Annotated in this window: 53 protein-coding genes and 1 pseudogene (2 of these 54 only partly in view); 28 read left to right on the top strand and 26 right to left on the bottom strand. The window is 64.8% G+C overall.

All coding sequences use genetic code 11. The annotated features are described in order from the left end of the window. The 5 genes from AC5P8R_RS12340 to AC5P8R_RS12320 all read right to left on the bottom strand — a co-directional run. A protein-coding gene (locus AC5P8R_RS12340; protein WP_014645712.1) for an APC family permease crosses the window boundary here: on the bottom strand, window positions 1–486 show its beginning. It extends 816 nt beyond the left edge of the window; only the first 486 of its 1302 coding nucleotides appear in the window; it begins with the start codon at window positions 484–486; its stop codon lies off the left edge, out of view. After that, complete coding sequence (locus AC5P8R_RS12335) at window positions 483–1244, bottom strand: L,D-transpeptidase family protein (RefSeq protein ID WP_049441421.1); 762 nt, start codon at window positions 1242–1244, stop codon at window positions 483–485. The genes AC5P8R_RS12340 and AC5P8R_RS12335 overlap by 4 nt, the downstream gene beginning before the upstream one ends. Before the next feature lie 15 nt (window positions 1245–1259). Beyond that, window positions 1260–2108: a MurR/RpiR family transcriptional regulator gene (locus AC5P8R_RS12330; protein ID WP_032957791.1), complete on the bottom strand. Its 849-nt coding sequence runs from the start codon at window positions 2106–2108 to the stop codon at window positions 1260–1262. Between the two features lie 514 nt (window positions 2109–2622). Next, window positions 2623–3717 carry a dipeptide epimerase gene (locus AC5P8R_RS12325; RefSeq protein ID WP_495223477.1) on the bottom strand — a complete coding sequence of 365 codons (1095 nt, stop codon included), beginning with the start codon at window positions 3715–3717 and terminating at the stop codon, window positions 2623–2625. Then, window positions 3714–5153 (bottom strand): SH3 domain-containing protein, encoded by a 1440-nt coding sequence (locus AC5P8R_RS12320; protein ID WP_046428241.1) that lies wholly within the window; start codon window positions 5151–5153, stop codon window positions 3714–3716. The genes AC5P8R_RS12325 and AC5P8R_RS12320 overlap by 4 nt, the downstream gene beginning before the upstream one ends. Before the next feature lie 132 nt (window positions 5154–5285). Between AC5P8R_RS12320 and AC5P8R_RS12315 the strand changes: the two genes are divergently transcribed. The 9 genes from AC5P8R_RS12315 to hglS all read left to right on the top strand — a co-directional run bounded on the left by AC5P8R_RS12315 (window position 5286) and on the right by hglS (window position 16146). Then, entirely contained in the window at window positions 5286–6758 is a 1473-nt protein-coding gene (locus tag AC5P8R_RS12315; RefSeq protein WP_046428243.1) for a transglutaminase-like domain-containing protein, read from the top strand. A 51-nt stretch (window positions 6759–6809) separates the two neighbouring features. After that, window positions 6810–9809: a TonB-dependent receptor gene (locus AC5P8R_RS12310; RefSeq protein WP_495223476.1), complete on the top strand. Its 3000-nt coding sequence runs from the start codon at window positions 6810–6812 to the stop codon at window positions 9807–9809. 23 nt (window positions 9810–9832) lie between these two features. Continuing rightward, window positions 9833–11383 (top strand): serine hydrolase, encoded by a 1551-nt coding sequence (locus tag AC5P8R_RS12305; RefSeq protein WP_495223487.1) that lies wholly within the window; start codon window positions 9833–9835, stop codon window positions 11381–11383. Continuing rightward, window positions 11316–12029 carry a M15 family metallopeptidase gene (locus AC5P8R_RS12300; protein ID WP_481440765.1) on the top strand — a complete coding sequence of 238 codons (714 nt, stop codon included), beginning with the start codon at window positions 11316–11318 and terminating at the stop codon, window positions 12027–12029. The genes AC5P8R_RS12305 and AC5P8R_RS12300 overlap by 68 nt, the downstream gene beginning before the upstream one ends. Window positions 12030–12238: 209 nt before the next feature. Further along, complete coding sequence (locus AC5P8R_RS12295; protein ID WP_046428249.1) at window positions 12239–12610, top strand: hypothetical protein; 372 nt, start codon at window positions 12239–12241, stop codon at window positions 12608–12610. A gap of 232 nt (window positions 12611–12842) precedes the next feature. Next, window positions 12843–13253 (top strand): EF-hand domain-containing protein, encoded by a 411-nt coding sequence (locus AC5P8R_RS12290; protein ID WP_014035758.1) that lies wholly within the window; start codon window positions 12843–12845, stop codon window positions 13251–13253. A gap of 95 nt (window positions 13254–13348) precedes the next feature. Continuing rightward, the gene (locus tag AC5P8R_RS12285; RefSeq protein WP_014645722.1) at window positions 13349–14101 is read left to right on the top strand and encodes an HAD family hydrolase; all 753 of its coding nucleotides are present in this window, start codon (window positions 13349–13351) and stop codon (window positions 14099–14101) included. Window positions 14102–14132: 31 nt separating this feature from the next. Further along, window positions 14133–14621, top strand: coding sequence for a hypothetical protein (locus AC5P8R_RS12280; protein WP_053495789.1), 489 nt, complete (start codon window positions 14133–14135; stop codon window positions 14619–14621). A gap of 160 nt (window positions 14622–14781) precedes the next feature. Beyond that, window positions 14782–16146, top strand: a complete 1365-nt coding sequence (gene hglS / locus AC5P8R_RS12275) for a 2-oxoadipate dioxygenase/decarboxylase HglS (RefSeq protein WP_014645724.1) — start codon at window positions 14782–14784, stop codon at window positions 16144–16146. Window positions 16147–16221: 75 nt separating this feature from the next. On the opposite strand, the gene scpC is transcribed toward hglS, so the two are convergent. After that, on the bottom strand, window positions 16222–17736 hold the full coding sequence (scpC, locus tag AC5P8R_RS12270) for a succinyl-CoA:acetate CoA-transferase ScpC (protein ID WP_032960979.1): 1515 nt from the start codon (window positions 17734–17736) through the stop codon (window positions 16222–16224). A 386-nt stretch (window positions 17737–18122) separates the two neighbouring features. Between scpC and glnE the strand changes: the two genes are divergently transcribed. Next, complete coding sequence (glnE, locus tag AC5P8R_RS12265; protein ID WP_445392106.1) at window positions 18123–20918, top strand: bifunctional [glutamate--ammonia ligase]-adenylyl-L-tyrosine phosphorylase/[glutamate--ammonia-ligase] adenylyltransferase; 2796 nt, start codon at window positions 18123–18125, stop codon at window positions 20916–20918. 373 nt (window positions 20919–21291) lie between these two features. Here the strand turns inward: glnE and AC5P8R_RS12260 are convergent, their stop codons facing one another. From AC5P8R_RS12260 to AC5P8R_RS12235, 6 genes and pseudogenes are all read right to left on the bottom strand, one after another. Then, window positions 21292–21852 (bottom strand): queuosine precursor transporter, encoded by a 561-nt coding sequence (locus AC5P8R_RS12260; protein ID WP_014645727.1) that lies wholly within the window; start codon window positions 21850–21852, stop codon window positions 21292–21294. A 75-nt stretch (window positions 21853–21927) separates the two neighbouring features. Further along, window positions 21928–22444: pseudogene (locus AC5P8R_RS12255) on the bottom strand (hypothetical protein). A gap of 31 nt (window positions 22445–22475) precedes the next feature. Then, entirely contained in the window at window positions 22476–22979 is a 504-nt protein-coding gene (locus tag AC5P8R_RS12250; protein WP_014645729.1) for a hypothetical protein, read from the bottom strand. 19 nt (window positions 22980–22998) lie between these two features. Beyond that, window positions 22999–23850, bottom strand: a complete 852-nt coding sequence (locus tag AC5P8R_RS12245) for a DUF2145 domain-containing protein (protein WP_495223475.1) — start codon at window positions 23848–23850, stop codon at window positions 22999–23001. Window positions 23851–23898: 48 nt separating this feature from the next. Further along, window positions 23899–24126 (bottom strand): hypothetical protein, encoded by a 228-nt coding sequence (locus tag AC5P8R_RS12240; RefSeq protein WP_014645731.1) that lies wholly within the window; start codon window positions 24124–24126, stop codon window positions 23899–23901. Window positions 24127–24254: 128 nt separating this feature from the next. Further along, window positions 24255–25214: a mitochondrial fission ELM1 family protein gene (locus AC5P8R_RS12235; RefSeq protein WP_495223474.1), complete on the bottom strand. Its 960-nt coding sequence runs from the start codon at window positions 25212–25214 to the stop codon at window positions 24255–24257. A 126-nt stretch (window positions 25215–25340) separates the two neighbouring features. On the opposite strand from AC5P8R_RS12235, the gene AC5P8R_RS12230 reads away from it, so the two are divergent. Continuing rightward, window positions 25341–25931, top strand: coding sequence for a malonic semialdehyde reductase (locus tag AC5P8R_RS12230; RefSeq protein ID WP_010484192.1), 591 nt, complete (start codon window positions 25341–25343; stop codon window positions 25929–25931). An 86-nt stretch (window positions 25932–26017) separates the two neighbouring features. Beyond that, window positions 26018–26725, top strand: a complete 708-nt coding sequence (locus AC5P8R_RS12225) for a YceI family protein (RefSeq protein ID WP_005415047.1) — start codon at window positions 26018–26020, stop codon at window positions 26723–26725. Between the two features lie 230 nt (window positions 26726–26955). On the opposite strand, the gene AC5P8R_RS12220 is transcribed toward AC5P8R_RS12225, so the two are convergent. Continuing rightward, window positions 26956–27357 (bottom strand): hypothetical protein, encoded by a 402-nt coding sequence (locus tag AC5P8R_RS12220; protein WP_046428265.1) that lies wholly within the window; start codon window positions 27355–27357, stop codon window positions 26956–26958. Between the two features lie 208 nt (window positions 27358–27565). On the opposite strand from AC5P8R_RS12220, the gene AC5P8R_RS12215 reads away from it, so the two are divergent. Continuing rightward, the gene (locus tag AC5P8R_RS12215; RefSeq protein WP_481442955.1) at window positions 27566–28399 is read left to right on the top strand and encodes a hypothetical protein; all 834 of its coding nucleotides are present in this window, start codon (window positions 27566–27568) and stop codon (window positions 28397–28399) included. Between the two features lie 161 nt (window positions 28400–28560). On the opposite strand, the gene AC5P8R_RS12210 is transcribed toward AC5P8R_RS12215, so the two are convergent. Beyond that, a complete protein-coding gene (locus AC5P8R_RS12210; protein ID WP_126411648.1) occupies window positions 28561–29358 on the bottom strand; it encodes a siderophore-interacting protein in 798 nt (265 codons plus the stop codon). A gap of 60 nt (window positions 29359–29418) precedes the next feature. Continuing rightward, window positions 29419–29979, bottom strand: a complete 561-nt coding sequence (locus tag AC5P8R_RS12205) for a PadR family transcriptional regulator (RefSeq protein ID WP_495223473.1) — start codon at window positions 29977–29979, stop codon at window positions 29419–29421. 545 nt (window positions 29980–30524) lie between these two features. On the opposite strand from AC5P8R_RS12205, the gene aceE reads away from it, so the two are divergent. From aceE to AC5P8R_RS12185, 4 genes are all read left to right on the top strand, one after another. Continuing rightward, complete coding sequence (aceE, locus tag AC5P8R_RS12200; protein WP_012478970.1) at window positions 30525–33212, top strand: pyruvate dehydrogenase (acetyl-transferring), homodimeric type; 2688 nt, start codon at window positions 30525–30527, stop codon at window positions 33210–33212. Between the two features lie 101 nt (window positions 33213–33313). Further along, the gene (locus AC5P8R_RS12195; RefSeq protein WP_495223472.1) at window positions 33314–34720 is read left to right on the top strand and encodes a 3'-5' exonuclease; all 1407 of its coding nucleotides are present in this window, start codon (window positions 33314–33316) and stop codon (window positions 34718–34720) included. Beyond that, entirely contained in the window at window positions 34717–35367 is a 651-nt protein-coding gene (locus AC5P8R_RS12190; RefSeq protein ID WP_495223471.1) for a DarT ssDNA thymidine ADP-ribosyltransferase family protein, read from the top strand. Before AC5P8R_RS12195 ends, AC5P8R_RS12190 begins: the two co-directional genes overlap by 4 nt. Further along, window positions 35357–36964, top strand: a complete 1608-nt coding sequence (locus AC5P8R_RS12185; RefSeq protein WP_495223470.1) for an ADP-ribosylglycohydrolase family protein — start codon at window positions 35357–35359, stop codon at window positions 36962–36964. Before AC5P8R_RS12190 ends, AC5P8R_RS12185 begins: the two co-directional genes overlap by 11 nt. A 72-nt stretch (window positions 36965–37036) precedes the next feature. On the opposite strand, the gene AC5P8R_RS12180 is transcribed toward AC5P8R_RS12185, so the two are convergent. From AC5P8R_RS12180 to AC5P8R_RS12170, 3 genes are all read right to left on the bottom strand, one after another. Then, window positions 37037–37648, bottom strand: coding sequence for an HNH endonuclease (locus AC5P8R_RS12180; RefSeq protein ID WP_495223469.1), 612 nt, complete (start codon window positions 37646–37648; stop codon window positions 37037–37039). Window positions 37649–38413: 765 nt separating this feature from the next. Next, window positions 38414–38782, bottom strand: a complete 369-nt coding sequence (locus tag AC5P8R_RS12175) for a hypothetical protein (RefSeq protein ID WP_495223468.1) — start codon at window positions 38780–38782, stop codon at window positions 38414–38416. Between the two features lie 484 nt (window positions 38783–39266). Further along, complete coding sequence (locus tag AC5P8R_RS12170) at window positions 39267–39482, bottom strand: hypothetical protein (protein ID WP_495223466.1); 216 nt, start codon at window positions 39480–39482, stop codon at window positions 39267–39269. 127 nt (window positions 39483–39609) lie between these two features. On the opposite strand from AC5P8R_RS12170, the gene AC5P8R_RS12165 reads away from it, so the two are divergent. Continuing rightward, window positions 39610–40272, top strand: a complete 663-nt coding sequence (locus tag AC5P8R_RS12165; RefSeq protein ID WP_495223465.1) for a DUF6988 family protein — start codon at window positions 39610–39612, stop codon at window positions 40270–40272. A gap of 14 nt (window positions 40273–40286) precedes the next feature. Here the strand turns inward: AC5P8R_RS12165 and AC5P8R_RS12160 are convergent, their stop codons facing one another. The 3 genes from AC5P8R_RS12160 to AC5P8R_RS12150 all read right to left on the bottom strand — a co-directional run bounded on the left by AC5P8R_RS12160 (window position 40287) and on the right by AC5P8R_RS12150 (window position 43370). Next, entirely contained in the window at window positions 40287–41717 is a 1431-nt protein-coding gene (locus AC5P8R_RS12160; protein WP_495223464.1) for an XVIPCD domain-containing protein, read from the bottom strand. After that, window positions 41714–42433 carry a hypothetical protein gene (locus AC5P8R_RS12155; protein ID WP_495223463.1) on the bottom strand — a complete coding sequence of 240 codons (720 nt, stop codon included), beginning with the start codon at window positions 42431–42433 and terminating at the stop codon, window positions 41714–41716. The genes AC5P8R_RS12160 and AC5P8R_RS12155 overlap by 4 nt, the downstream gene beginning before the upstream one ends. A gap of 64 nt (window positions 42434–42497) precedes the next feature. Then, window positions 42498–43370, bottom strand: a complete 873-nt coding sequence (locus AC5P8R_RS12150; protein ID WP_495223462.1) for a hypothetical protein — start codon at window positions 43368–43370, stop codon at window positions 42498–42500. A 214-nt stretch (window positions 43371–43584) separates the two neighbouring features. On the opposite strand from AC5P8R_RS12150, the gene AC5P8R_RS12145 reads away from it, so the two are divergent. The 5 genes from AC5P8R_RS12145 to AC5P8R_RS12125 all read left to right on the top strand — a co-directional run bounded on the left by AC5P8R_RS12145 (window position 43585) and on the right by AC5P8R_RS12125 (window position 48702). Beyond that, window positions 43585–44511 carry an XVIPCD domain-containing protein gene (locus tag AC5P8R_RS12145; protein ID WP_495223461.1) on the top strand — a complete coding sequence of 309 codons (927 nt, stop codon included), beginning with the start codon at window positions 43585–43587 and terminating at the stop codon, window positions 44509–44511. 101 nt (window positions 44512–44612) lie between these two features. Beyond that, complete coding sequence (locus tag AC5P8R_RS12140; protein ID WP_495223460.1) at window positions 44613–45569, top strand: hypothetical protein; 957 nt, start codon at window positions 44613–44615, stop codon at window positions 45567–45569. 159 nt (window positions 45570–45728) lie between these two features. Further along, a complete protein-coding gene (locus AC5P8R_RS12135) occupies window positions 45729–46874 on the top strand; it encodes a YncE family protein (protein ID WP_495223459.1) in 1146 nt (381 codons plus the stop codon). Window positions 46875–47018: 144 nt separating this feature from the next. After that, window positions 47019–47594 (top strand): hypothetical protein, encoded by a 576-nt coding sequence (locus AC5P8R_RS12130; RefSeq protein ID WP_495223458.1) that lies wholly within the window; start codon window positions 47019–47021, stop codon window positions 47592–47594. A gap of 37 nt (window positions 47595–47631) precedes the next feature. After that, complete coding sequence (locus tag AC5P8R_RS12125) at window positions 47632–48702, top strand: XVIPCD domain-containing protein (RefSeq protein ID WP_495223486.1); 1071 nt, start codon at window positions 47632–47634, stop codon at window positions 48700–48702. Between the two features lie 63 nt (window positions 48703–48765). Here AC5P8R_RS12125 and AC5P8R_RS12120 read toward each other — a convergent pair whose 3' ends face one another. Then, a complete protein-coding gene (locus tag AC5P8R_RS12120; protein ID WP_069118105.1) occupies window positions 48766–49182 on the bottom strand; it encodes an XVIPCD domain-containing protein in 417 nt (138 codons plus the stop codon). Between the two features lie 75 nt (window positions 49183–49257). Next, window positions 49258–49737, bottom strand: coding sequence for a nuclear transport factor 2 family protein (locus AC5P8R_RS12115; RefSeq protein ID WP_495223457.1), 480 nt, complete (start codon window positions 49735–49737; stop codon window positions 49258–49260). Window positions 49738–49958: 221 nt separating this feature from the next. Between AC5P8R_RS12115 and AC5P8R_RS12110 the strand changes: the two genes are divergently transcribed. Continuing rightward, a complete protein-coding gene (locus AC5P8R_RS12110) occupies window positions 49959–50771 on the top strand; it encodes an alpha/beta fold hydrolase (protein WP_495223456.1) in 813 nt (270 codons plus the stop codon). Window positions 50772–50780: 9 nt separating this feature from the next. Then, the gene (locus AC5P8R_RS12105; protein ID WP_005415066.1) at window positions 50781–50954 is read left to right on the top strand and encodes a hypothetical protein; all 174 of its coding nucleotides are present in this window, start codon (window positions 50781–50783) and stop codon (window positions 50952–50954) included. A gap of 110 nt (window positions 50955–51064) precedes the next feature. Here AC5P8R_RS12105 and AC5P8R_RS12100 read toward each other — a convergent pair whose 3' ends face one another. Then, complete coding sequence (locus tag AC5P8R_RS12100; protein ID WP_495223455.1) at window positions 51065–51745, bottom strand: hypothetical protein; 681 nt, start codon at window positions 51743–51745, stop codon at window positions 51065–51067. A gap of 138 nt (window positions 51746–51883) precedes the next feature. Between AC5P8R_RS12100 and AC5P8R_RS12095 the strand changes: the two genes are divergently transcribed. Together AC5P8R_RS12095 and AC5P8R_RS12090 are read left to right on the top strand one after the other, a co-directional pair. Further along, window positions 51884–52528 carry a hypothetical protein gene (locus AC5P8R_RS12095; RefSeq protein WP_080342709.1) on the top strand — a complete coding sequence of 215 codons (645 nt, stop codon included), beginning with the start codon at window positions 51884–51886 and terminating at the stop codon, window positions 52526–52528. A gap of 64 nt (window positions 52529–52592) precedes the next feature. After that, on the top strand, window positions 52593–53561 hold the full coding sequence (locus AC5P8R_RS12090; protein WP_014645754.1) for a polysaccharide deacetylase family protein: 969 nt from the start codon (window positions 52593–52595) through the stop codon (window positions 53559–53561). A gap of 3 nt (window positions 53562–53564) precedes the next feature. On the opposite strand, the gene AC5P8R_RS12085 is transcribed toward AC5P8R_RS12090, so the two are convergent. Continuing rightward, complete coding sequence (locus AC5P8R_RS12085; RefSeq protein ID WP_495223454.1) at window positions 53565–54485, bottom strand: class I SAM-dependent methyltransferase; 921 nt, start codon at window positions 54483–54485, stop codon at window positions 53565–53567. A gap of 65 nt (window positions 54486–54550) precedes the next feature. Beyond that, a complete protein-coding gene (locus AC5P8R_RS12080; RefSeq protein ID WP_495223453.1) occupies window positions 54551–54967 on the bottom strand; it encodes a hypothetical protein in 417 nt (138 codons plus the stop codon). Window positions 54968–55057: 90 nt separating this feature from the next. Between AC5P8R_RS12080 and AC5P8R_RS12075 the strand changes: the two genes are divergently transcribed. Continuing rightward, on the top strand, window positions 55058–55230 hold the 5' portion of the coding sequence (locus AC5P8R_RS12075; protein WP_032961769.1) for a hypothetical protein. 112 nt of this gene lie beyond the right edge of the window; only the first 173 of its 285 coding nucleotides appear in the window; it begins with the start codon at window positions 55058–55060; the stop codon falls past the right edge of the window.

Here is a 55230-nt window from a genome sequence, read left to right as displayed (position 1 = left end):
CTTGCCGATCACCAGCACCACGCCGGTACGCGCGGCCGAGCGCACGCCGATGATGTTGATGCCGGTGAGGAAGCCCAGCGATACCACGATCACCGCGATGCGGCCCAGGCCGGCATCGGCCCACGGCCAGAAACGCGCAACCGCGTCGGCCAGCGCGTTGCTGAGCGCAGCGGCCGAGCTGATGCGGGTCAGCCAGATCATCCAGCCGATCTCGAAACCGGCGAAGCGCCCGAACGCCTCGCGTGCATACAGGTAGCTGCCGCCGGGTTCATCGAAGTAGCTGGCGGCCTGCGCGTAGCACAGCACCAGCAGCGCGACGACGATGCCAGCGGCGACCACGCCCCACAGGCTGAAGGGGCCGAGCAGGGCGACGGTGGCGGCCGGCAGCAGGTAGATGCCGCTGCCGATCACATCGTTGATCGACAGGCCGACGATCTGCCAGCGGCTGACCGCGCGTTGCAGCTGCGGTTCGTCCTGCGTGCTCAACGGACGTCTCCGGCCAGCGCGGGCAATTGCCACTGCGCCTGCAGGCGCTTGTACTCCGCGCGCGGCAGGAGCACGAAACGCGGCGCGTCCTGCGGCCGCAGCCAGTCCAGCAGTGCCTGCATGCGTTCCTGCGGCATGGCCGTGCAGCCGGCGGTGGCCTCGCCGGGCTGGCGCCACAGATGGGCGAAGATGCAGCTGCCCTTGCCGGGCTGGTTGTCCGGGTTGTGGGCGATGACGAAGCCTTCCCGGTAGCGCACGTCGCCCTTGTTGTGCAGGTCCAGCCGCATCGGCTCGGTGGAGCCCTTGACCGCTGCATTGCCGACCTTCTTTTCATCGACGATGCGGTTGTAGAACGGCGAACCGGGTACGTCCATGCAGTAGCTGCTGTCCAGCATCGGCTGGTAGGGCATGGCAGTGCCGCGGCGGGTGACGGCATAGCCGAACGCACTGCCGAGCGCGAATATGCCGGCCGGGCTGCGGCCATCGCCTTCCTGCTTCTGCGGGCCATCGGCCTGTGCCGGATGCAGGCCCAGGCCCCAGGCGCTGCCGGTGCGGCCAAGCGCCACCGGGAACGCCTGGCCATGCGGGTGCCAGCCCTGGCCGTCGCGCACATAGGCCTGCAGTTGCCCCTGGGTGCTGTCCCAGCCTTCGCTGGTGACCACGATCAGCTGGCGCGCGCCATCCAGCGGCGCCGCGTGAACGGACACCGCCGTAGCAAGCAGCAGTGCAGCGGTAGCGAGGCGGACCAGCGATTTCATCAACAGGTGCTCCGATCAGGAATCCAGCAGGTGGTCGATCCGCTCCAGGTTCACCGCAAGCTGCTGCTGGCGATCCGGATTGGTGTGGCAGAGCAGCACGAACAGGAAATCGAGCAGGGCGTGCATGGCGCTACGGTACAGCAGCTGCGCGACCTGTGGCGTGCGGTCGTGCGCGCAGACCGCCAGTGCCGCATCCGCATGCGCGCGCAGCGGGTTGGCGGTGTGGCGGGTGATGGAAATCACCTTGCCACCCATGTCCTGGAACTGCCGCGACAACTGTGAAAGCTGGGGCAGGTTGCCGAACTCGGAGAACATCAGCAGCGCATCGCCGGGGCGTGCGGCCGAGAGGTTGGCCAGCATCAGGATCGGATCGGTATGCGGCACCACCAGCAGTCCGAGCAGCGACAGCCGCATGGCGAACTCGCGGGCGAACAGGCCGTCGTCACCCAGGCCGTAGACGAACAGTTTGGGCGCACCGTCGAGCAGCTGCACGATGCGCTCGATCTCCCCGCGTGGATTGGCCTGGCGTGTTTCCTCCTCGGCCTGCGCCTTGCTGCGGCGCAGGGCCTCGCCCAGGCGCAGGTAGTCATCGCCGCTGTCGGGTTCGTCGGGCGCCTGCTGCGGATCGGCACCGGCGCGGGCCACGTCCTGGCCGATGGAGTACTTCAGATCCGGGTAGCCCTTGAAGCCAAGCTTCTGGCTGAACTTCACCACGCTGGACTGGCTGATGCCGAGCGCGCTGGCCAGCTGCTGGGAGGAGTAGTCGCGCAGCAGGTGGGCGTTGTCGAGGATGAAGTCGGCGATGCGGCGCTCGATGGCCGACATCTGCCCACGCTCGGTGCGGATCTTCAGCAGGGGCGGCATGCGGGGTGTCCGGGGGTCTGCAAAGGCGTTGCGGTTGGCCGCATAAAGCGAATTATGGGGTGGGTCGGGCGGGTGGGGATTGCGGGGGACGCCGCAAGTACGTCCGTGTAGGCTTGGCCGCCGCATCCATGCGGCGGACACCCCCGCAAGCCCCACCCGCCCGACCCTGGACACATCGCGCGCGTGCCAGCCGCGAAGGGATTACGGGGTAGGGCAAAAACAAGCGCTTCCACGCGTGACGTGGATCTACTGGGTGCAGCTGTTGCATTGGACGTTGAGTCCGCCTTGTAGCGAGCCGAGCACCGCAGGTCCGGCGAGGGCGAAGAGGCGCGGGTGTCTGAGCGCAGCGAGTTCCCGCGCCGTCCCTCGACGGGCCGAGGAGCGCAGGGAACCGGTGCGTAGCACCGGCTCGCGGCCGGCGGAGCGATTCTTTTGGTTACTTTTCTTTTCGCGAAAAGAAAAGTAACGCGCGACCCAACGTCAGTGGCAAGCAACGTCAGCCGCAAGGCAGAAATCAACCCAGCATCTCCAGCCCGCGCACTTCGGTGATGCCCAGCCCCGGCACGTCGCCGATGCTGATCTCCGATTCGTTGAAATGCACGCCGCCGCTGACCGGGTCGAACTGGCCCAGCGAGGGGCCGTCCAGATCGACCTTGGTGATCACATCGCTCTTGGCCACGGCCAGGTGCACGGCGGCGGCCACGCTGATGCTCGATTCGATCATGCAGCCGATCATGCACGGCACGCCGTAGATGCCGGCAATGTCGGCGATGCGGATCGCGTTGGACAGGCCGCCGGTCTTCATCAGCTTGATGTTGATGATGTCGGCTGCACGCTGCTGGATCAGGTCCATCACCTGGCTCGGGCTGAACACGCTTTCGTCGGCCATCACCGGCGTGTTGACGCGGTCGGTGACGTACTTCAGGCCGCTGATGTCGGCCGCTTTCACCGGCTGCTCCAGCAGTTCAAGCACCACGCCGGCGTCTTCCAAGGTACGCATCGCATGCACCGCCTGCTTGGCGGTCCAGCCCTGGTTGGCGTCCAGGCGCAGCAGGGCGCGGCCTTCCACGGCGGCATGGATCGCCTTGACCCGTTCGATGTCCAGGCCGATGTCCTTGCCGACCTTGATCTTCAGCGACTCGAAGCCGCGTTCGATTGCCGACAGCGAGTCGGCCACCATCTTGTCGATGTAGTCCACGCTGATGGTGATGTCGGTGGTGATCACCGGGTCGCCACCACCGAGCATCTGGTACAGCGGGGCGCCGTGCAGCTGCGCCCACAGGTCGTACAGCGCGATCTCCACCGCCGCCTTGGCGCTGGTGTTGCGCTCCATCGCGGTCTGCACCAGCGTGCACAGGTGGTTGAGGTTGACCACGTCCTGGCCGATCAGGCGCGGGGCGATGAAGTGGCGGATCGCTTCGATGATCGAGCCGTGCGTATCGCCGGTGATCACGGCGGTGGCCGGGGCTTCACCATAGCCGGTGTTGCCGGTGTCGGTGCGGATCAGCACGACCACGTCTTCCACGGTTTCCACCGTGCGCAGGGCGGTCTTGAACGGTGTCTTCAACGGCACGCGCAGCATGCCCAGTTCGATGGCGGTGATCTTCATTCAGGAGTCTTGGCCCGCAGGCGCTGGATGTTGGTGATGCGGTCGATGTAGCGGACGGTATCGCTGGCCATCATCGGCTCCAGCGGCGTGACCGAAACACCATTGAGATGGGCCTGCACGCGCGTGCCGTCGGCACCGAACCAGCTGCCGCCCGCCGTATCGTGGATCACCCACGTACGGCCGTCGACGTGGCCGATGGCCATCATCACGTGGCCGGGGATGTAGACCAGATCGCCGACCTTCAGGTCGGTGACGGCACGGTCGCGCAGTGCCTTGCCGTCCTTGCCGGTGAACGGCAGGCGATCCAGCGCCGGGCTGACCGCCTGTGCACTGGTATTGCGTGGCAGCAGCACGCCGAAGCTGCGGTAGATCTCGGAGACGAAACCGCTGCAGTCGCGGGTGTCGTAGTCGTGGCCCCAACCGTAGCGCTCGCCGAGGAACTTGAAGGCCTGCTGCAGCAACAGGCGCGGGGTCAGGGCCAGGTAGTCGGCGGCGGTGTCCTGCGAGCGCGGCAGCAGGGCCGGTACCAGTTTCAGGCGACCATCTGTCTCGCGTACCGGCAGCTGCACCACCCACGATGCGTGCGCCTGCTGGCCGTTCACCGGTTCTGACGCGGGCCAGTCGGCCAGCACCGGCAGGCGCACGCCCATGTCCAGCTGCAGGCGCGAGACACGCGGTTCTTCCGGGGTGTAGGCGGTCTGCGCGGTGGCACCGGTGATGATCCGGTAGGGCCCCTTCGCGCCGTAGCCGAGCACCGTGGCCTTGTCGCCGCTGGCGATGGCGTCGGCTTCGATCCACGCGCTGTAGCGCTCGCTGTGCACGAACAGCCAGCGTCCGTCGGCACTGCGGTGGACCGCGGCGACCTTGTCGCCGGGGAACAGTGCCGATTCCTGGAAGCGGTCGATGTCGGTGTCACCGACGGTGCTGAAGACGCGCTCGCGGGTGGGGAAGGTGCGCAGTGCGGCACGCTTCACCACCAGCCCGTAGGCCGGTGCCACCTGGGCGGGAATCGCATCAAGGCCGAGGTTGGCTTCGATCGCGCTGCGCAGGGCCGGCGCGATGGGCGTGCCCTTGTCGCTGTAGAGGGTGCGCGTGGGCCAGCTCGACAGCGCGGTGATGCTGGCACGCACCGTCGCCGCATCAAGCTGGGCTGGCAGCGCCGCGATGTCGCGGATATGGCTGTCCTGCGCCCGCATCCGTGCGTTCTGCGCCTCGATCTGCGCGCGATCCAGGATCGGCGCATCGGCGTTGTCCAGACGCGCCGCCCAGTACTGCGGCGTCAGGTAGGCCTCGTGCAGGCCGATCACATAGGGCAGCGGTGCGCCGGGATCGGGCGCCGGGGCGGCCTGTGCAAAGGCCGGTGCGGCCAGCAGGCACAGGGCCAGGGTCAAGCGGCGCGGCCAATGCCGGTGCCGTTCGCGGGAAGCCAGGCTCATGCGGTGCACACCCTCCTCGAATGCCTTGTGGAATATTTATTCCTTTCGGCATCGAAAGCAAGAATAAATTATTGACCGGCATCCCGGCCCGTGTTACACAGCCGTTACCACCCGCGCTGGGGAAGTGTCGCTGTGGATCCTGCCATTCGCAAACCGCGTCTGCCTGCTGCTGCCGGCCTGTGTGCCGCGCTGCTGCTGTGGGTGTCGGTCACGCAGGCGGCAGACGGGCGCAGCAGCCAGCAGCGTGCGCGCCAGGCGCAGGTGATCGACCTGATCGACGGCGGCCGCTTCAGCGACGCCGATGCGTTGCTGGCGACAGGGAGCGATGCTGCCGAAGGCGCGTTCCAGCGTGAGCGCATGCGCCGCATCCGCCTGGATCTTTCCCTCGACGAAACCGCCGCCAAGTCTGCCGTGCGCCGCTGGATTCCCGACCTGACCGACGAGGAATTCGCGCGCTGGGACCAGCTTGGCCTGATCGAGCATCTCGATATCGATGGCGAGCGTTGGTACTTCAAGCGCGCACCGTCGAACCTGTTCCTGCTCAGCGACGAAGCACGCGCACGCCGCCGTGCGGATGCACCGATGCCGCCTCCAGGGCCCAACGAAGTGCTCAACGCGCACCACACGCGCGTGGTCGCCGCGGCCGAACAGAGTGGCCGGGCGTCGGTGCTGCCGCAGCGTATCGAATTCACCCAATCGCTCACGGTGAAGGCCGATGCCGTGCCGGCCGGCGAAACCGTGCGTGCCTGGATTCCGTACCCACGCGAGATCCCCGGCCAGCAGGAGCAGGTGCAGTGGCTGGGCAGCAGCCCAGGCAAGGCGCGGGTGGCACCGGCCAGCACCTTGCAACGCACGGCCTATCTGGAGGCCAAAGCGGTGGCCGGGCAGCCGACCCGCTTCGAGATCCGCTACGCGGTCACGATCTTCGCCCGGCACACCGCGATCGACCCGGCCGTGGTGCAACCGACCCCGGCCGATACGGCGTTGAAGCCGTATCTGGCCGAGCAGCTGCCGCATGTGCGCTTCACCCCTGCGTTGAAGCTGTTCTCCGACCAGGTGCTGCAGGGCGAGACGCGCCCATATGAAGTGGTGCGCAAGCTGTTTGCTGCGGTCGACCGTATTCCCTGGGCCGGTGCGCGCGAATATTCCACGCTCAGCAACATCAGCGATTACGCGCTGCGTTCCGGCCATTCCGATTGCGGGCAGCAGACCCTGCTGCTGATCGCGCTGCTGCGCCTGAATGGCATTCCCGCGCGCTGGCAGTCGGGCATGGTGTTCTCCGACGATGGCAGTGGCTACAACAACCTGCATGACTGGGGACAGGTCTACCTGGCGCCGTATGGCTGGCTGCCGATGGACGTGACCACCGGCGCACTGGCCAGCGATGTGCCGGCCCTGCGCAACTTCTACCTGGGTGGCCTCGATGGCTACCGCATCGCCTTCAACGATGATTTCGGCCAGCCCCTCGTGCCGGCCAAGCAGCACTTCCGCTCGGAAACGGTCGACTCGCAGCGCGGCGAGGCCGAGTGGGCAGGCGGCAACCTGTACTTCGACCAATGGAGCTACGACTTCCAGTGGCGGGTACTGCCAGCCAGGCAACGCTAGCGCGACACATCGCATTCCACACCATTCAATTCTTGCAGGAGAGAGCAGGGGATGAAGGCTTACAGCATCAAGCGGGCGGCGTTGTGCGTCGCTCTCGGGGCGTGTCTGGGCGTGATCGCGCCCAGCGCATTCGCACAGGATGGTTCAGTGGTCGGCCGGCTGGTCAGCGATGCCGGCCAGGTACCGGCCGGTGCCACGGTGACCGTACGCAACCCGGCAACGGGCTTCGTGCGCTCCGTGCAGGCCGAAGCCAACGGCAGCTACCGCATTCCGCTGCTGCCCGTCGGCACCTATGACATGGAGGTGAGCCTGCCGGGTGGAGGCGCCAGCCGTGTCGGCCAGGTGACGGTCAGTCTCGGCAGCGCGACCACGGTGAACGTGCCGCTGGGTGCGGTCAGTACCCTGGGCACGGTCGAAGTGCGGGCGCCGCAGGTGGTGTCGATGGTGGATGTGAAGTCCACCGAGTCGGCCACCAACATCACCCGCGAGGAGCTGTCGCGCCTGCCAGTGGACCGTGACATCACCGCGGTGGCGCTGCTCGCGCCGGGCGCGGTGAAGGGCAAGGGGTCGCTGGGCGGGCAGGGCATTTCCTTCGGCGGTTCGTCGGTGGCCGAGAACACCGTCTACATCAATGGCCTGAACGTCACCGACTTCTACAACCGGGTCGGCTTCTCGTCGGTGCCGTTCTCGTTCTACCAGGAATTCCAGGTCAAGACGGGCGGCTACTCGGTGGAGTTCGGGCGCAGCACCGGCGGCGTCATCAATGCGGTGACCCGCTCGGGCAGCAACGATTTCAAGGCCGGTGCCGAACTGGTGTTCGAGCCGCGCGCGTGGCAGTCGCAGGCACGCGACCGCTACGACGGCAGCGGCAGCCGCTACATCACCGCCAGCCGCGACGACTACAGCCGCAGCGCGCTGAATGTGTTCGCTTCCGGTGCGCTGGTGGAGGACCGCCTGTTCTTCTTCGGCATGTACGAGGCGCGCGACTACCGTCCCACCTCGACCAATGATGCCGGCACGCGCCTGAGCCAGGGCAAGGCCGATGATCCGTTCTGGGGCGGCAAGATCGATTGGCAGATCACCGACAACCAGATGCTGTCGCTGTTCGGCTTCTCGGACAAGAGCAAGACCCTCACCGACGTCTACGCTTACGACTACGCCACGGGGCAGACCGTGGGCGAGCGCAGCAACCAGATCTACAACACGGTGGGTGGCAAGAACTGGTCGGGTACCTACAGCTGGCAGGTCAACAACGACCTGACCATGAAGCTGATGTACGGCGAGAACAAGCGCAACCGTGTGCAGAGCTCGTTGATGGACCAGAACTGCAACCGCGTGTTCGACAACCGCACGGCCGGCCAGGGCGTGCCGCCGTCGCTGCAGGGCGACCGCAGCTGCACCAGCAGCTCGCAGCTGGAGTCGGCGCTGGACACGCGCAAGGCCGCGCGCGCGGACTTCGAATGGACGTTGGGCAACCACCTGCTGCGGTTCGGCCTGGATCGGGAAGAGAACACCTCCGATTACAGCCGCGCCTATCCGGGCCCGGGCGGCTTCCGCTACGACATCTACTACCGCACTCCCGGCAGCTCGCTGAACGGTGGCGTGGTGCCGGCCAGCGGCGTGGTCGTGCGCACCCGTCGCTATGAAGTGGACGGGGCCTTCGAGACGATCAACTCGGCCTACTACCTGGAAGACAACTGGCAGGTGACGCCGAATCTGCTGCTGAACATGGGCCTGCGCCTGGAAGCCTTCGACAACAAGGGCGGCGACGGCAGCAGCTACATCAAGATCGACGACATGCTGGCCCCGCGCCTGGGCTTCTCCTGGGACGTGCGCGGCGATGGCACGACCAAGGTGTTCGGCAACCTGGGCCGATACTTCCTGCCGGTGGCCAACGTCATCAACATCAAGCAGGCCGGTGGTTTCCTCGACGAGCGCACCTGGTACGAGTTCCTCGGCTACACCGGCGCAGCCAACAACATCCCCAACCTGGGCGCGCAGATCGGCCCGGTGGACAACTCGCAGGGCGACGGCAGCGTGCCGGACCTGCGCGCGGAAGTGAACCGGGACATGGACCCGGTCTACCAGGATGAAGCGATCCTGGGCTTCCAGCAGATGATCAACGAGGCCTGGTCGGTGGGCGCCAGCGTGACCTACCGGCGCCTGCACAATGCCATCGATGACATGAACATCACCGCGACCGGGCAGTGTGGTGCCATCGACGGCGTGTGGATCATGGGCAACCCGGGGCGCACCAACACCGTGTGGGGTGACACCGACTGCGACGGCCGCAACGATGGCTGGATCAGCATCGACACCTCGAAGGAAGGTTGGGCGCTGTATGACGACAACGGCAATTATGTCGGCCAGCGCGGTTGGGTGAAGCCCAAGCGTGACTACAAGGCGCTGGAACTGCAGGTCGACCGCGCGTGGGACGGCAAGTGGGGCTTCAATGCGTCCTACACGCTGGCCTATGGCCGCGGCAATGCCGAGGGTCCGGTCAACTCCGATACCGACTTCGCCGATGCCGGTCGCACCGAGAACTTCGACAATCCGTGGGTGAACTACGGGGGCTATGGCTACCTGGCCAATGATCGCCGCCACCAGTTCAAGTTCCGTGGCAGCTACGCGCTGACCGAGAACCTGAGCGTGGCCGCCACCCTGGGCGTGCAGTCGGGCAGCCCGATTACCCGCTTCGGCGCCGGCAATCCGTTCGACGACACCGACTTCCACAGCTACTACGTGTGCGTGTCCAACTGCCAGGCGACGGTTCCATCCCAGCGCGTGTTCGTGCATTCGCCACGCGGTGGCGATGGCCGCACGCCCTGGACCTATGACCTGGACGTGAGCGTCTCGTACAAGGTGCCGATTCCCACCGATCTGCGCCTGAAGCTGGCGGTGTACAACGTGCTCAACCAGCAGCGCGTGGTGACCGTGGACCAGGACTACGAGCCGCAGGACAGCATCGGTACGCCGAACCCGCTGTACCGCTACGGCACCGGCTTCCAGTCACCGCGCTATGCGCAGTTGACCGTGACGTGGGCCTACTGAGGCGCGGTGCCGGGACCATGCGCATGCAGGCACTGTGGATGCTGGCCGCGCTGGTGGCTTTTCCGGCGGCGGCGGTCGATACCGCCTCCCTCGATGCCGATGTCGCTGCCGTCGTCCAGCTCGAGCACCTGCCCGGGCTGGCGATGGCGGTGGTCGACAACGGGCAGGTGGTCTATCGCCACGCCGAGGGCGCGCGTGGCGATGGCGGCCGCATCGACGAGGACACGTTGTTCAAGATCGCCTCCAACAGCAAGGCGATGACTGCTGCACTGCTGGCGCGGCTGGTGCAGCAGGGCAGGCTGCGCTGGGATGATCCGGTGCAGCGGCATCTGCCGGGCTTCCGCATGCACGATGCGTGGGTGGGCCAGCAGATGCAGGTGCGCGACCTGCTGATCCACAACAGCGGCCTGGGCTTGGGCGCCGGGGACCTGATGCTGTGGCCGGAGCCGAACGCGTTCACCCGAGCCGACATCATCGCCGGATTGGCGCACCTGAAGCCGGTCAGCAGCTTCCGCAGCCACTATGCCTACGACAATCTGATGTACGTGGTGGCCGGTGAAGTGGCCGCTGCGGCGGGCGGCAAGCCGTATGACCAGCTGATGCGCGAGCAGGTGTTCGAACCACTGGGCATGACGCGCTGCCAGGTGGGGGCGTGGTCGGTGAAACGCGTGGGCAACGTAGCGCAGCCGCATGCCTGGCGTGGCGAACGCAATGAAGTGGTGAACGCCGATGGTGGAACCAGCCCGGACCTGCCGTCGATGGCGGCCGGCGGCATCCGTTGTTCGTTGCGCGACATGACGCGCTGGATGCAGGTGCTGCTCGATCCCACCCTGGCGCCCGGCTGGCTGGACACGGAGCAGCGCCGCACGCTGTGGACCCTGCACATGCCGATGCCGCTGGGCGAGCGCCAGCGGCGCTGGGACAATGCGCATTTCTACGGCTACGGCTATGGCTGGCGCGTGTCTGACATGGACGGCCAGTGGAAGGTGGCGCACACCGGCACGTTGTCGGGCATGTACTCGTCGCTGGCGCTGCTGCCTGATCGCCGGGTGGGCGTGGTGATGCTGATCAACGGCGAAGGCGAGGACGCACGCATGGCCCTGATGCAGGCCGCGCTGAAGCGCTTCACCGCAGCGGACGATGCGCGCCCGGCGATGGACTACCTGGCCGAACTGAAGGCTGACCAGGCAACGCGGGCCGCGACCGGCCATTCGCGGCCATCCACCGCGGCGGCGCAGGAGACGAGCCGTACGGACCTGTCCCGCTGGCAGGGCCGCTACCGCGATCCGTGGCTGGGCGCGGCCTCGCTCTGCCCGGGCAAGGACGGCCTGCGTTTCAGCGTGGACAAGTCGCCCCGGCTGCAGGCCACGGTGCTGCAGCTGCAAGGGCGCTGGCTGCTGCGCTGGGATACGCTGGGCGACGAGGCGCAGGCGTGGCTGCAGCCAGGCGAAGGCCCGGCACCGACGCTGGACCTGCGCGCCATCGACCCGGACATCGACTTCAGCTATGACTTCCAGGACCTGCATTTCACTCGTACTGGCGACTGCGCTGGCGGCGACCACCAGCGCCGCTGAGCCACCGCGCGTTTCACCGGCAGCCGACGCGGCCAGCGCCGGACTGGTGGAGATCCGCACGTTGTCGCCACGCATCGACCTGGATATCCGCTATGCCGGTGCCAACAACTTCACCGGTGCGCGCGTGCCCGGCTACGAGGCGCCATCGTGTTATCTGCTGGCGCCGGTGGCGAAGGCGCTGGCACAGGTGGAACAGGACTTGCGCGGCGATGGCTTCGGCCTGCGGCTCTACGACTGCTACCGGCCGGTGCGTTCGGTGCAGGCGTTCATGGCCTGGGTGAACGATCCGCGCGAGCGCTCGCGCAAGGCACAGCAGTACCCGGACCTGGACAAACCACGGTTGCTGGCCGACGGCTACATCGCCGAGCGCTCCGGCCATAGCCGCGGTGCCACGGTTGATCTGGGCCTGCTGGATTGCCGCAGCGGTGCATGCACGCCGCTGGACATGGCCACCGACTTCGATTTCTTCGGTCCACGCGCGCATACGCAGGCAAGCGGATTGAGCGATGCGCAACAGGCCAATCGCCAGCAGCTGGTGCGCGCGATGGCGCGGCGGGGCTTCGTCAACTATCCGCAGGAGTGGTGGCACTACACCCTGCAGCCCGAACCGGATCCCGGCACCGCGTACGACGTCCCGGTACGGTAGGGGCATCGGCAGGGCTGCGCCCCGCCTCTGACAGTTTCCCGCGTGGTCCGTTGTAGAGCCGAGCCCATGCTCGGCTGCTCCTTGTTCAATCGTCGAGATATTCGATTTGGATGGAGATTCATCCACGCATGGCGTGGATCTACTGTGGCTGCCGATTGGGTCCGGCGCAGATCCCTTACACTGGCCGCCCTCTCATCCCAGCCCACCCGATGAACCTTCCCCTGCACTTCGGCCTGCTCGGCACCCTGGAAGCCGGCGCCATCGCCCTGCTGGTCGGGCTGCTGGTGTACTTCGTGTGGTCGCGGCTGTGCCGGCTGCTGCACTGGTCGGTGGGACATGCGATCGGCTGGTCCTGCGTCATCTCGGTGGTGGCCTCCGCTGGCATCGATGCGTGGAAGCTGTTCTACATGGGTATCGTGCGACTGGAGTCGCCGCTGTACGCGCGCCTGTTCCTGGCCACCATCCACGATCCGAACGAGCTCGGCAGCCGTGTCGTGCTGGAAATCGCCGGCGCGCTCGCCGGTGTCGCCTTGGGATGGGTGTTGTTCAGTTCGCGGTCATTGGAAAAAACCGTCGACTGACGCAGGTTTTTCGTTGCCTGCCGGTTAAATGCAGAGGCGCTGAATGCGCATCTTATGAGCTGCTCACTCCTCGCTAACCAGCGCGCTAAAGCATGCGTGGATGCGAGTGGTTAATCGTGCGTGTGGAGGCCGGTCGCGGCCCAAAATCGATTCAGAAACGCGGTGGCAGGGTAGGTGCCGTGCGGAAACAACAGGCCGCGCAACACCACCCAATATGCAGGAGACACCCCTGATGACTATTCGCAACCGCAAGCCCCTGATCGCCCTGATCGTCGCCGCCGGCAGCGTGCTGGCCATTCCGGCGATGGCCCAGTCGGCCAAGCAGCAGGCCGCACATGCGCAGAATGAAGCGGCGCAGGCCCAGCAGGCGGCAGCACAGGCCGGGCAGGCGGCTGACCAGGCGACCGATGCGGCCGCAGCGGCCTCGGCGCAGGCCAACGGTGGTGGCCAGACCTGGGCCAGCATCGATACCGATGGCAACGGCACCATCAGCAAGACCGAGGCGCAGGTGAACGCCGGCCTGGCCCAGGTGTTCGACCAGGCCGATACCAACAAGGACGGCGAGCTGAGCGCCGACGAGTACAAGGCCTACGTGGCCGCGCAGCAGGCCGGTGCGGGTGCCGGCGCGGCGCAGGGCCGCTGATCCAGACCTGATTCGGGAAGACCGGTGCATGGGGGCCCGGGCGGCTGCGGCCGCCCGGGTTTTTCTCGTCATCGCCACCCCTGTATCCTTGGCCGATGAACACGTCCACGCCTGCGCCGTCGCGCGCCATCGGCCTGGTCGGTTTTGACGGTGACGACACGCTATGGAAGAGCGAGGACTACTACCGCAAGGCCGAGCAGGATTACCTTGACCTGCTGTCGCGCTATGTCGACGTGCACGACACCCAGACCGCGCGCCACCTGCTGGAAGTTCAGCAGCGCCACCTGGGCACCTTCGGCTACGGCGTGAAGAGCATGACCCTGTCGATGATCGAAGCGGCCATCGACATCACCGGTCAGCGCATCGAGGCCAAGGACATCCAGCGCATCCTGGATATCGGCCACGATACCCTGCGCCACCCGGTGGAACTGATCGACGGTGTGCGCGAAGCCGTGGCGGCCATCGCCGAGCACTACCCGGTGGTGCTGATCACCAAGGGCGACCTGTTCCACCAGGAAGCGAAGATCAAGGTCGCCAACCTGGCCGAGCTGTTCCCGCGCATCGAGATCGTTTCCGAGAAGGACCCGGAAACCTACGCCCGTGTGCTGGCCGAATTCGAACTGCCGATGCAGCGCTTCGTGATGGTCGGCAACTCGCTGCGCTCGGACATCGAGCCGGTGGTGACCCTGGGTGGCTGGGGCGTGCATACCCCGTACGCGGTGACCTGGGCCCATGAGACCCAGCACGGCGTGGCCGACGACGAACCGCGGATGGTCACCGCCGATACCGCCCACGACTGGCCGGCCGCACTGGCGGCGATCGAGGCCAAGGCCGCTGCGGCGGCCTGACAGGGCCCGGCAGCTGCGGCAGAATCGTGGCATGAACGTTCGACTGCGCGCGCTGTTGTTGTCCCTGCTGCTGGCGCCGGCCACCGTGCCGGCCCAGCAGACCGCCGAGCGTTCGGCGGCGTATACCGTGGAAACCGGTGACCGCTGGATCGATGCCCAGTTGCAGGACATCAACCATTACGCCGAACGCTACCCCGATGCCTTCCTCGATGAAGTGTCGCGCTACGCCGATGTCCCCCGCGGCTACATCAATGCGCTGTTCACCACCCATGGCTGGCAGGCCGGGGATATCTATTTCGCCTGCTTCTGGGCCAAGGCCAGCGGCCAGACCTGCCGCGACAGCGTGCGCGCCTTCAGCCAGGACCCGGAGGGCGGCTGGGAAGCGGTGGTGAAGCGCATGCCGGCCAAGCCGGACAACCTGCATTACCGCGCTGTGCGGCATGCCATCGTGGCCAGCTACCAGCACTGGGACCGGCCGATCACCCTGGATGCCACCCTGAAGCGCCAGTTGAAGCGGTAGTGCCGGCCGTTGGCCGGCAACTGCACCCTTCCAGGCATCAGGAGGTTGCCGGCCAGCGGCCGGCACTACCCGGCCATGTTGCTCTGCGTATCGCCGCCGCCGCGCGCTCCGGCGACAATACGGGTCCGAGCTGTTCCCCGTTCCCGTAATCGAGTGACTGATGAGCGCCTCTTTCGTTTCGCCTGATGTGATCCGCCGCCTGTTCGCGCAGGCCATGTCCCGCATGTACCGCACCGAAGTGCCGCTGTACGGCACGCTGGTGGAGCTGGTGGAGCGGATCAACGCGCAGGTGCTTGCCCAGGACCCGGCACTGGCCGCGCAGCTGCAGCGCAACGACGAGCGTGCGCGCCTGGACGAAGAGCGCCATGGCGCGATCCGCGTCGGCACCGCGCAGGAGCTGGCGACGCTGCGCCGCCTGTTCGCGGTGATGGGCATGTACCCGGTCGGCTACTACGACCTGTCGGTAGCCGGCGTGCCCGTGCACTCCACCGCGTTCCGCCCGCTGACCGGCGCCGCGCTGGCGCAGAATCCGTTCCGCGTGTTCACCTCGCTGCTGCGCCTGGAGCTGATCGAAGACGAAACCCTGCGTGCCGAGTCGGCGAAGATCCTGGCACGCCGCCGCATCTTCACCGACGGCGCACTGGCGCTGATCGACCAGGCCGAGCGTGACGGTGGCCTGTCGCAGGCCGACGCCGAGCGCTTCGTCGACGAAGCATTGGAAACCTTCCGCTGGCACGGCGATGCCACGGTCGATCTGCCGACCTACCACGCGCTGCACAATGCGCACCGCCTGGTGGCCGACGTGGTCAGTTTCCGTGGCCCGCACATCAACCACCTGACCCCGCGCACGCTGGACATCGACGCAGCGCAGGCGGCAATGATCGAGCACGGCATGGCGGCCAAGGCGGTGATCGAAGGGCCACCGCGCCGCGCCTGCCCGATCCTGCTGCGCCAGACCAGCTTCAAGGCGCTGGAAGAGGCCGTGCATTTCCCGGATGCGGACGGTGGCGATGCCGGCACCCATACCGCGCGCTTCGGCGAGATCGAACAACGCGGCCTTGCGCTCACCCCGAAGGGCCGCGCGCTGTACGACCAGCTGCTGTCGCAGGCACGCGATGCCGGTGGCGAAGGCAGTACCGGTGGCGACTACGGGCAGCGCCTACAGGCGGTGTTCGCCAGCTTCCCGGATGACCATGACACGCTGCGCCAGGAAGGATTGGGCTACTACCGCTACCAGCTGACCGACGCCGGCCGCGCCGCGCCGGAACGCGTGGCCGATCTGCCTGCCGAAGTGCTGGTGGCCGCCGGCCTGGCCACGGCCGATCCGATCGTCTACGAGGATTTCCTGCCGGTCAGTGCCGCGGGCATCTTCCAGTCGAACCTGGGCGGCGAAGAACAGCGCGCGTATGCCGCGCACGCCAACCGCGAGGCTTTCGAGCAGGCGCTGGGCGTGGCGGTGAATGACGAGTTCGAGATCTACGAGCGGCTGCAGGCTGAGTCGCTGGCGGCGCTGCGCACCGCGTGAAGGTAGAGCCGGGCGCTGGCCGGCTGTAGGGGAAGCCGGCCAGCGGCCGGCTCTACCCGATGTCCGGACCTGGGGTCAGCCCTTCATCGTGCCCGTATCCAGCCAGCGCTGGTGCCACGACAGTGCTTCGGGCAACAGGTGCGGGGTGTGCTTGCCGTAGCTTTCGCGGCTGGCACGGTCGAAGTAATCCTGCAGCTGCGGGCGGAAATCCGGGTGCGCGCAGTTGTCGATCAGCACCTGCGCGCGCTTGCGCGGGGTCAGGCCACGCAGGTCGGCCAGGCCCTGTTCGGTGACGATCACCGACACGTCGTGCTCGGTGTGGTCGACATGGCTGGCCATCGGCACGATCGCCGAGATGGTGCCGTTCTTGGCAGTGGACGGGCTCAGGAACGCCGACAGGAAACCGTTGCGGGCGAAGTCACCCGAACCGCCAATGCCGTTCATGATCCGCGTGCCCATCACGTGCGTCGAGTTGACGTTGCCGTAGATGTCCACCTCGATCATGCCGTTCATGCCGATGCAGCCCAGGCGGCGCACCAGTTCCGGATGGTTGGAGATCTCCTGCGTGCGCATGATGATGCGCTCGCGGTAGAAATCGATGTTCTCCTTGAACGTCTCGTTGGCCTGCGGGCTCAGCGCGAAGCCGGTACACGAGGCGTAGCTCAGCACGCCATCGCGCAGCAGGTCGAGCATGCCGTCCTGGATCACTTCGGTGAACGCGGCCAGGTCGCGGAAACCACTCCTGGCCAGGCCGGCCAGCACGGCGTTGGGGATGTTGCCCACGCCCGACTGCAGCGGCAGCAGGTTCGGCGGCAGGCGGCCCTTCTTCACCTCATGCTTGAGGAACTCGATCAGGTGCGAGGCGATCTGTTCGCTGGTCGCATCGATCGGGCTGAACGGGCTGTTGCGGTCCGGGCCGTTGGTGCGCACCACGGCCACGATCTTGTCCGGGTCGCAGCGCAGCGCGGTGTCGCCGATGCGGTCGTTGGCGTTTACCAGCGGAATCGGCTTGCGGTGCGGTGGCAGCGCGGTGCCGTAGTAGATGTCGTGCATGCCGTCGACGCCGGCCGGTTGCCATTCGTTGACCTCGACGATCACCTTCTTGGCCAGGTCCAGCCAGGTCTTGTTGTTGCCGACCGAGGTGGAGGGCACCAGCGAGCCATCTTCGCGGATGGCCGAGACTTCGATCACGGCGGTATCGATCTCGCCGTAGAAGCCGAACCACACGTGCTGGGCGACGTGGCTGAGGTGGATGTCGATGTAATCCAGCTTGCCCTCGTTGATGCGGTTGCGCGCATCCGGATCGCTCTGGAACGGCATGCGCATGGCGATGCCATCGGCCTTGGCCAGCGCGCCATCGAGTTCCGGCGCGGTGGAGGCACCGGTCATCAGCTTGATCTGGAAGGGCTGGCCCTGGGCGTGCACCGCTTCGATGCGGCGGGCCAGTTCGACGGGAACGGCCTTGGGATACCCGGAGCCGGTGAAGCCGCTCATGGCCACGGTTTCACCGGGCTGGATCAGCGCGGCTGCGGCCTCGGCGGAGACCACGCGGTCACGAAGACGCGCGTTGGCGATGCGATCAACAGACATGACGACAGTGTTTCTGGGGGGAAACCCGATTATCGGCCATCCTCATCCGTACGGGGGGTTCTACCTTCGTGGAATGGCTTTTCCCCACCGGGGTCACCCATACCCACCGGTTTTGTTTTGCAGTGCAGCGTGCAAAGTGCTTTCGCAGCCCGCACGATGGCCCTGCATCCCGACGTGGGGGAGGGAGCAGAGCCCGCTGGCAGTTCGCTGCAAGCGGGCTTTTTTATTGCCTGCCGCCCAGAATGAATGCGCGGCACCCCTTTGGGGTCGGATCCTTTTGCCAAGGGCAAAAGGCTCTGACCCCACCCGCGGCATCAACCGGCGGCACCTCAGGGTCAGAGCCCTTCGCCGTTGGCAAAGGGATCCGACCCCGCGAGAATCAGCGCATGACCCTCGCCACCGCTGACCTGCCCGCCACCCTGCAGCCCCTTGTCGACCGCGCCCTGGCGCGCCTGGCCCAGGTCCTGCCCGAGCCCGTTCCGGCCGAGCTGCTGCCGCTGCTGACCCGGCTGGCGGTGGCCAGCGACTTCGCGCTGGACACCCTGGTGCGGCAACCGGCGCTGCTGGCGCAGCTGGCCGCGCCCGGCTGCCCGCCGATCCCGGCGCCGGTGCTCGATCCGCTGCAACCCAGCGACTGGCCGGCACAGCTGCGGCGCTGGCGCACCGCGATGTCCACGCGGCTGATCTGGCGTGACCTGGCCGGGCTGGACGACGTGGCGCAGACCCTGGCTGGCGCCACCACCCTGGCCGAGGATTGCCTGCGGCTGGCGCTGGACGCCCTGCAGCAGGAATTCGCACAGCGGCACGGCGTGGTCCGTGATGGCGCAGGCGTCCCCCAACAGCTGGTGGTATTCGGCCTGGGCAAGCTCGGCGGTGGCGAGCTCAACTTCAGTTCCGATATCGACCTGGTCTATGCGTACCCGCAGGGCGGCGAATCCGACGGTCCGCGCGCGCTGGCCGCCGAGGAGTATTTCGCCCGCCTCGGCCAGCGCCTGGCCAAGCTGCTGGACGAAACCACGGTCGATGGCTTCAGCCACCGCGTCGACCTGCGCCTGCGCCCGTTCGGCAGCGCCGGTCGCGTTGCGCTGTCGTTCGCGGCGATGGATCAGTACTTCCAGCGCGAAGGCCGCGACTGGGAGCGCTATGCGTGGCTGAAGGCGCGCGCGGTGGCCGGCGATATCGACGCCGGCGAAGCGTGGTTGCAGACCCTGCGACCGTTCGTATACCGCCGCTACCTGGATTTCACCGCGCTCGACGGCCTGCGTGAGATGAAGGCGGCGATCACCGCCGAAGTCGCGCGCCGCGAGCTGCACGAAGACATCAAGCGCGGCGCCGGTGGCATCCGCGAAATCGAGTTCCTGTGCCAGGCACTGCAGCTGATCCGCGGTGGCCGTGAGCCGGCGCTGCGCGAGCGCCGCCTGCTGGTGGCACTGGACGCGCTGGTGGCCGCCGGACAGATTGCGCCCGACGATGGCGCTGCGCTGCGCGAGGCCTACCTGTTCCTGCGCCGGTTGGAGAACCGCCTGCAGATGCTGCGCGACGCGCAGACCCACGTGCTGCCCAGCGACGCGCTGGACCGCGCGCGCATCGCCATCGGCCTCGGCTACCCGGATTGGGAGGTACTGCGCGCGGCACTGGCCGAACAGCAGCAGCGGGTCAGCACCGAATTCGCCGCGCTGCTGGCCCCGCGCAAGGGCCAGGCCGCGCCCGACGCGCTGGCCAACTACTGGCGCAGCCTGCCCGAGGGCAGCAACGCGCCGTTGCTGGCCGAAGCCGGTTTCCTCGATGCCAATGGCGCAGACCAGTCGCTGCGCGATTTCGCCCAGGGCACCGGCGTGAAGTCATTGTCCGATGCGGCGCGTGCGCGGCTGGATCGCGTACTGCCGGCGCTGCTGCATGCGGCCACGCGTTCGCCGCAGCCCGATGCCGCGCTCAAGCGCGTGCTCGGCCTGCTGCAGGCGGTCCTGCGCCGGACCAGCTATCTCGCGCTGCTGGACGAACAACCCAGCGCGTTGGCGCGTCTGGTCGATGTGCTGGCGCGCAGCGCGCTGCTGGCTGAGCGGCTGGTCGCGTATCCGCTGCTGCTGGATGAACTGCTGGATGTGCGCGTGTCCGGGCCGATGCCCGATGCGGCCGGCATGCTGGCCGAGTGCCAGCAGGTGCTGGCGGTGGAAGATCCCGAATCGGCACTGCGCTGGCTCAACGAGACGCGGCTGGCGCTCAGTTTCCGCATGGCGATGGCCACGCTGGACGGCCGCCAGGGCGCGGTGGACAGCACGCGGCAACTGGCCGAACTGGCGCAGGCGGTGGTGGTCACCGTGCTGGCGATGGCCGAGGCGGACATGCGCGCCGCGCACGGAGGGATTCCCGGTGGACGTTTCGCGATCATCGGCTACGGCAGCCTCGGCGGGCTTGAACTGGGCTTCGGTTCCGACCTGGACCTGGTATTCCTGCACGACAACCCGGCCGGCGTGGAAGCCAGCGACGGCGCGCGTCCGCTGGAGCCGGGGCGCTGGTATGCGCGGCTGGCGCAGAAGGTGATGGCGCTGCTCGGTGCGGTCACCGCCGCCGGCCGCCTGTACGACATCGACGTGCGCCTGCGCCCGGATGGCGGCAAGGGGTCGCTGGTGTCTTCGCTGGCCAGCTACACCGAGTACCAGCGCGAACGTGCGTGGACCTGGGAACACCAGGCGCTGGTGCGCGCGCGTGGCGTGGCCGGCGATGCCAGCCTGCTGGCCGATTTCGAGCAGGTGCGTGCACAGACGCTGGGGCGTGAGCGCGACATGGGTGTGCTGTATGCCGACGTGCTGAAGATGCGCGGCCGCATGCGCACCGAACTGGACCGCAGCGACGCCGCACGGCTGGACCTGAAGCAGGGTGCGGGCGGCGTGGTGGACCTGGAATTCCTGCTGCAGACCGGTGTGCTTGCGCGCAGTGCGCGGCACGTGGCGTTGCTGCAGCCGCGCGATACGCCGTCGTTGATCAATGCGTTGGCTGGTGTTGGTTTCCTGCCGGATGCCACTGCGCAGGCGCTGCATGGCGCGCACGCCACGCTGTTGGACGTGGGCCTGGCCTGCACGCTGGACCGCCGCCCGCGGCTGGCCCCGACCACGCCGGCGATTGAAGAGGCGTGTGCAGCGATTACGGCGGCGTGCAGAGCGGCAGAGTTGCCGTTCGCCTGAGTGCCGGATGGCGGAGGACTGCAGTTGGTAGATGCCAACCTTGGTTGGCATGAATGCCAAGCGCCAACCAAGGTTGGCGACTACCGGATCAATGGCCCTGCGATGCCCGCTCCTGGTGGGTGCCGACCGTTGGTCGGCACAATCTGTCGGCACCCACCGGATCAATGGCCCTGCGATGGCACGCCGTTGGTAGATGCCAACCTTGGTTGGCATGAATGCCAAGCGCCAACCAAGGTTGGCGACTACCGGATCAATGGCCCTGCGATGGCCCGCTCCTGGTAGGTGCCGACCGTTGGTCGGCACAATCTGTCGGCAGCGATGAGTTCTGCAGGGCGTGCCGACCAACGGTTGGCACCCACCGGCTCAATGGCGGTCAGCTGGTGGCGCGCAGCGGCGCCATCTTCCACAGCAGCGCGCGGAACGGGGCCAGCAGGCAGACACCGATCGCCAGCTTCACTGCCAGGTCGCCGGCGGCCCAGCTCACCCACGGCAAGGTGGAACCGGCAAACGCGATCGACCAGAAAAGGGTGGTGTCCACCGTCGCGCTGCAGGTGGTGGCCACCATCGGTGCGCGCCACCAGCTGCCGCGGCGCAGGCGGTCGAACACGGTGATGTCCAGCAGCTGGGCCACGATGAACGCCGAGCACGAGGCAATGGCGATGCGCGGGGTGGCCACCCAGATCGACAGCAGCACCGCCACCGCGAAGCCGATCCACGCCACGCGGCGCGCCGGGCCCGGGCCGAAGCGGCGGTTGATCAGGTTGCTGACCAGGAACGCGACCGGATAGCTGAAGGCGCCCCAGGTCAGCCAGTCGTTGATCGGGTACTGCACCAGCACGTTGGACAGCAGCACCACTGCACCCATGGCCAGTACCGCCAGCACCAGGGCGCGCGGGGTCAGCGGGGCAAACAGAGGGGCAGGACGCACGGACATGGCGAGCCAGAGGGACAAAGGGGATCGCCCATTATCCGCCCGGCCTGCGGCAAAGCCAAAACCGGTCGTTCAGCTTTACAGCGCTTCACTCATCACATCACCGGCGGCATAGGCCGTCGGCACATAGGCCAGGGTCTGGCCCTGCGCGCTCTTCACGTTCCAGCCGGCACCCGGCCTCGGTGGGGTCGAAATGCACCCGTTGCCCGACCACGAAGGCTGCAGTCGGGTTCTCGCCCGGCGGCTGCACCGGCCAGCGCAGGGTGGCGGTGTGGTCGGCCTTGTCCGGTACCTGCAACTGCACCTGGCGTTCGCCCGTGGGCGTGGTCTCCACCTTCTTCACTTCCATTGGCGGCAGCGGCACCGCCTTGGTGCGGGTCGCCCTGGCATTGCGTTCGCTGGCCTTGAACGGCGCCTTGGACAGTTCGGACAGGCCCATCGAGGCCGCCATCGGCAGCGACAGCACCACGAACGAGGTCACGATCACGCTGGCCTCGCTGCTGTTCAACTGCGGCGCGGCGCCGGCATGGACGGTGGGCACCAGCAGCGCTGAGAGCAGCAATGCAGTGGTGGGAACGCGCAGGCAACGGAACATGGAGACCTCCTGGTCAGCGTGGGGCGGCGGCTCAGCGCCGGGTATCGAAGATGTCGCGCGGGCCGGTGGCCTCGGGCAGGTATTCCAGCGCACGGCCCTGGTTGTCCTTCAACTGCCAGCCCTGGTCATTGCCCGTCGGCTCGAAGTTCACGGTCTGGCCCACGGTGAACTGCACGGCCGGGTCGCCAACGCCGCGCGGGTACTGCATCGACGCGGTGTTCTGCGGATCGTTGGCATCGCGCAGCAGCACTTCGCGGCGGCCGTCGACGGTAGTGGCAATCGCGCTCACCTCCATCTGCGGCAGCTTGATCTGCTGCGGGCGGGCCAGCGGCTGGCCGGCATCGGCGGCATCCTGGGCTTCCTTCGCCGCGGCGGCGCGGGCCGAGGCCACCATCTGCGTGGACATTTCCAGGCTCGGTCCCTGCGGGCCCGGGTCATGGATGATCACGATGCGGCGTTCGGCATGGGCGGCCGATGACCAGGCCAGCGCGGTGACGATCAGCATCGATACCAGGGAGTTGTGCAGCAGACGCATGTCGTTCTCCTTGCGGGATTCAGGGCGAGGCGGCGGTGGCACCGGCCACCGGCACATGGGGGATCACCAGTTCCTGCTGCAGCTGGCTGCGCTGGTGCAGGAAGTCGAACACCGATTCCACCGTCACCACCGAATAGTTGCCGGAGATGCGTTCGCCGGCCGGATGGTCGGTGGTGGTGGCGTTGGCCACGAACAGGCGCGCACCCACGCGCTTGCCCAGGCCGATATGCAGCACGCTGGGCTGGTACTTCTGCTGGCGCAGCCACTGCTGTGCCTGTTCGCGCTTGACGATGGCCGGCGCGCCTTCGGCCTGCGCCATCGCCGCCGCCAGCACTTCCAGCACCCACTGGTTGGAGTTCTGGTAGTCGGTGGCGAACGGGTAGGCGACCACGTTGTACTTGGTTTCGTGCAGCGCCTTGGGCTGGATCGAGGGCGGCACCAGCATCGCGCGCAGTGCGGCACGCAAGGGGGCCGACGGCACGCCGATGCGCAGGTCGGTATGGCCGCCGCTCTCGCCGACGAAGTTGCCGAGGCCCTCGTGGTACAGCTGTGAGCTGTCGGTCTTGCAGCGGTTGAGCAGGTGCATCGCGCGCCAGCGGCCGTCGTCCTCGCGCAGCAGGAAGGCCAGGTGGCTGTGGCGCAGGCCGTAGCGGCTCAGGTCCTGGCCACCGCGCGCGGCCACCACCACGTCCACATCGGGCAGCGCGTCCAGGCGTTCGGCGGTGGTCCAGGCCACGTCCAGCATCGCCGCCTGCGACGCCACGCTGGGGGAGCGCTCGCGGCATTCGGTGCTGTTGGCCCAGGACGGTGCTGTCGCCAGCAGGCTGGCGATCAGCAGCGCGGCGCGGGGCAGGCGGGAAAAACGATCCATGTCGGTACCTTCAACGGCGGGCAGGCCCGCGCGCCGATCATACGCTGCTCAGCGCAGCGGGCGATCCACGCCCTTGCGCTTGAGCTCCTTGTCGCAGGCGTCACTGATGGGAGCCACCGGCAGTGGCGGGCGCTGGCCCTTCGGATCGCGCAGCGCCGGTTGTTCGCGGTACGCGTCCAGCTGCTGCTGGCATTGATACGAGATCGGATCCAGCTCGGTGGGCGCGGTGGAACACGCGGCGAGCAGGGCCAGGGGCAGCAGGAGCAGGGTACGCATGAAGAAGTTCAGTCCAACGGGGGGCCTTGGACTGTAACCGTGGTGCCGGATCGAAATGTTCAGAAAACGCTGCGCACCCGGCATTACCGCGATGCCAGGCGCCCAGGATTGCCGGCCAGCGGCCGGCACTACCCCAGTGCCAGGCGCTGTTTCACTTCCGCCGCCACCCGCGCGGTTTCGCGCAGCGGCTCGATGCGGTCGTACTGCCAGTCCAGCCAGTGCGCCTGCAACCGCCCACGTTCGCGCAGCTGCTGCTGGAAGCGCGCCAGGCGGCCCTGCGCTGTGTCGGCCAGCGCCACCATCACCGGCATGCGCGTGGCGCACGCCTCCGAGAGCAGGTTCACCGAATCGGGCGAGACCACCACGCGGTTGGCCCAGCCGAGCAGTCCGCCATAGGGATTGGTACCGTCGCCGCCATCGCCCCAGATCACGTGCGGCAGGTCGGCGAATTTCGCGCGCAGGATCTCCGCCAACGCCGGTGGGGTGCGTCGCGAGGTGGTGGCCAGCAGGCTGCCGCCTTCGCTGCGGATCTGGTCGGCCAGCGCCTGGAATACACCGACCATCGCCGTCTCATCCCACGGCGCCAGTGGCGTCGGCCCGCCCACCAGCAGCGCAGTGCGCGGGCCGGGCAGGGTGCTGAAGCCGGCGAACGCGGCGCGGCCCCAGGCCAGCCAGTCATCGTCCACCGGGTTGAGGCTGCCGAGCAGGGTCAACACATTGCTGCCGCGCAGGGCATCGTGTTCGGGCACCACCACCACGTCCCAGTGGCGCGCGCCGATGCGCGGGTCGAGGATCTGCACCACCTGGCTGCCGCGTGCGCGCAGCACGCGCAGGGCGCCAGCGGCCTGGCGGCCACAGCCGATCGCCAGCGCCGGGGCGTCGGCAGCCAGCGTCGCGAAGGCCTCGCCGTAGCTGTTCACATCGCCGGGCAAGCGCCGCGGCGACAGCCAGCGCCAGGGCGCGCGCGGTTGCAGCAGCAGCGGTCGGTGGGTGCCCTGGCGCAGTGCCGAGGCCAGCGCGACCGCCTGGCGGACATTGCCCGCACGGCCGTCAGTGACCGTCCAGGGCGCGCTCGATCGTTTCACCATTGGCATTAATTCGTTTCAGTCCTGCTGGGTGTTGCAACAGTCGCGACACTCTACACTGCGGCTCGTCGATTCGCCCCGCGCCGCCCGCGGGCACTGACTCCCTTTCGCCGCCCTGGAGATCCACCGATGTCCCACGCGCTCGACGCTGCTGCCCTCGATCAGCTGTTCCGCACGGCCCGCACCCAGAACGCCTTCCTCGACAAGCCGGTCCCCGAGAGCCTGCTGAAGGAACTGTACGACCTGGTGAAGTGGGGCCCGACCGCGGCCAACACCACGCCGGCCCGCTTTGTCTTCGTCACCTCGAAGGAGGCCAAGGACAAGCTGGCCCCGGCGCTGTCCGAAGGCAACCTGGCCAAGACCATGGCCGCGCCGGTCACCGTCATCATCGGTTTCGACCTGGACTTCCACGAGAAGCTGCCGTACCTGTTCCCGCACACCGATGCCAAGGCCTGGTTCGACGGCCCACAGGAAGGCCGCCACGAAGCCGCCATCCGCAACGGCAGCCTGCAGGGCGCCTACCTGATCCTGGCCGCGCGCGCGCTGGGCCTGGATGCCGGCCCGATGTCCGGCTTCGACCCGGCCAAGGTCGACGAAGCCTTCTTCGCCGGCACCTCCATCAAGTCGAATTTCCTGGTCAACCTGGGTTACGGTGATTCGGCGGGCCTGTTCCCGCGCCTGCCGCGCCTGTCGTTCGACGAAGCGGCGCGCATCGCGTAAGTCGCTGTATCGGTTTCGGGCCCGCCGTCGTGCGGCGGGCTCTTGCTGCACCGTGTACCCACCCTACGATCCGGAGAGTTCCTCAGATGAGCGCCACCCGTAAACTGCTGCTGCCGCTGGCCCTGACCCTGGCCATCGCCGCCTGCTCCAAGCCGGCCGACACCGCTGCCCCGGCGGCCGATGCCGCCGCCCCGGCCACCACCGAGCAGGCCGCCACCCCGGCCGCCGATGCCGCCGCTGCTGCGCCGGCTGCCGAAGCGATCAAGATCGCCTCGGGCACCTACAAGCTGGACCCGAGCCACACCGACGTGCTGGCGCAGTGGAGCCACTTCGGCTTCTCCAACCCGAGCGCGCACTTCGGCAACGTCGAAGGCACCCTGGTGTACAACGCCGAAGACGTGACCAAGTCCACCGTGGAAGTGAAGCTGCCGCTGAGCGGCCTGAACAGCTTCACCGCCAAGTTCGACGAGCACCTGAAGAGCGCCGACTTCTTCGACGCCGCCAAGTTCGCCGATGCCACCTTCAAGAGCACCAAGGTGGAAGCGGCCGGCACCAACAAGCTGACCGTTACCGGTGACCTGACCATCAAGGGCATCACCAAGCCGGTCACCCTGGACGTCACCGTCAACGGCGGCGGCGAGCACCCGATGGCCAAGGTTCCGGCCGCCGGCTTCGATGCCACCACCACCCTGAAGCGCAGCGATTTCGGCGTCGGCGCGTATGCTCCGAATGTCAGCGATGAAGTGAAGATCCGCATCACCACCGAAGCCACCGGCGAAAAGCCGGCCGCTTGATGCACCCCGCTCACTCGTCGTGAGAAGGCAGAAGGCCCGCTGAAAAGCGGGCCTTCTTTTGGGGTGCCGGGGAACACGCGCTGGTTGACACACTGGCACTCCGCAGGCCAACCAAGGTTGGCCACTACCGGTTCATGCGGGCCGGAGAGTGTTTTGGTAGATGCCAACCTTGGTTGGCACATGGGCACTCCGCAGGCCAACCAAGGTTGGCCACTACCGGGTACGCGCCCTCAGCGCAACGCGCCCAACCATGCCACGCATGCTTCGCTCGGGCTCTGCTTGGCCTTCACCGCAAGCCCGCTCACCCGCACGAACGTCTGCGCGGCCTGCGCCACCACCTGGCGTGCGATCAGCGCCGCCTGCTTGGTCGCGGCCTGTTGCTTGCGCAGCTGCACGATGTGCACCGACGGCCGGCCCACCGGCGCGTACTTCTGGTCGCGGCGCAGCACGTCGGCCACCTGGGCCACTTCGAATTCGGCCTGCAGGTAGCGGTGCTGTGCCGCCACCAGCTCGCGCAGCGGCGCGCGCAGTACGGCGGTGTCGGCGAACGCGGCCAGCGCCGCATCGCAGGCGGCGTCATCGGCAAAGCGGGTACGCAGCGCGTCCACGCTGGCCAGGGTCAGTTTGGCCATGTGGGCCTCGTTGCTGCAGGAAAGGAGCGCGATTGTCGCATTGCTTGGCGGCTGATGCGTTGAACCGGGTGTCGGAATCCCTGTAGAGCTGAGCCCACGCTCGGCTCATCGCGCGCAGTGCGAGGGTTTTCCGATGGCGGAGCGGAGAGCAGCCGAGCGTGGGCTCGGCTCTACAATGGCTGTTGTATCACCCACGGAAGGAAGACCCATGCAGGACGCGCAGTACTGGTTGAACGAATTCTGGTCGGGCCTGAGCGTGCTCGATCTGCTGGGCGGCAGTGTGCTCGGTACGCTGCTTGGCCTGGTGCTGGGCATCCTCGGCTGGCGCTGGCTGCACCGCCGGGGTTGGTTGCAGCGGCGCAAGCGCTGGCATCACTGGCTGCTGGCCAGCTACGTGGTGCTGCTGCCGCTGGCCACGGCCTTCTTCGGCCTGCAGCTGGGCTTCACCGCCGGTGCGCACCGCGCGCTGTTCAAGCAGCTCGATCATTTCCAGCCGCACCTGCAGACTCTGGTGGAAGGCTGGAGCGAAGGCTTCACCGACTCGCTGGACGACCCGCGCATGCGCGAGGCGTTGCGCAGCCAGGGCACGGTGGGCGATGTGGCCGACACCATCGCCTCGGCCTACCTCAGCGAACATCCGCTGCCCGGCCTGGACCGTCTTGGCAACGGCCCGTTGGCGCGCGGTACCGGCTGGGTGATCGGCAAGGTGCGCGAAGGCCTGCTGCGCGGCATGGTGGAAGACACGCTGGTGGACAAGGCCGGCACCCTCGGCCTGGAACCCAAGGTGGTGCGGGAGGCACTGACCATGCATGTGGATGAGCTGCTGCACACCCGTGGCGTGCTGCGGCTGGTGAAGGCGCAGATCAACGGCATGATGCCCGGCGTGTACTTCGGGCTGCTGTTGCCGCTGCTGGTCGTCGCACTGCTGGTGGCGCTGGAGATCTGGGCCGCGCAGCGGTGCGGGTGGGTGCGGCAGGGGGGCGTGCCGCCGGTCGCGGTCCCTCCTGTAGAGCCGAGCCCATGCTCGGCTCATCGCGCGTAGCGCGATGGGTCCATCGGTGGCCGAGCGGAGAGCAGCCGAGCGTGGGCTCGGCTCTACACAGTCAAAGGCGTGCGGACCAACGGTCCGCACCCACCAGGCAGGTTCTGGTGCATGGGGTCAGATCCCTTCTCCACAGGAAAAGGGATCTGACTCCGAGCCGGTCAATCGCCGTCGGTTTCGTCCGGGTGGGCCTTCCAGTAGCCGGTCGAGCGGATCCAGTCGCGCGGCACGCCCAGGTGGCCTTCGATGAACTTGCGCATCATCCGCGCGCGGCGCGATTCGGTGGCGATCCAATAGAAGACATCGCCGTCCGGTGCCTCGAAGTCGGTCAGCATGTCTTCCAGCAGCGTGCTGCCGGCCGCCGGGAAGCCGTTGCGCTCCAGCCAGTGGATGCGCACGTTCTCGTACTGCGGCAGGTCCTGGCGTTCGGCCTCGTCGCGCACTTCGATGAAGGCCTGCACCTCGGCAGCGTCCGGCAGCACGTCCAGCCAGCGGGCGATGGCCGGCAGCGCGGTTTCATCGCCGATCAGCACGTAGGCGTCGTAGGTGTCGGCCACCACGAACGAGCCACGTGGGCCGCCGATCACCAGCGTGTCGCCCGGCTGCGCGCGCTCGGCCCACGGCCCGGCAATGCCCTGGTCGTGCAGCACGAAGTCGATGGCCAGCTCGCCGGTTTCGTGGTCCCACCAGCGCGGGGTGTAGTCGCGCGACGGCGAGGGCGCCTTGCCGTCCGGGTAGCTGCGGCCTTCGGCGGTCAGCACCGGCAGCACCATCTCGCCGCTGGCGTTGGGGAAGAACAGCTTGATGTGGTCGTCGGCACCGGGCGAATCGAAGCCGGCCAGATCGTCGCCACCCAGCACCACGCGGCGCATGTGCGGGGTGACCTCTTCGGTGCGCAGCACGGTCAGTTCACGGAAGCGCACATCCAGGCGCAGGCGCGTGTTGTTGTGTTCGGTCATGGGGATACCTGTAAAGGTGTCGCGCGGGGGCGCGCGGCATGGGGGAGGACCTGGCTGGATTCAGTCTGGCTGGGTCGTTGAAAACGGTGGGCTCTCGCTACCGGCGGTACCGTTGAGCAGGGCCGAGGCCCGCGTCAGCAGCGCCGCCACTTCTTCCGCTTCGCCCTCGGCCCAACGGCCGTGGTGATGCACCAGCGCCCGCTTGAACTCGCGCAGGGCAGTGGCCAGCGGCGGCGGCAGCGAGGCCTTGGTGATCTCGCGGGCACGGTCGAAGGCACGTCGCTGCGCCAGCCGCACCTGGGTGCGCTGCACCTTCAGCTCGAACTCGCCGGCAGCGGTGATGCGGAAGATCCGCTTGCCATCCACTTCCTCGGCCTCGATCCAGCCGGCCTGCTCGAAGCTGGCCAGCAGCGGGTACATGGTGCCGGCGCTGGGCGTATAGGCCTGCATGAACTGGTTGCTGATCAGCTGCATCAGCTCGTAGCCATGGCGCGGCTGCTCGCCGATCAGGGCCAGCACCAGCAGGCGCAGGTCACCGCGGCTCAGCACGCGTGGCTGGCCGTTGCGGCGGGGCACCGCCGGATCGGTGGAACGGGCTCTGGGGGAAGGGGGGTGGCTCATTTCGATATATCGGTAAACGAGTGTGCAAACGATATATCGATATATCGAAGCCGGCAATCACCGATCCGGCCACAAGCAGGTCCGTTTTGGGCCACGGGCGGCCGCGTGCACAGCAAAAGGGGCGCCCCTTGCAGGGCGCCCCGGCGATGCTGTGGAAGGGAGCAGGGCCGCGAGGCCCCTCACTCGCGGCCCACGCTGGACCCGCAGCCGGTACCGATCCAGAGGCAGGTGCGACATGTTGTCGCCGGTTCAGTACCGTTGCCCGAACCGCCCCTACAGCGGTGCCGGAGTTGCCCTACAACCGTCATCGGCAGCAGTAACACTGCGTCCTGCACATGGGCGCAGCGGCCCGCAAGCGACAGCCCGCGCAGCCGCCAAGGCCCGCCGCAGGGCCGTCAGCGGGCGCGGCAAGCCCCTTGCGGACACTGGCCGGTTGCATCCATACGCCTGCGTAGCCAAGTGACGAAAGCCCTTGGTGCGCTACACTTTGCGGTCTAGAAATCTATACAACAGTCGCGCGCGTGCGTGCGGTTATGGGAGCGCTAATGAACTGGTTGAACGAGGTGCTGAACAACGACCCGAATCCTGTGGAAACCCAGGAGTGGATCGAGTCGTTGAAGGCCGTTATTGATGTCGAGGGCTCCGAGCGCGCGCATCAGCTGCTGGAAGGCATGGTGGAACTGACCCGTCGTTCGGGCGCCTACCTGCCGTTCTCTCCCACCACCGAATACGTCAATACCATCGAACCGCAGTTCGAGGCCAAGAGCCCGGGCAACGCCGAGCTGGAATGGCGCATCCGTTCGATCATCCGCTGGAACGCGATGGCCACCGTGGTCCGCGCCAACCGCAAGCCGGGTGACCTGGGCGGCCACATCGCCTCGTTCGCCTCCGGCGCCACCCTGTACGACGTGGGCTTCAACCACTTCTGGCGCGCCCCGAGCGAGAACCACCCGGGCGACCTGCTGTTCATCCAGGGCCACAGCGCCCCGGGCATCTACGCGCGTTCCTTCCTGGAAGGCCGCATCAGCGAAGAGCAGCTGGACAAGTTCCGCATGGAAGTGGACGGCGGTGGCCTGTCCTCGTACCCGCACCCGTGGCTGATGCCGGACTACTGGCAGACCCCGACCGTGTCGATGGGCCTTGGCCCGCTGGCCGCCATCTACCAGGCGCAGTTCATGCGCTACCTGGAAAACCGTGGCCTGATCGAGAAGTCCGACCGCAAGGTGTGGTGCTTCATCGGCGACGGCGAGAGCGACGAGCCGGAAACCCTGGGTGCCATCGCCCTGGCCGGCCGTGAAGGCCTGGACAACCTGATCTTCGTGGTGAACTGCAACCTGCAGCGCCTGGACGGCCCGGTGCGCGGCAACGGCAAGATCATCCAGGAACTGGAAGGCGTGTTCCGTGGCGGCGGCTGGAACGTGATCAAGCTGCTGTGGGGCGGCTACTGGGATGCCCTGCTGGCCAAGGACACCAACGGCGTCCTGAAGAAGCTGATGATGGAAACCGTCGACGGCGAATACCAGAACTGCAAGGCCTTCGGCGGCGCGTATACCCGCGAGCATTTCTTCGGCAAGTACCCGGAAACCGCTGCGATGGTCGCCGGCCTGAGCGACGACGACATCTGGCGCCTGAACCGTGGTGGCCACGACCCGCACAAGGTGTACGCCGCCTACCACCAGGCCGTGAACACCAAGGGCATGCCGACCGTCATCCTGGCCAAGACCGTGAAGGGTTACGGCATGGGCAGCGCCGGTGAGGCACTGAACCCGACCCACCAGACCAAGAAGCTGGACGACGAAGCGGTGCGCCACTTCCGCGACCGCTTCAACATTCCGGTGACCGACGCGCAGCTGGCCGACGGCCAGGTGCCGTTCTACCACCCGGGCCCGGATTCGCCGGAAGTGCAGTACCTGCAGGAACGCCGTGCCGCGCTGGGCGGTTACCTGCCGCAGCGCCGCCGCAAGGCCGACAAGACCTTCGTGGCACCGAAGCTGGAAGCCTACGAGCGCCTGCTGAAGAGCAGCGGCGAGCGCAGCTACTCCACCACCATGGCCTTCGTGCAGAGCCTGAACATCACCCTGCGCGACAAGGAACTGGGCCCGCACATCGTGCCGATCGTGGCCGACGAAGCCCGTACCTTCGGTATGGAAGGCCTGTTCCGCCAGATCGGCATCTACGCGCCGTTCGGCCAGAAGTACAAGCCGGTCGATGCCGACCAGCTGATGTTCTACCGCGAAGACCAGAGCGGCCAGGTGCTGCAGCAGGGCATCAGCGAGCCGGGTGCGATCAGCTCGTGGATGGCCGCCGGTACCAGCTACTCGGTCAGCAACGTGCCGATGCTGCCGTTCTACATCTACTACAGCATGTTCGGCTTCCAGCGCGTGGGCGACATCGCCTGGCAGGCAGCGGACATGCGTACCCGCGGCTTCCTGCTGGGTGGCACCGCCGGCCGCACCACGCTGAACGGTGAAGGCCTGCAGCACGAAGATGGCTTCAGCCATCTGGTGGCCGGTGGCATCCCGAACGTGCGCAGCTACGACCCGACCTTCGGCTTCGAAGTGACGGTGATCCTGCAGCACGGCACCAAGCGCATGATGGAAGACCAGGTGGACGAGTATTACTACGTCACCCTGATGAACGAGAACTACACCCACCCGGAAATGCCGGAAGGCGCGGCCGAAGGCATCGTCAAGGGCATGTACCTGCTGACCGACGCCGGCAAGCCGAAGAAGGGCGAGCTGCGCGTGCAGCTGCTGGGTTCGGGCACCATCCTGCGCGAAGCCATTGCCGCCGCCGAGCTGCTGGACAAGGACTTCGGCGTGACCGCCGACATCTGGTCCTGCCCGAGCTTCAACGAACTGCGTCGCGATGGTTTCGACGTGGAACGTGCCAACCGCCTGCATCCGGAAGGTGAGCAGCGCAAGGCGTACGTGACCGAGCTGCTGGAAGGCCGCCAGGGCCCGGCGATTGCCGCCACCGACTACGTGCGTGCGTATGCGGACCAGATCCGTGCGTTCGTGCCGATGTCTTATACGGTGCTGGGTACCGATGGGTTTGGTCGCTCGGATACGCGTGCGAACCTGCGCCGGTTCTTTGAGGTGGATCGGTACTACATCGCGCATGCCGCGATTGCGGCGCTGGCGAAGGAAGGGAAGATGACCGCGAAGGATGTGGCCAGGGCGATCAAGCAGTACAAGATTGATCCGGAGAAGGCTAATCCTGTTGGGGTTTGATTTCGTCAATTTATTGACGCGAAAAGGGCGGCCATTGGCCGCCCTTTTTTTCTACACAGTTTTCCCACAGAATCGGCCTACCTCTTATGGAAGGGACGGCAATGAAGGCTCTAAAGGATGTTGTGCCTACTCCGGAACAGTTAGCTCTATTTTCAAGAGTTAGACCGGGTGTGGAACTGATTCGTGGTGCTGCTGGAAGTGGCAAAACGACCACGGCATTGCTTAAATTGAAGGCAGCTGTCGGATTCTATGTAAATAGAGTAAAGCGAAGTCCTGCTAAGCGACAAGTTAAAGTGCTTGTGCTTACATTTAATAGAACTCTGCGCGGCTACATCGCGGAGCTTGCTCGTTCTCAATTTGTGGAAGGGAATGAAATAAGTCTTGAAATTTCAACATTCTCTTCATGGGCTAAGGCCATGATTGGAGCAGGCGATGTGCTTGGTGCAGCTCAGTCTCAGGGTATTCTTCAGGCGTTCGCGGCCGGTGGAACTATTGATCCAGAATTCGCTGCGGAAGAGGCAATGTATGTTCTGGGTCGATTTATGCCGGATCAGGTCGACGAATATCTTTCGACTAAAAGGGTTGGTAGAGGGCTGGTTCCAAGGATGGAGCGAACTCAGAGGAGCGTGTTGCTCAAAAGTGTTGTAGAACCATATGTCCAACATAAGAAGAATCATGGTCTTCTTGATTGGAATGATCTGGCCGTACTGGCGGCTGAACAATCTGAAGAAATCTATGATGTTGTTGTAATTGATGAGGCGCAGGATTTTTCAGCCAATGAAATGAGAGCGGTTGTCGCCAAACTTAGAGGCGACCACACCATATGCATTGTCTTGGACGCTGCCCAGAGGATCTACGCAAGAAGCGGGTTTGGCTGGTCTGAGGTGGGACTGCACGTTAAGTCAGAGAATAGTTTTAGGCTCGATGTTAATTACAGAAATACGAAGCAAATCGCTGCTTTCGCCACGGGAATCTTGGATGGCATAGATCCCGGCGATGATGGGGCACTTCCTGACTTTACCAAGGCCAAGGTTGACGGCGATCTTCCCATTATCCTGAAAGGAACGTTTGGGCGTCAGATGGATTGGGTGATGCAGTTTATATCCGAAAAAGTAGACTTAAGCGAGGAGTCTGTAGCATTCCTCCATCCTGCTGGTGGTGGATGGTTTAGGCATATCCGGGAGACTCTCGATAATGCGGGCATAGGCTATGCAGAGATCAGTAGGAAGGCGGACTGGCCAGATGGAGCAGAAAGCATAGCCTTAAGTACAATGCATTCCGCTAAAGGGCTGGAGTTTGATTACGTGATCATGCTGGGCATAAGTAGTGAAAATATGCCGCTGGATGATGAAAGTACGGATGATGAGGCCCACCACCGTGCTCGCCGACTGTTGGCAATGGCTGTAGGAAGGGCGCGTCGGCAGGTTGTGATTGGCTACAAACCAGAGCAGGCCTCAGAGATATCTGCTTTCTTCAAGGACGAGCTCTGTCGAGTGATTAATCTATGACCATCGAGGATTTCTGCGAGAATCGAGGAGTGTCTAGGATTCTCCATTTCACGACGAATAAGGGCTGCATTGGAGTTCTTCATTCCAGGGCTCTGCGCTCGCGACAAAGGCTGACTGAAGACGAGCAGCTGAAGTTCGTCTTTCAGCCAAACGCGGCTTCAAGAACAAAGGATGCTGCTTGGCTGGACTATGTAAACCTCTCGATTGAAAGAATAAATAATACGTTCTTCGGGATCTGCTCTGAGCGATGGCACGATGGTCGCGATAATTGGTGGTGCGTACTTCAGTTTTCGCCAAAAATTCTTACTCATCCAGGTGTTTTCTTCTCAACCACCAATAATATTTACACTTCGGTCGTTCGCGGGGAGGGGGTTGCAGGAATTGCCGCGCTCTATGGCGACAAGGTGCAGCGCTGGTATGGTAACGTGGTGGCCCGGCCTGGAGATCTTCCGGATGCATATACAACCTGTGTCCAAGCGGAAGTTCTGTATCCTGGCGAGGTGACTACGAGCTGGCTTGAGGCAATTCATGTCAGGACGTCAGAGGAGTCTGACGAGGTTGCGGCGCAAATTAGGGCAACAGGTCATCGGGACGTGCCGGTCTACGTGAACGGAGAGATTTTCGGAGAGAATATCGATGAGTGCTAAGCAGCCCGTTAGTCTAAAACAGATAAGAAATTCAATGCTCTGGGCTGCTTGGGGCGATGCAGTGGGTTTTCCCGCGGAGCTTGTTTCAGACCGGGAATATTCGAAGAGAGTTGGCGCAAAGGGATGGGGAGGGACTCCGGCCTGGAAGAAAGTGGTCGGGGGCAGGTTTGGAGTACAGGTTCAGCTGCCAGCCGGTGCGTATTCTGATGATACGCAGCTCCGCTTAGCCACCTGTCGTGCAATATTTACAGGTGGGCGCTTCGATGTTGAGCTTTTCTCGAAGATCGAGCTGCCAATATGGTTGTCTTACGCGCTCGGTGCCGGGCGCGGAAGTAAGGCGGCTGCAAGTTCGCTTACTTCAAACAATGTCGCATGGTTTAGCAATTTCTATAGTGCGAAAGGAATTGATTATATGTACGGCGGCGGAAATGGCGCCGCTATGAGAATTCAGCCCCATGTGTGGTCATGTGCTGATTTGTCGTCACCTATTGCGTACATGGTCGACGTAGTTAGGAATTCGGTATGCACTCATGGGCATGTTAGGGGAATCATTGGGGCAGCGATACATGCTCGGTTTCTTGCCTATGCTCTAATGGCGCGCAAAATTCCACCGCTCAATCTATGGAGTGAGCTTGCACATGATGCCGCGGAATCTGCAGTTGGAGCTATCGATCAAGACGAGCAATTGAGCCAAATTTGGCTGCCCACTTGGGAGGCAAAGTCAGGAGTAGCTTTCTGCGAGGCAGTTGAAGAGGTTCTACGCGAATGGGAACAGCTAGTGTTACTTGCGGGTGATATTCGTGCCGAGACAGAAGACTATAGAGCTGCATATAGACGTCTTGTCGATAGCTGCGGAGGGTTGGATTCTTCGTCTAGAGGTTCAGGCATTCTATCGGCTCTATTGTCTGCGGCGGGTTCGCTTTGGCTCGATCAAGCCGGAGAGCGTGGTGCTCTAGTTGAAATGGGCACCTTGCTAGGAAGTGATACTGATACCATTGCATCGATGGCAGGGGCTTTGATAGGGGCCTGTAGTTCGGTCGAGCCCTCAGAGGTTATTCAAGACAGGGATTATTTGATTCAATGCGCTGATCGGCTTTGGCGATTGTCACAAAGTATGGCTGTTGATGATTTTATTTATCCTGATTTACTCTATTGGCAGCCCCCAAAGAATGCTCTGGATGTGATGAGCATCAAGACAAAAATGATAGTTGTTCCGGGCCTGGGACGGGTCTCGCCTAAGGATGGGAAATGGGTTCTGCGGAAGGGTGGTGTCGCTTTTCAGTGGTTTGAGATTTGGTTCGGACAGACGATTTTATGTAAGTACCGGATTGGAGCGGAAGTTCCTGTCCGGCGCTCACACGAGAGTGTTTTGATTGAAAATACCTTGCCTGATCTTTTTGTTGACAAGGTTGACGTGGGTTCAGCCGAGGCGCGGATCGATAATAATATAGATGCACTGGTTTCGAGTGTGCTAGATTCTAATTTAAATCCCGGCATTTTGGGTGGGATTTTGTCAGAAATGATCAGGAGTGGGCGGCCCGTCGAGGATATTGTCTGTTTTTCCGCGCTGGTGACTCGATCCTTCCGATCGCGTTGACATCTCTCGTTCACGGGAGCCCCTATTCCTGTTACAGGAGGGGCTTGAGGGAATTAATCACTGCAGCTTTCGTTACCAGGAGCAACGGGAACGATGCCAAGTCAATGATTCCGGGCTGGCAAGTACATCATTTGAGCTGGCGGGCGTTAGTTCTCTGCCCTCCAGCTCGACGTATGCGGAGTTCTGCAAAGCAGGCGCCACGGCGATCCGCAGAGAGTCTGGGTTGATGGTTATCAGATATAGATCGAATAGAGTGTGCACATCCGCACGGAGTAAAAGACCGTTCCTGACATCGTTACTCTTCAGTCCTGAGTAGGGGTAAATATGGGCGGCCTCAAGCGCATCCGGTACATTGCAACCCGTCATAGCACAGCGGCCGCCGTATGCGTCCAGCAGTGCCTTACGGAAGGCTGGCTGCCCCCGGCGCCGAACGATAGCTGCCAGCACACGTTGCCTCTCGTCCACCTCGTCTGCTGGAGAGAAACTGCCAGTTGCCTCCGCCGCTTTGGCCTCGTGCTCCAACAGTCCCCTTGTGGGGCCAGAGACCGACGTGGGCGTCTCACCAGAAAGCCCGAGGAGCTTGGCAAGTTTCGGCTCAACCTTTGCACCCACGTTCGATGCTGGAAGAAGCCCGGGTAGCCAAGGCTTGCCCGCCTGATCTAGAACATGGGAAATGTTCTGCATGCGGTATTCCCACGCCTTGGACGTGCGTCCGTGGCGGGCCGCTAGTTCCCGATAGACCCTTGTCTTCTCAAGGGCTGATCCATTGGCAAGACGGGCCTCCATTTGGCGATACGCCTCAACGGCAACAGCCAATTCGTCTTCAGTCCACCTACTCACAGCCTTCCCCTGTCCGCGACCGCACGTGGCGTCCTGGGGAAAGTATGCCGTAAACGACACAATGAGCCGCTAATGGCTTGAAACAGAAGAGCGTCGCATGTCAGCGCAAACCTAGGCTGTTCAGGCCCGTCGGTACGCCTCGTATGTGAAGTCCAGCTGCAAAGCCCTAGTCGGCCGGAAGTAGTCGGCTGCTCCAGCGCTGGAGTAGAGGTTGAACGCAGGGCGCCTCAGTGGCTCGGCTTATGAAGCCTAGGATGAGCAACTGTGATGAAGAGTTGTCCACCAGTAGAGCGGGCTTACCTCGGCAAGTGAGCTCGAAGTCCCTGACTTCAAAGCGTCCGGCACCGAGAGCTACATCTTCAGCCACTAGGCTTAGGACTTCGTCACGCATGACAGAAAACTCTGCAGTCGAGACCTTGGAATAGGTCTTCAGCTCCAGATCGCCATTTGGCAGCTGGAAGTAGGCGAGCGCTAAACCAATTGGCGCTGCCAAACACAGTACTGCGTACGTCAGAGACTTCATTGGAAGTCCTGCAATTCAGAGGCGAACGGACAATGGGGCCGCGGCGACAGCCCGCAGCCAATTGCGTAAGGTTCAAGCCTTGGGCTCTACTCCTGCACGTGGAGCCGCTCAGCCACCTGCGCAGTCAACGCCACACACGCCATCTTCAATCCTTCCATCACCCGATCCCCCAGGTACTCCTCGGGCGCGCCGTTCTGCCGAGTCCGCTCCGCCGCCAACATCAGTTCAGCCACCACACGCAGCCCCGCCAACGCGCAATCCGCATCCGCCAGCTGAAGACACCGTCCAGGCAGTTGATGCCGCTCCGGCCAAGGCTGGCCATCCGCAGCGGCACCGGTCCCGATGCGGCGCAGCGTGGCGACGAAGGCGTTGGGATCGACGGATCGTTCGCGCGCGGGTTCGGCGTTGTCCGGATCGTATTGCGCGTGCAGGGAACGGAAGTCCGATGTGTTCATGGCAATGCTCCGTACAGGACAGACAGCAGCGCCACCAATAAAGGTGGCGGACGGTGCGGGCTCGAAAACCGGTATGTACCAGACCGGCGGATCCGAAGATCCCCACGCACCGCCCGCCATGGAACGCGAACGGATTGCCAGCCGGCGCCACACAAAAGGTGACGCCGGCCGGCAAGCGCATACATCTGGTACAGAGACGGGTTTTCGAGTCCCGCGCCACCCTTCTCCGGTGGCACGCCAAGGTGTACTCGCATGGTTGCGAGATGCCAAGAAACCTTAGGCCGCAGAGGCCGCAAATGCTGACGCTTACGGCATTGTTGCATGGCCCGCGCGTGGCAGAACCCTTGCGGCGCAGTGGTTTCGGCCGGTGTTAAGTTACCGCCCGAATGCGCATTGAAAAGCACGGTTTGCAGAGGATCGGGGTCTCAAAAGCGACAATCCGCCCGCTGGGCTGCGATCCGAAGTGTGCCGATTGCGACGCAGCTTAACTTCGCAGCGCCACCCCCGGCCGAGGCCACAGCGTATCGTCGCGCTCCAGGTCGTAGTCGCTGCCGAACGCCAGCGCCGCCTCGCGTGTCGGAAGGTCTGCGTAGCAGCCCAGCAGGTACTCATCCATGCCTGCGTCGCCATGATCGATGGCGAACAGGTAGAGAAGCTCCTTGTCCAACGCTGCCAGCCACGTGGGGTCGATTCTGGTCATGGGCATCCTCCGGTGGGGAAGGGGACGATGGTCGGGAGCTGTCTCACAGCGTGAGTTCCGCATGCGCTCTGGCGGACAGCTCCCTCCGCTGGATATGCTCCACCCGTCGATACCAGGAGTCATCGTTATGGAAGACCTGCTCAATCGATCCGCACTGCTTCGCCAAGCGATCCTCTCCAAGGTGGATTACCCCTTGGCGGATGACTCGCCCAGATTGTTGGCGTCAATGGACGCAGCAATGCTGAGCCTTGAACACGCAGGCGCCCTTCGCGCGCTGCTGCAGGCCGGTATGGCGCCCTCTGCAATGGCATTGATGCGCTGCCAGTACGAGGCCTTCACGCGGTCCGTCTGGATCTTGCACTGCGCAGCAGACGAGCAGGTCGAACTGCTGTCCCTGCCACCGGAAGCTGGAATGAGCGAAAAGGGGCTGCCGATGCTGTCGAAGATGCTGGATGCATTTGCGGGAGTATCGGAGCTTGGCAATCTGCTCCCGCACCTTGTTGAGCTGAAGGTGCATGCATGGTTTCCGTTGAACTCATTCGTACACGCAGGGGTACACGCAATGAGCCGGAGCCGCGATGGCTTCCCTACGCCATTGGCGGTCAACGTCATCCGAATGAGCAACAACCTTTCGATGATGGCGGGGCAGCACCTCGCCGTTCTTACCGGCGTCCCGCATCTACAAAAAGAAGTGCTACGGCTCGATGAGATCTTTGCCGAGTGCCTTCTCTTCGATGAAGAAAAGCGCCGGGCCATCGAGGCGAGGGCGTCGGTAGAACAGTCGAGCTAGCTGAAGCCAGTAGCCTACATCGACGGCGCCGAAACCCGCTGCTGTTGCTCCTGCGTGCGCTGCATGTCTGCCTGCTCGCGCGCCTGGCGGTGGCCGATTGCTTCCACTTGGTTCAGGCTCTCTTGCACTGGCCGCTGGGCGGCCTCCGCAGTCGCAATGTGAGTGCGAAGGGAAGCAGGGTCGGACATCGCACCCTGCACCACAAAGATGTTATGTGCGGCGGGGGAGGCATCTGTCTGTCTGCTCAGCACAACATGGTCCGCGCGGGTGATTCCGGCATCCTTGGCTGCGGCCAGCAGACTGGTAGACATACGCTCGCTGGTGTCATCGAAGGTTCGGCCGTTGGCCTTGTCCAGTGCTTCCACCTTGCTCCGAATCTGGTCCAGCAGCGCCTGATCTGCTGGACTGAGCGAGTGGGTGGGCGAGGACTGCATATCTGCAACGCTCTGCGTCGGTGGCGAAATGGTGTGTGCGCTGCCGGTGTTCTTCAGCTCCACCCAGCCCAACCCGCCCTTTCCGAAGTCGCCAACAGGCAGGATCTTTGCGCTGCCAAAGTCGAGGCCATTGCGCTCAAGCTGCTTCGGGTCCAGACCAAGCTCATGCAGATCGATGCGGATGGCCGGGGGTTGGCGACCTTCAGCCAGGAAGGCATGGCTCGCCCCGATCACTGATAGCGGATAGGTGCCGTAGTAGTCGCGGTAGTCGGAATCGCCGTGCCGGCCCAGCGTGCCAGTGCCGTCATAGAAGCACTGCTCGACGGCCTTGGTGAGCTGGACGCTCTCATTGTTGGGGCGCTTGGCAAGCGCATCATATGAAATACCATCCGCCAAGCTCCTGGTTGCACCCTCCGCTCGAATGCAACGGGAGAGCGAGCGGGACGCAAGCATTGCCTCCAGTCCGTTGTCATCCAAGTTTGGATTCAACGCTCTGAATCGGCTATCCAGTGCCCGCAGGCCCGAGACCTCCGCCAGTGCCTCGTCCTGTCGTCCCTTGTCCAGAAGCGTGCGCACCGGCTCGGTCAGGTTCACCGAGCCTGACCGGGAATCGTGTGAAGCGATCAGTTCCTCGCTGTAGGTCTGCTTGAAGTCCCTGAGTGCTGCGGCGCGTTCCTTAGCCAGGATGCCGTGCATGGTCTCGTGGCCTAGCACTTCGGTAAGTCGTTCTTCAAGCCGGGGGCCGGTTACGCTCTGGAAATTGGAGGCGCTGATGAAAATCGTTGGTGGGTTTCCATCTGCTCCCTCCTGAAAGTGGCCGCCATTGTGATGTCCGTAGGAGACGGCAATCCGGCCGATCTGACCGCTGTCGGCTGCGTTTGCCAGAAGGTGATTGAGGTAGGGGGAGCCTGCAATGCTGCGGCGGATCGCATCTTCTGCCCCACTGGGAAGTTGCTTATCTGCCTGTAGATCGGCCAATAGTGGCTCGACGCTGGATTCGATTCCCTTCATTTGTCTCCTCCTCCAAACTGGACCGCGTAGACGCAGGTTTTCGCGGTATCGCCTTCGTTGGAACGATAGGTCAACAGGCTGGTATCCATACCCTGGTTACCACCGGTGATGGGGCGCCGGTACTGCCTGATGCCCCCTCTCTGAAATGGCACTTCTGCTCCGGTCCTGTATCCGAGGGCTTCGAGCGCTCGTCCGGCACTTTCGGCTTCCCAGTAGCACAGGCCATTCGGAGCATCTGTCACTGGCTGCTCACCCAGCTGATAGAAGATCACCTCTTGGTTGGGGAACTCACGTGCCGACTCAACCGATAGATAAGTAACCCCATAGTTATAGCCGTCCGTTGTTGTCAGGTCCTTCGCGATGTGCCTGATGCTGACCTTTTCGTCTGGCACGAGTGACACACCGATCGCCGTGCCGAACTTGTCCGGACTGATGTCCGCCCTTGACCTGAGCGAATCCGCGTAGGCGAGAATCCGTTTATGCAGCTCGGCCATGGAGATGCGGGCGGGCTGCGTATCTGCGGCAGCGGCACGTTCATTGACGGCAGACGTATCCGTCGATTGCGCACATGCAGATGTTAGCGTGAGCATGGCTGACAGTCCGAAAAGAGCACCAATGTGAGCCGCGCGCAGCATAGCTCGAGGTAGCTGCGGCCGAAGCAATCTGGTCATGATGACGGAGAGCAAAACCGAAGCCTCCTTCGTTGTGATGCCCATCGGTGAGCCCCTGACGGTGTTGAAGGTACTGTACGACCCGGATGAAGAACGCCGGGATCTCCATTCATTGCGATTGAACGCGATAGCGGCTCAGAAGATCACGCACTCTGGTTTCTAGGCGTTGCCAGTCGCTCAGCATGACGCGTGCATAGTTCATCTCGATGGCGATGCTATCGCCCACAACCACGATGGAATGGCGGCACATTGCGATCCGGCCTTCGCCGGCGCGTTCAAGTGTCTTTCCCTGAACGACAAGTCCGTCAGGAATGCGATCTGCCGGGTCGCAGCTGATGAACGTTGTCAGTTGGCCCTCCACCGAGCGGGCCACATACCAGTCTGGCTCCATACCCGGGTTGTGCACGTAAGGCCTGCCCAGCGCAGCCTCCGAGTCCTTTGCATAGGCTTCCATCAACGATGGGTCGATCGAATGGGGCGTCAGGCCCCAGCGTTCGGGTTGGGCAACGCGCAGCGCGAGGTTCTCTGCCGGGTCCCTTCGCTCCAGCGATCCCGGCGCGCTGGTGGCTTCACTACTGGACCGGCGCGCCAGATAGTTCTGGATGGGAACGCGATCGATGTACCTAAGCTCGACCAGCACCTGCCGCCGGCTGTCCTGCGTGCTGCGTACCGGGCGATCACCGGGAGGCGCTGCATCGAAATCAGGCCAGAACACAGTGAGCATGACGCTGCCATCGGCCAGGGGGCCCGTCTGGTTGTAGTAGAGGTTGGCCGGGAACATGAAGCGGTGCGGGCCAAGCCGAGCCTCTACCGGCTGCGTCGTGTAGGTCTGTCCGCCCACCGTACGTGGGCTGGTTGCGGTTTCGGACATGGGGGTTCCGTTCGGGTCCTTTTCCTTGGATGGGGCCTTCGCGCAGGCGGTGGTGCTGAGCACGGCCACGAGGGCGAAGTAGGCAAGCCGGCAAGCCGGTGCTCTGCTCATGGGCGATTCCCTTGCATGATCGAAACGACTATAGAACGGTGGAATGGCAAGCTCCAGTCGCAGCCGGGACCGCAGCCATCGCGGGGTCATTACTGCACGCTGGCTCACATATTCAGCAAATCGCGATCGGCGTCCTCTCTCCCTCCACCTGACCCCCATCCCACCTATGCCATCATCCGCCCAGGACCGCAGCACCCCTCAAGGCTGAACAGGCATGGAGCAGGCAACACGCTACACCGCAACCCTTTATCTGGCCGCCCCCGGCACCCCGCTGAAAAGTGGGGGCATCTCGCCGCGCGGCCACATGTACCTGCAGGTCGCTGCGGGCGACGAGGCTCACAGCTACGGTTTCGCGCCGCCGCGCCAGGCGCCGGGCGAAACCCGCACTGGCGTGCAGTACGCGCAGGTTCGCCACGATGATGCCGACGAGCATCTGGACCCGTACTACAGCCGTACCTTGGAAATCACCGAGGAGCACTACGGCTGCCTGCGTGATTTCGCCGAGGAACCGGCCGAGTTCGAATTCGATGTGGATCGCCCGGCCACCGTCAACCGTTGCAGCGATTTCGTCTGGGCGGCGCTGCATTATGCCGGCCTGCATCCGCTGCCGGCGCCGCTGGACGGCGGCAGCAACCTGGGCGAGTTCGCGGTACTGTTCAACCTGCCGGAGATCCAGTGCATCGCCGCGCCGTTCCCGGGCAGCGATCTGAATGCCGAGACCCATCATGCGATGCCCGAGCGCGAGGCCGAGCATCATCGCCAGGGCGACCGTGCCAGCGATGAGCCGCCGCCGACGCCGATGGAAGTGGCCGGCACGCTGCTGGACCCCTCGCATCCGGACCATCGCCTGTTCTCGCAGCTGATCCAGAAAGTGGCCGAGCTGGACGCTGCGCATGGCCGCCCGTTCGATGCGGCCAGCCAGCGCATCAGCGCCAGCCTGCTGGTGCTGGCCAAGCAGAACAATCTCTCGCGCGTGGACCACGTGCTGCTCAGCCAGTCGACCCAAAGCAGCCATACCGCCGAGAGCATCTTCATCGTGCAGGGCGATCGCAACGACCCGGGGCACCGCCGGGCCAGCATTGCCACTGAAGTGGCGGCCAAGACGGATGTGGCCGATTCGCTGCGGTTGAAGAAGCAATAGGGGCGAAAGACAATTCCCGCGACTGTTTTGTGCAGGGCCTCTCCGGCCTCGCTATGGTGGGGCTGGGCGGTCATAATTGTCAGAGTTGAATAGGGGGTCTCATGGACAGTAGAGAAAGCGGGACGCCGTGGATCTTGCTTATTGCGGATCGGCAGACCCTTGAAAAGAAAATGCTGAAGGCCGAGATGCATCCATTCTGGGCAGGCTTGACCGGGAACAGCGAGAGAGAGGGCTGGATGGCCGCAGCCGGAAACGCGACCCGATCCGGACTTGGTTTGAACGCGACTGGATGGATGAGCTACTTGGGAAATCCCCTGGCCAGTTATTTGGCTGGCCCTGCGATTGAGGCTGGTGAGAATTCCTACATCGAGCGTTGCTCGAAGGAGCTGGCAAGTGTTTCTGACGTCGTACTGCTTGAGCGCATGAATTCGGCGCTCGGTATGTCAGTGCCAGCGGTGCGCGTTGAAGCAGCAGACGCGTTAAGGCTATTCAAGTTCGAGAAATCGCATATCCCTACGAATGGCGAGTTCTACATTCAGCACCCTGTTCGAAAAGACCAGTACATTCTTGCCGTCGAGTTCTCCACAAAGTTCATAGCAGAGAAGCACGCTGCCTTCCAGAAGCTGGCGGCCGCGCTTGGGGCAAAGAGCGTCACCTTGAGGCATGTCAGGACCAAACAAGCGAAGTCGATCTTCGCTGGGAGAGTCCCGATTGAGGAGATCGGTGCTACTGTGGGTATTAACTTTAAGTTTGATAAGAGCGGGAACGTTTCAGAATCTCGCAGCACCACCTACGGACGGCCTTCCAAGTCCCCATTTGTCCCAGAGGAGCTGAGAGATTGGGTTCAATCTGATACTGAGTTGGAAAATATGGCATTCAGTCGGTTGGAGGCGAATGCACTCTCATCTAGAATTAATATTTCGACCTCGAGCAAGCAAGGTCTCGTCGCAGACCTTGTCGCGAAAATGAGCGAAAGGGAGGTGTCGGCCTCTTACAGAAACTCGGATTTGTCGACGACAGTATGGGAATTTGAAGTCGAGTACCATGATCTGAGTTGATCTCAAGGAACGCAGGCCTGTCACCGGTAGTGCCCCCCACCTGCTACCATTCCCCCGCAACCCCAGCCAGCCCACCCGCGCAGACAGATGCAGGTCGGGCCGTCGCAGTACGGCCCAGCGAGCCAGGACACCTTCCCGTGCCCATTCAAGGACGCTCGCATGTTCCGTACTCCTCTCTTCCGTTCGGCCGCGCTGGCCCTCGCTGTGTCGCTCAGCCTCGGCGTGCCTTCGGCGTTCGCCGACAACGCGCCTGCCGCCAGCGCCACCACCGCCGTGCAGCGCCAGGCCGTGGCCAAGGGCCTGTATGAGCTGGCCTACAGCCCGAAACAGAACGCCGTGTTCGTGGCCTCCTCCGGCGGTTTCGGCGATGACGCCGGCCCGGCCCAGGTGCTGCGCCTGAACCCGGCCACGCTGGCCGTGGAAACCCGCATCCCGCTGGAGCGCAAAGCCTTCGGCGTGGTGCTGGATGACGCCCACAACCGCCTGTACGTGGGCAATACCGTGGACCTGTCGGTGACCGTGGTCGACACCGCGCAGAGCAAGGCCGTCGGTACCATCCAGTTGATGGAAAAGAAGACCGGCAAGGACGGCAAGGCCGCCTACACCCACGACCTGCGCGAGCTGGTGGTCGACAGCGCGGCCAACCGCCTGTACGTGACCGGCCACAGCAGCCAGCCGGACGTGAGCAGCGTGCTGTTCGTGATCGATACCACCACACTGAAGGTGATCAACACCATCGACGGCCTGGGCAATGCCAAGGCGCCGGGCCTGGCGCTGGATGCGGCCAACAAGCGCGTCTACACCAGCAACCTGCTGGCCGACCTGGTGGTGGTGGGCACCGATTCGAACAAGGTGGTGGCGCAGCACAAGATCGCTGCCGAGCAGCCGATGAACATCGCGCTGGACCCGGCCGGCAAGCGCCTGTTCGTGACCGACCAGGGCTCGGAATTCCTGCGTGGCTACCAGGCCAAGAGCAGCGGCCTGGTCAGCAAGCACCCGGGCCAGCGCGTGCTGGTGCTCGACCGCAGCACCGGCAGGGAACTGGCCAGCATCCCGACCGACGCCGGTCCGCTGGGCATCCTGCTGGATGCACCGCGCAAGCGCCTGTACGTGACCAACCGCGAAGCCGGTACGGTGACCGCATACAACAGCGACAGTTACCAGAAGGTGGCCACCTACAAGGTGCCGACCCACCCGAACAGCCTGGCGCTGGATGCGAAGAACAACGTGCTGTTCGTGAGCATCAAGAACGGCGAGAAGGACGACAAGGGCGCTGACGAGAGCGTGGCGCGGATTCAGCTGTAATGTGCTGACGCAAGGCCCCGCTCCGTCGCGCGTCGCATGAAGAAGGCAGGGCGCAGGCCTTGCCTTTTTCTTTGCTCGGTTGCAGTACCCAGCGCCAACCCGCTAGGGTTGAACCCCATGGCAGGGAGCCAAAGGATCTGAATCATGCTGGGTATCCACCGCTGGCTGCGCGTCGGCCTGTTGATCATGTTGAGCACAGGGCTGGGCGCCTGTTCCGGGCGTGATCCTGTCCCACCCGAGCCGCTGGATCTGGCGCAGCCGATCGCTGTGGATCAGCCGGGCCAAGGGGTGAAGTTCGAGTTCGAGATGAACGCGCGAAATTACATTCCACATCGCACCTACGCCGTGGAGTTGGAGTTACGGCGCCAGGGGGCGCGAAGGCCCGATGAGCCAGACGTGGGCGCATTGAGGGTCCCGTTCGAGGTGACCCTGCAGCAACGGGTCGCCGATGCCTGGAAGGATGTTCCCACCTACGACAGCTACCAGGCCGGGGCACTTAATGCAGGTGAGCCGCTTCCAGAATGGCATGCATCCAGCGAATGGCGGTATACGTCACCGCACATGGGCAGTGACGGCCAGTACACGCTGAGCCTGGTTGCTCTGCCAGTGGAGCCTGACACCCGCTATCGCGTTCAGGTTCGCACGGTAAAGGCCACGCCGGAACTGCAGCATTACTCGGCTCAGTTGCGGGTACATGCCGCCCGACTGCCAGGCAAGTAAACGACCTCACCACCGGAAGGAACGAAGGAATCAACTTATGGACAAGCCACGCTATACCGTAGAGATCGTTATCGCTGCTCCTGGCACGCCGCTGATCGACCCCAGGACGCGCAAGCAGGCCGTCGACGCGGAGGGCATTCCGCAGACGTCCGCCCCCGGCCACATGTTCTACGTCCTGCATGCACCCGGCGCGCCTGCGAAGAGCTATGGATTTGCTCCCAAGGAGCACGGAAGCGTGAATGGTCCTGGCACCATCATGGAGGACGACGCAACGGTCTATAAGGACCCGCGCTATACCCGCACGCTCGAGATCAGCGAAGACCAGTACAGGAAGCTCCAGCAGTTCGGATCGGACCCGGAGAAGTTCGGCTTCAGCAAGCACTATCAGGACGTGCGCAACAACTGCGTGGACTTCACCTGGGAAGCCTTGAACCACGCAGGCATCGAGCGGAAAAGAAGTATCGACGTGAACGCGCTGGGAGGTCCTGCTGGGCAGCTTCTTCCGGATGTCCGCATTCCCTTGGACATCAAGGGGGCAGGCAAGGATGGATTCCGACCGCTGCGCAACATCCATGGCGTGGACAGCATTGATCCGCCGTTTCCGGACAGCGAGCTCAATCAGAGGAAAACCAATCCCATGCCGGAGCGTAGTTTCAAGCAACACATGCTGAGTGACGCTGAGGGCATGGGCGAACGAAGCGGTGATCGTCTGGCCCGGCACGGTAACGATCCGCTGCTCTCGCAGATCCACCGGGGCGTGGCGCTGCTGGATGCAGAGCGGGGCCGCGACTTCGACGCCACCAGCGAGAACATCAGCGCCAGCCTGTACGTCCTGGCCAAGGCGAACGGCCTGACCCAAGTCGACCATGTGTTGCTGAGCGATCGCACCGCGCAGGCCGACGCTGCGCAGAACATCTTCATCGTGCAGGGCGAGCGCAACGATCCGGCACAGCTGCGCGCCAGCATGCCAACAGCGGTGGCTGCGCAGACACCGGCAGAAACTTCGTTCGAGCGTGCCGAGCAGCTGTCGCAGTCTGCACAGGTGCGCACGCAGGATGAGCTGCAGCAGCGCCAGGTGCAGGAGCAGTCCGGTCCGCGCATGGCCTAGCGCAGCAAGCGCCACGGCGAGCCGCCGTACTCGCGCGGCCCCGCCAGCAACGCTGGAGGCGGCTCAGCCCAGACGGTGTGCCGGGTTCTGCTGCTGCTCCTGCTCACGGGTCTGCTGTTCGGGCACTAACCCCACGGCCGGCTGCTGCGGGGCCAACCCCAATTTCTGCATCGACTGCTCCACCGGCGTCTGTACCGCCACGGCCGTCGGCATCATCGCGCGCAGGTGCGCCGGATTGGCCGGGTCGCCTTGCACCACGAAGACGTTGTGCCCGGCCGGGTGCTGGGCCGTGGCGTTGCTGACCAGCACGTGGTCGACCTGCTGCAGGCCCTGCTCGCGGGCGAGTACGGTCAGGCTGGCGGTCAGGCGCTCGCTGGTCTGGTCGAACGCACGGCCATGCTGGGCATCCAGAGCGGACACGCCCTGGCGGACCTGCTGATGGAGGCCATAGTCGGGGTGGTTGGGGGTGAGTTCTGCCATGGCGATCGAACGGTAGCGGTGGGTCGGGGTGAACCCCGCCAGTATAGATCCGGCCGGTGAAGGGCGCCGGAGAGGTCAGTCCGCCGGCCGGTGGTCATAGCTGATCACCCGTTCGGCCAACCAGTGCCCGTCCACGCGGCGCCAGACCTGGATGAAACGGGCCTGGCCGACCCAGTGCTCCACGCCGTCCTTGCCGCGCTCGTGGAAGCGGTGGTCGCCGATTTCCAGCGCCCGCTCGTCGTGCAGCGGGAATACCTGCAGCGAGGAGTCCACCAGCTCGCGCCGCAGGCGCCAGCCGCCCTTGCGCGTGCTGTCACACAGGCTGGCCACGCTGCGGCGGAAGTCCTCGCGGTTGCTGGCCGATTTGCCATCCTTGTCATGGAAGAACTCCATGTCTTCGGTGGTCATCGCGGCGGCCTTGTCGGCGTCGCAGGCCTCGAAGGCCATGGCGAATAGTTGGGTATCGGCCTGGCGGATCTGCTCGCGCAGGTCATCGGGCGGCGCTGGCGCGGCAACCAGGCCGGCGGCCAGCAGGGGCAGGGTGAGCAGCAGCATGGCAAGACTCCCGGGGATGGTCTGCGCAGGCTGGCATGCCGGTGACCACGGCGGTACGGCGCTGCGACGAAACCGGGAAGGCGGGGTGCGAAGGCCGCGAATGCCGGTGCGGCTTCGCGTTGCGGCATGTGCAGGCGATGTCACGGGCGGGCGTGATTCCCTCACGGCTGCCACAGGACGCGGCCGCTAGCCTGCACTCCTCCCCTTCCACAGGAGCGCCCATGCCTGCTTCCCGCATCCGCCTGCATGTTGAAGATACCGGTGGCGACGGCCGCCCGGTGATCCTGATCCACGGCTGGCCGTTGTCCGCCGATGCCTGGAAGACCCAGGTGGCGATCCTGCGCGATGCCCAGTATCGGGTCATCAGTTACGACCGGCGCGGCTTTGGCCGCTCCGACAAACCGGCCGAGGGCTATGACTACGACACCCTCGCGGCGGATCTGGCGGGGTTGATCGAGGAACGTGACCTGCACGATGTCACCCTGGTCGGTTTCTCGATGGGCGGTGGCGAGGTGGCGCGCTACGTGGCCAACCACGGCCAGGATCGCCTGCACAGTGTGGTGTTCGCTGCGGCGGTGCCGCCGTTCCTGCTGCGCAGTGACGACAACCCGGAGGGGCCGCTGACCCAGGACAAGGCCGATGAAATGCGCAGCGGATTGGAGAAGGACCGCGAGGCGTTCTTCGACGGCTTCACCCGCGACTTCTTCAGCGCCAACGGCCAGTTGATGGTGACCGAAGAAACGCGCCAGGCGGCGATCGCGCTGTGCCATCAATCCGACCAGACGGCGGCACTGGGCTGCATGCACGCGTTTGCCACCACTGATTTCCGGGATGACCTGAAGAAGATCACGGTGCCGACGCTGATCCTGCACGGTGACAGCGATGCCATCGTGCCGTTCGAGGGCTCCGGCCAGCGTACCCACAAGGCCATCAAAGGCAGCGAGGTGGTGATCCTGGAAGGCGCGCCACATGGCTGCAACACCAGCCACGCCGACCGCTTCAATCTGGCCCTGCTGAACTTCCTGAAGCGCTAAGCTGCGGCCATGCGCCAGACCAGAACACCCCCGTGGAAGAAGCCCAACCCCAAGGGGCAGACGTCGCAACCGCTGTCGGATGCGCAGAAGGCGGCGGCACGGCAACGTGCCGAGGAGAACGGGCGGCGCTATCCCAACCTGGTCGACAACATGTGGGCGGCGAAGCTGCCGCGTGGGTCGTGATTCAAAGGCTGGCTGTGGGCCTGGTGTAGCGCCGAGCCGATGCTCGGCTGGCGCGCGGGGCGCGTGCCAGCCGGAGAAGGGGCAAAGGGCAGCGGAGCATGGGCTCGGCGCTAAGGGCCGGGCAGTGGCTGCCAGTCCGCCTCCCTCCACGGCGCAACCTCGCGTTGCTGTACGTCAATGGCCTCGATTGGCAACCCGGCCAGCCGTGCCAGTTCCGCACGCAGCATTTCGGTGTCCAACGGCAGCGCGATGGCCACCTGCAGGCGGTCGCCCTGCTGCCGGACCTGCACGGGCACGACCGCATGGGCTTCATGCTCACCGCCGGTGCGACCGATCGGGTAGCGCATCGCCGTGGGCCGCCCCAGCTGTGCGAGCGCGGGTTGCCATGCCAGCAGCACGACGGGCTGTGCGGCCACGGGAACCTGCGCCTCGACGACGGTTCCCGCATAACCGGTGAGATTGTCCACCATCACCTGGAAGCGTGCGCCATCGGGGATGACCAGCACGGTGGCGATCAGCGCCATCAGCGAGAGGATGGCCGCGGCGACGTGCCAGCTGCGGGGTGCGGTGGCGGCGCGGGTTGCCGTGCGCAGGCCCGGCTTGCGCCGTAGCTTGCGCGCGTAGATGCGTCGATCCTTCCTGCGGGGGCTGCTGCTGTGCTCCGGCAGGTTCAACGGGACGCGTGGCATCCGGGCGACGCGCGCATTGATCAGGCGCGAGAGCAGCCACCATGCGAGCACGAACGCCAGCAGTGGCAGCAGCGTTCGTACCACCAGATACAGCATCACCATCGGGAACATCCTGCTTGGCACACACGGATTCAATCAACCTCGTCATCGTAACGGCGCTGCGTGGTGCGTGTCGCATCCGCCAGCCGACACGTGCGAAGCGCTTGGTTAGGATGGCTCTTTGCTGTCATGGATGAACCGATGAGCGCCGCCACTTCCCGAATCCGCCGCATCTGTGGGCAGGGGCCGATCCTGTTGATGCTCCAGTGGGTCGCGCTGCTGTCTGTGGTGCTGGCTGCCGGCTTCTTCCATTACCGCGTGGAGCTGTTGCTGGAGCCGGTGACGGTGGCCTGTGGGGGGCCGGACGCGCAGGCGCGATTGCAGGTTGCCGAACAGGTGATGGCGCGTGCGGGCGCACTGGATGACTGGCAACCCCTGGGCTGGATTCCATGGGTAGGCCTGGTGCTGGCCTTGCTGGGGGCCATGGCGGTATGCGCAAGCCGTGCGCTGTGGCTGCGCGATCGGCTGCGCACGGCGAACGTGGCGCTTATGGTGCTGCACGGTGGCGCACTGGCTTTGGCCGGATGGGTACTGCACCTGTACGAGGATGCGTGGAGTAATGTGGCGCGGCTGTCACCCACGGCGTGCCTGGTGGAGCTGGTGTCGGAGGGCGATGTACCGCTGGAGCAGGCGCAGCGCGTGGTGTTCCACATCCTGACGCGCGTGAACGCGCCACTGCTGCGCAATCCGGATGATCTGGCGCTGGTGTTGACGGTGCTGTTGTTGGCCGCGATGGCCGGCGGCGTTGCCCTGTGGCATGCGATCGCGCGGGCCCGGGCGGGCTGAGCACGCTCGGCGGCGCGCGGCAATCGCGCTACAGTCGACGCCTCGCCACTCCAGGGAAGACCCGATGCGCTTGTTGCTGCGTGCGTTGCCGTTGTTGCTGTGTTCGCTGGCGGTGCATGCCGCCGAGGTGGACCGCCGTATCGCGGTGACCATCGATGACCTGCCATGGGCACGGCTTGACCAGATCGTGCCGCCGGATCTGCAGGAACGGCATGAGGCGTTGATGGCCCAGCTGCGCGAGGCTGGCGTGCCGGTGGTGGGCTTCGTCAACGAGAACAAGCTTGAGGTTGATGGACAGGTGCAGCCGACGCGGGTACAGATGCTGCGCGACTGGCGCGATGCCGGCTATGTGCTGGGCAATCACACGTACTCGCACATGGATCTGAATGCGAAGGGCCTGGCGGCGTTCCAGCAGGATTTCCTGCGCGGCGAGACGGTGCTGCGGCCGCTGCTGGCCGAGAAGGGGCAGGCGCCGCAGTGGATGCGCCACCCTTACCTGCGTGCCGGGCGCACCGCGGATGAGCGGGTGCAGATGGATGCGTTCTTCAAGCAGCATGGCTACCGCGTGGCACCGGTGACGGTGGACAACGGTGAGTGGGTGTGGGCGTTCGCCTATGCCAACGTGATGAACGAGCAGGCGGACTCGCCCGCGCGCGCGGCGACGCTGGCGCAGCTGCGCAAGGGCTACGTGCCGTACATGCTGAACAAGCTGGACTATTACGAGAAACAGTCGCAGGCGCTGCTGGGGTACGCGCTGCCGCAGGTGTGGCTGATGCACGCCAATGAGCTCAACGCGGCCATCTTCGCCGAACTGGTGGCGGCCACGAAGCGCCGCGGCTATCGCTTCATTTCGCTGGACGAGGCGATGCGTGACCCGGCCTATGCGCGGGGTGCCGAGGGCTACAACGGCCGCTATGGCCCTAGCTGGCTGCACCGCTGGGCGATGGCGGAGAGCAAGCCGAAGGATTTCTACGCCGGCGAGCCCGAGGTGCCGGCGTGGGTGATGAAGCTGGCCAAGGTCGATTCGGAGTAAGGCTCAGCGCTTGACGGCCAGCACGCCGTCCAGCGCCAGTTCGGCCTTGAAACCGGCCTTTTCCAGGCGCTTGGCCACTTCGCGCGGCACGTCGCGGCCGCTGGTCAGCTTGTTCGGCGCACCGGTGTAGTGGAACAGGCGGCCGCCCTTGCGGATCACGCGGGCGAGGTGGTCGTAGAACACCTGTGAGTACAGCTCGCCGGCGATGCCGAAGCGCGGCGGGTCGTGCAGGATCGCGTCGACACTGTTGCTGGCCACCTGTTCGATCTGCTGCGAGACGTCACCGTGGCTGAACTGCAGGCGGCCACCGGCGGCAGCCGAGTCCGGATCCGGCGACCACGGGTTGAGCGTGCGCAGCCACATCACATTGGCGTTCTTCTCGAACGAGCGGATCTGGCCGACACCGGCTTCCAGCGCACAGGCAGCGAAGTAGCCGAGGCCACCGCAGGTATCGAGGATGACCTTGCCGGCCGGGGCGACCAGCTCCACCTTGCGGCGTGCATCCTCGAACGGCGACAGCTTCGAGGTCGGCAGCATCTTGATGCCGTCGATCTCGAAGGTCGGTGCGCCCCATTCGGTCGGCACCAGCTTGATCAGCGAGCCGCTGTAGCGCGAGATCGGCGCGAAGTCCTCGCCATCCCAGTAGTACAGGGTGCGGTCCTTCAGCTTGCCCGGCCAGGGATAGGGCTGGCCCCGGAAGTGGAAGCCGTCCGCATCGAGCGCCACGCTGTCCTGGCTGCGCCCGAGGTCGAGCGAGCCCTGCCAGTCGGCGGCGCCCTTTTCATGGGCACGGCGCAGGGTATCGGCGCTGTCGCGGGTCAGCAGGGGGCCGGTGTAATGGGGCACGGCGGGTACCGGGGCGGTTCGGGGGAGGGCATGGTACCGCAGCTGTTGTAGAGCCGAGCCCGCCCTAGGCTCCACCATGCCTGCATCCACGCATGGCGTGGATCTACTGCAAACGTAGCCGAGCGTGGGCTCGGCTCTACAGTTCAATCGCACTTCACCGCATACACCGGCCCAGCCCCGATCAGCATCAGCGCCATGTAGTCGCTGTCGCTGGCCTTGCCCTTCAGCGTCGCGCCCTTGTTGAAGTGGAAGATGCCGAAGCCGCCGGACATGCGGATCAGGGCATTGTCGATCTGGTCGGCGTCGTCGCGGAAGTAGCGGCTGATCTCGCTGGACGTGGCCTTGTGCAGGGCGTTCGGTTCGCGCTGCCACTGCTCGCCACGGCTGAAGGAAACGAAGTACTGGCCGCCTTCCTTCTCGATGCGGAAGTCGGCGGGCTTGCGCGCGCCGGTGGCGAAGCAGCCCTGCAATGGGTCGGCGGAGAAGGGAAGCCGCGCATCGTCGCCGCAGGCAGTGAGCAGCAGGAGGGCACCGGGCAGCAGCAGGCGGAGCGTGCGCATGGGATGTCCCTACAGGGCAGGTGCGGCTAGTGTAGGCAGCACGCGGGCGTGGCCCGTACAGAAATTCGGCAAGGACACAGGGGTTTTCGGATGGCGCAGGGCAAGGCACCGTGGTGCGGCGTGGCCAGTTGGCTGGGGATTGCTGTGGGGTGGGGGGCAGGCACCGTGGCGGCGCAGGCGGCAGTCGCTGCCGGTGGCAATGGCATGGCCGCTGGGCTGGGCGTGGGCGTGCTGGGCGCGGCCTTGGTGGGCGGCGGCCTGGC

Source organism: Stenotrophomonas sp. YJH_SMC_73, assembly GCF_059370155.1.
Note: the sequence above shows the minus strand (reverse complement) of the source record. Positions and strands in the feature narration are given on the sequence as shown.

Excerpts from the sequence above, each read along its gene's own strand:
- AC5P8R_RS12335 (WP_049441421.1), bottom strand. The coding sequence starts at position 1,244 with ATGAAATCGCTGGTCCGCCTCGCTACCGCTGCACTGCTGCTTGCTACG.
- AC5P8R_RS12330 (WP_032957791.1), bottom strand. The coding sequence starts at position 2,108 with ATGCCGCCCCTGCTGAAGATCCGCACCGAGCGTGGGCAGATGTCGGCC.
- AC5P8R_RS12325 (WP_495223477.1), bottom strand. The coding sequence starts at position 3,717 with ATGAAGATCACCGCCATCGAACTGGGCATGCTGCGCGTGCCGTTGAAG.
- AC5P8R_RS12320 (WP_046428241.1), bottom strand. The coding sequence starts at position 5,153 with ATGAGCCTGGCTTCCCGCGAACGGCACCGGCATTGGCCGCGCCGCTTG.
- AC5P8R_RS12310 (WP_495223476.1), top strand. The coding sequence starts at position 6,810 with ATGAAGGCTTACAGCATCAAGCGGGCGGCGTTGTGCGTCGCTCTCGGG.
- AC5P8R_RS12305 (WP_495223487.1), top strand. The coding sequence starts at position 9,833 with ATGCAGGCACTGTGGATGCTGGCCGCGCTGGTGGCTTTTCCGGCGGCG.
- AC5P8R_RS12300 (WP_481440765.1), top strand. The coding sequence starts at position 11,316 with ATGACTTCCAGGACCTGCATTTCACTCGTACTGGCGACTGCGCTGGCG.
- AC5P8R_RS12295 (WP_046428249.1), top strand. The coding sequence starts at position 12,239 with ATGAACCTTCCCCTGCACTTCGGCCTGCTCGGCACCCTGGAAGCCGGC.
- AC5P8R_RS12290 (WP_014035758.1), top strand. The coding sequence starts at position 12,843 with ATGACTATTCGCAACCGCAAGCCCCTGATCGCCCTGATCGTCGCCGCC.
- AC5P8R_RS12285 (WP_014645722.1), top strand. The coding sequence starts at position 13,349 with ATGAACACGTCCACGCCTGCGCCGTCGCGCGCCATCGGCCTGGTCGGT.
- AC5P8R_RS12280 (WP_053495789.1), top strand. The coding sequence starts at position 14,133 with ATGAACGTTCGACTGCGCGCGCTGTTGTTGTCCCTGCTGCTGGCGCCG.
- hglS (WP_014645724.1), top strand. The coding sequence starts at position 14,782 with ATGAGCGCCTCTTTCGTTTCGCCTGATGTGATCCGCCGCCTGTTCGCG.
- scpC (WP_032960979.1), bottom strand. The coding sequence starts at position 17,736 with ATGTCTGTTGATCGCATCGCCAACGCGCGTCTTCGTGACCGCGTGGTC.
- glnE (WP_445392106.1), top strand. The coding sequence starts at position 18,123 with ATGACCCTCGCCACCGCTGACCTGCCCGCCACCCTGCAGCCCCTTGTC.
- AC5P8R_RS12260 (WP_014645727.1), bottom strand. The coding sequence starts at position 21,852 with ATGTCCGTGCGTCCTGCCCCTCTGTTTGCCCCGCTGACCCCGCGCGCC.
- AC5P8R_RS12250 (WP_014645729.1), bottom strand. The coding sequence starts at position 22,979 with ATGCGTCTGCTGCACAACTCCCTGGTATCGATGCTGATCGTCACCGCG.
- AC5P8R_RS12245 (WP_495223475.1), bottom strand. The coding sequence starts at position 23,850 with ATGGATCGTTTTTCCCGCCTGCCCCGCGCCGCGCTGCTGATCGCCAGC.
- AC5P8R_RS12240 (WP_014645731.1), bottom strand. The coding sequence starts at position 24,126 with ATGCGTACCCTGCTCCTGCTGCCCCTGGCCCTGCTCGCCGCGTGTTCC.
- AC5P8R_RS12235 (WP_495223474.1), bottom strand. The coding sequence starts at position 25,214 with ATGGTGAAACGATCGAGCGCGCCCTGGACGGTCACTGACGGCCGTGCG.
- AC5P8R_RS12230 (WP_010484192.1), top strand. The coding sequence starts at position 25,341 with ATGTCCCACGCGCTCGACGCTGCTGCCCTCGATCAGCTGTTCCGCACG.
- AC5P8R_RS12225 (WP_005415047.1), top strand. The coding sequence starts at position 26,018 with ATGAGCGCCACCCGTAAACTGCTGCTGCCGCTGGCCCTGACCCTGGCC.
- AC5P8R_RS12220 (WP_046428265.1), bottom strand. The coding sequence starts at position 27,357 with ATGGCCAAACTGACCCTGGCCAGCGTGGACGCGCTGCGTACCCGCTTT.
- AC5P8R_RS12215 (WP_481442955.1), top strand. The coding sequence starts at position 27,566 with ATGCAGGACGCGCAGTACTGGTTGAACGAATTCTGGTCGGGCCTGAGC.
- AC5P8R_RS12210 (WP_126411648.1), bottom strand. The coding sequence starts at position 29,358 with ATGACCGAACACAACAACACGCGCCTGCGCCTGGATGTGCGCTTCCGT.
- AC5P8R_RS12205 (WP_495223473.1), bottom strand. The coding sequence starts at position 29,979 with ATGAGCCACCCCCCTTCCCCCAGAGCCCGTTCCACCGATCCGGCGGTG.
- aceE (WP_012478970.1), top strand. The coding sequence starts at position 30,525 with ATGAACTGGTTGAACGAGGTGCTGAACAACGACCCGAATCCTGTGGAA.
- AC5P8R_RS12195 (WP_495223472.1), top strand. The coding sequence starts at position 33,314 with ATGAAGGCTCTAAAGGATGTTGTGCCTACTCCGGAACAGTTAGCTCTA.
- AC5P8R_RS12190 (WP_495223471.1), top strand. The coding sequence starts at position 34,717 with ATGACCATCGAGGATTTCTGCGAGAATCGAGGAGTGTCTAGGATTCTC.
- AC5P8R_RS12185 (WP_495223470.1), top strand. The coding sequence starts at position 35,357 with ATGAGTGCTAAGCAGCCCGTTAGTCTAAAACAGATAAGAAATTCAATG.
- AC5P8R_RS12180 (WP_495223469.1), bottom strand. The coding sequence starts at position 37,648 with ATGCAGAACATTTCCCATGTTCTAGATCAGGCGGGCAAGCCTTGGCTA.
- AC5P8R_RS12175 (WP_495223468.1), bottom strand. The coding sequence starts at position 38,782 with ATGAACACATCGGACTTCCGTTCCCTGCACGCGCAATACGATCCGGAC.
- AC5P8R_RS12170 (WP_495223466.1), bottom strand. The coding sequence starts at position 39,482 with ATGACCAGAATCGACCCCACGTGGCTGGCAGCGTTGGACAAGGAGCTT.
- AC5P8R_RS12165 (WP_495223465.1), top strand. The coding sequence starts at position 39,610 with ATGGAAGACCTGCTCAATCGATCCGCACTGCTTCGCCAAGCGATCCTC.
- AC5P8R_RS12160 (WP_495223464.1), bottom strand. The coding sequence starts at position 41,717 with ATGAAGGGAATCGAATCCAGCGTCGAGCCACTATTGGCCGATCTACAG.
- AC5P8R_RS12155 (WP_495223463.1), bottom strand. The coding sequence starts at position 42,433 with ATGGGCATCACAACGAAGGAGGCTTCGGTTTTGCTCTCCGTCATCATG.
- AC5P8R_RS12150 (WP_495223462.1), bottom strand. The coding sequence starts at position 43,370 with ATGAGCAGAGCACCGGCTTGCCGGCTTGCCTACTTCGCCCTCGTGGCC.
- AC5P8R_RS12145 (WP_495223461.1), top strand. The coding sequence starts at position 43,585 with ATGGAGCAGGCAACACGCTACACCGCAACCCTTTATCTGGCCGCCCCC.
- AC5P8R_RS12140 (WP_495223460.1), top strand. The coding sequence starts at position 44,613 with ATGGACAGTAGAGAAAGCGGGACGCCGTGGATCTTGCTTATTGCGGAT.
- AC5P8R_RS12135 (WP_495223459.1), top strand. The coding sequence starts at position 45,729 with ATGTTCCGTACTCCTCTCTTCCGTTCGGCCGCGCTGGCCCTCGCTGTG.
- AC5P8R_RS12130 (WP_495223458.1), top strand. The coding sequence starts at position 47,019 with ATGCTGGGTATCCACCGCTGGCTGCGCGTCGGCCTGTTGATCATGTTG.
- AC5P8R_RS12125 (WP_495223486.1), top strand. The coding sequence starts at position 47,632 with ATGGACAAGCCACGCTATACCGTAGAGATCGTTATCGCTGCTCCTGGC.
- AC5P8R_RS12120 (WP_069118105.1), bottom strand. The coding sequence starts at position 49,182 with ATGGCAGAACTCACCCCCAACCACCCCGACTATGGCCTCCATCAGCAG.
- AC5P8R_RS12115 (WP_495223457.1), bottom strand. The coding sequence starts at position 49,737 with ATGCTGCTGCTCACCCTGCCCCTGCTGGCCGCCGGCCTGGTTGCCGCG.
- AC5P8R_RS12110 (WP_495223456.1), top strand. The coding sequence starts at position 49,959 with ATGCCTGCTTCCCGCATCCGCCTGCATGTTGAAGATACCGGTGGCGAC.
- AC5P8R_RS12105 (WP_005415066.1), top strand. The coding sequence starts at position 50,781 with ATGCGCCAGACCAGAACACCCCCGTGGAAGAAGCCCAACCCCAAGGGG.
- AC5P8R_RS12100 (WP_495223455.1), bottom strand. The coding sequence starts at position 51,745 with ATGGTGATGCTGTATCTGGTGGTACGAACGCTGCTGCCACTGCTGGCG.
- AC5P8R_RS12095 (WP_080342709.1), top strand. The coding sequence starts at position 51,884 with ATGAGCGCCGCCACTTCCCGAATCCGCCGCATCTGTGGGCAGGGGCCG.
- AC5P8R_RS12090 (WP_014645754.1), top strand. The coding sequence starts at position 52,593 with ATGCGCTTGTTGCTGCGTGCGTTGCCGTTGTTGCTGTGTTCGCTGGCG.
- AC5P8R_RS12085 (WP_495223454.1), bottom strand. The coding sequence starts at position 54,485 with ATGGTGGAGCCTAGGGCGGGCTCGGCTCTACAACAGCTGCGGTACCAT.
- AC5P8R_RS12080 (WP_495223453.1), bottom strand. The coding sequence starts at position 54,967 with ATGCGCACGCTCCGCCTGCTGCTGCCCGGTGCCCTCCTGCTGCTCACT.